This window comes from Bacteroidota bacterium, assembly GCA_016183775.1.
Classification (GTDB): Bacteria; Bacteroidota; Bacteroidia; order JABDFU01; family JABDFU01; genus JABDFU01.
The window spans coordinates 1-57,671 of the sequence record JACPDY010000087.1; the positions used below are offsets into that span (position 1 = coordinate 1).

General features: G+C 37.5%; 53 protein-coding genes and 2 tRNA genes. 39 read left to right on the forward strand and 16 right to left on the reverse strand.

Features of this window, described 5'->3' with window-relative positions; all coding sequences use genetic code 11:
* The 9 genes from HYU69_10700 to HYU69_10740 all read left to right on the forward strand — a co-directional run.
* Positions 1-765: hypothetical protein (locus HYU69_10700; protein MBI2270806.1), on the forward strand; the 765-nt coding region annotated here is incomplete at its 5' end.
* Positions 766-888: 123 nt separating this feature from the next.
* The gene (locus tag HYU69_10705; GenBank protein MBI2270807.1) at positions 889-1,614 is read left to right on the forward strand and encodes an FkbM family methyltransferase; all 726 of its coding nucleotides are present in this window, start codon (positions 889-891) and stop codon (positions 1,612-1,614) included.
* 217 nt (positions 1,615-1,831) lie between these two features.
* A complete protein-coding gene (locus HYU69_10710) occupies positions 1,832-2,056 on the forward strand; it encodes a hypothetical protein (protein ID MBI2270808.1) in 225 nt (74 codons plus the stop codon).
* Positions 2,053-2,379: a type II toxin-antitoxin system PemK/MazF family toxin gene (locus tag HYU69_10715; protein MBI2270809.1), complete on the forward strand. Its 327-nt coding sequence runs from the start codon at positions 2,053-2,055 to the stop codon at positions 2,377-2,379. The genes HYU69_10710 and HYU69_10715 overlap by 4 nt, the downstream gene beginning before the upstream one ends.
* A 248-nt stretch (positions 2,380-2,627) precedes the next feature.
* Positions 2,628-4,349, forward strand: a complete 1,722-nt coding sequence (locus HYU69_10720) for an HAD-IIIC family phosphatase (GenBank protein MBI2270810.1) — start codon at positions 2,628-2,630, stop codon at positions 4,347-4,349.
* Positions 4,350-4,358: 9 nt separating this feature from the next.
* A complete protein-coding gene (locus HYU69_10725) occupies positions 4,359-4,604 on the forward strand; it encodes an acyl carrier protein (protein ID MBI2270811.1) in 246 nt (81 codons plus the stop codon).
* Positions 4,605-4,728: 124 nt separating this feature from the next.
* On the forward strand, positions 4,729-5,814 hold the full coding sequence (locus tag HYU69_10730; protein ID MBI2270812.1) for a hypothetical protein: 1,086 nt from the start codon (positions 4,729-4,731) through the stop codon (positions 5,812-5,814).
* Between the two features lie 226 nt (positions 5,815-6,040).
* On the forward strand, positions 6,041-6,574 hold the full coding sequence (locus HYU69_10735) for a class I SAM-dependent methyltransferase (protein MBI2270813.1): 534 nt from the start codon (positions 6,041-6,043) through the stop codon (positions 6,572-6,574).
* A 163-nt stretch (positions 6,575-6,737) separates the two neighbouring features.
* A complete protein-coding gene (locus HYU69_10740) occupies positions 6,738-7,523 on the forward strand; it encodes an FkbM family methyltransferase (GenBank protein MBI2270814.1) in 786 nt (261 codons plus the stop codon).
* Here HYU69_10740 and HYU69_10745 read toward each other — a convergent pair.
* From HYU69_10745 to HYU69_10805, 13 genes are all read right to left on the reverse strand, one after another.
* Positions 7,510-8,223, reverse strand: coding sequence for an FkbM family methyltransferase (locus HYU69_10745; GenBank protein MBI2270815.1), 714 nt, complete (start codon positions 8,221-8,223; stop codon positions 7,510-7,512). The genes HYU69_10740 and HYU69_10745 overlap by 14 nt on opposite strands.
* A 2-nt stretch (positions 8,224-8,225) precedes the next feature.
* Positions 8,226-9,086, reverse strand: coding sequence for an alpha-1,2-fucosyltransferase (locus HYU69_10750; GenBank protein MBI2270816.1), 861 nt, complete (start codon positions 9,084-9,086; stop codon positions 8,226-8,228).
* A gap of 34 nt (positions 9,087-9,120) precedes the next feature.
* Entirely contained in the window at positions 9,121-10,536 is a 1,416-nt protein-coding gene (locus HYU69_10755; protein ID MBI2270817.1) for a hypothetical protein, read from the reverse strand.
* A gap of 1 nt (position 10,537) precedes the next feature.
* Complete coding sequence (locus tag HYU69_10760) at positions 10,538-11,662, reverse strand: glycosyltransferase family 4 protein (GenBank protein ID MBI2270818.1); 1,125 nt, start codon at positions 11,660-11,662, stop codon at positions 10,538-10,540.
* Positions 11,659-12,921: a hypothetical protein gene (locus HYU69_10765; protein MBI2270819.1), complete on the reverse strand. Its 1,263-nt coding sequence runs from the start codon at positions 12,919-12,921 to the stop codon at positions 11,659-11,661. Before HYU69_10765 ends, HYU69_10760 begins: the two co-directional genes overlap by 4 nt.
* Positions 12,922-12,924: 3 nt before the next feature.
* Complete coding sequence (locus tag HYU69_10770; GenBank protein MBI2270820.1) at positions 12,925-14,160, reverse strand: glycosyltransferase; 1,236 nt, start codon at positions 14,158-14,160, stop codon at positions 12,925-12,927.
* A gap of 8 nt (positions 14,161-14,168) precedes the next feature.
* The gene (gene wecB / locus HYU69_10775) at positions 14,169-15,272 is read right to left on the reverse strand and encodes a UDP-N-acetylglucosamine 2-epimerase (non-hydrolyzing) (protein MBI2270821.1); all 1,104 of its coding nucleotides are present in this window, start codon (positions 15,270-15,272) and stop codon (positions 14,169-14,171) included.
* A gap of 5 nt (positions 15,273-15,277) precedes the next feature.
* Entirely contained in the window at positions 15,278-16,045 is a 768-nt protein-coding gene (locus tag HYU69_10780; GenBank protein MBI2270822.1) for an FkbM family methyltransferase, read from the reverse strand.
* Between the two features lie 15 nt (positions 16,046-16,060).
* Positions 16,061-17,152, reverse strand: coding sequence for a glycoside hydrolase family 127 protein (locus tag HYU69_10785; GenBank protein ID MBI2270823.1), 1,092 nt, complete (start codon positions 17,150-17,152; stop codon positions 16,061-16,063).
* A gap of 135 nt (positions 17,153-17,287) precedes the next feature.
* Positions 17,288-18,646, reverse strand: a complete 1,359-nt coding sequence (locus HYU69_10790; GenBank protein ID MBI2270824.1) for a hypothetical protein — start codon at positions 18,644-18,646, stop codon at positions 17,288-17,290.
* Positions 18,639-19,658: a hypothetical protein gene (locus HYU69_10795; GenBank protein ID MBI2270825.1), complete on the reverse strand. Its 1,020-nt coding sequence runs from the start codon at positions 19,656-19,658 to the stop codon at positions 18,639-18,641. Before HYU69_10795 ends, HYU69_10790 begins: the two co-directional genes overlap by 8 nt.
* 42 nt (positions 19,659-19,700) lie before the next feature.
* The gene (locus HYU69_10800) at positions 19,701-20,519 is read right to left on the reverse strand and encodes a sugar nucleotide-binding protein (protein MBI2270826.1); all 819 of its coding nucleotides are present in this window, start codon (positions 20,517-20,519) and stop codon (positions 19,701-19,703) included.
* An 18-nt stretch (positions 20,520-20,537) separates the two neighbouring features.
* Positions 20,538-21,617: a glycosyltransferase gene (locus tag HYU69_10805; protein MBI2270827.1), complete on the reverse strand. Its 1,080-nt coding sequence runs from the start codon at positions 21,615-21,617 to the stop codon at positions 20,538-20,540.
* 38 nt (positions 21,618-21,655) lie between these two features.
* Between HYU69_10805 and HYU69_10810 the strand changes: the two genes are divergently transcribed.
* From HYU69_10810 to HYU69_10890, 17 genes are all read left to right on the forward strand, one after another.
* Positions 21,656-22,795 (forward strand): glycosyltransferase family 9 protein, encoded by a 1,140-nt coding sequence (locus tag HYU69_10810; protein ID MBI2270828.1) that lies wholly within the window; start codon positions 21,656-21,658, stop codon positions 22,793-22,795.
* A gap of 54 nt (positions 22,796-22,849) precedes the next feature.
* Positions 22,850-24,736, forward strand: coding sequence for an asparagine synthase (glutamine-hydrolyzing) (gene asnB, locus HYU69_10815; protein ID MBI2270829.1), 1,887 nt, complete (start codon positions 22,850-22,852; stop codon positions 24,734-24,736).
* Positions 24,726-25,874: a glycosyltransferase family 4 protein gene (locus HYU69_10820; GenBank protein ID MBI2270830.1), complete on the forward strand. Its 1,149-nt coding sequence runs from the start codon at positions 24,726-24,728 to the stop codon at positions 25,872-25,874. The genes asnB and HYU69_10820 overlap by 11 nt, the downstream gene beginning before the upstream one ends.
* A 1-nt stretch (position 25,875) precedes the next feature.
* Entirely contained in the window at positions 25,876-26,427 is a 552-nt protein-coding gene (wcaF, locus tag HYU69_10825) for a colanic acid biosynthesis acetyltransferase WcaF (protein ID MBI2270831.1), read from the forward strand.
* A 116-nt stretch (positions 26,428-26,543) separates the two neighbouring features.
* The gene (locus HYU69_10830) at positions 26,544-28,154 is read left to right on the forward strand and encodes an OmpA family protein (GenBank protein ID MBI2270832.1); all 1,611 of its coding nucleotides are present in this window, start codon (positions 26,544-26,546) and stop codon (positions 28,152-28,154) included.
* Between the two features lie 163 nt (positions 28,155-28,317).
* Complete coding sequence (locus HYU69_10835) at positions 28,318-29,265, forward strand: hypothetical protein (protein ID MBI2270833.1); 948 nt, start codon at positions 28,318-28,320, stop codon at positions 29,263-29,265.
* Between the two features lie 468 nt (positions 29,266-29,733).
* Complete coding sequence (locus HYU69_10840; GenBank protein MBI2270834.1) at positions 29,734-30,603, forward strand: hypothetical protein; 870 nt, start codon at positions 29,734-29,736, stop codon at positions 30,601-30,603.
* A gap of 297 nt (positions 30,604-30,900) precedes the next feature.
* Positions 30,901-31,410, forward strand: coding sequence for a hypothetical protein (locus HYU69_10845; GenBank protein ID MBI2270835.1), 510 nt, complete (start codon positions 30,901-30,903; stop codon positions 31,408-31,410).
* Positions 31,411-31,416: 6 nt separating this feature from the next.
* Positions 31,417-35,067, forward strand: coding sequence for a hypothetical protein (locus tag HYU69_10850; GenBank protein ID MBI2270836.1), 3,651 nt, complete (start codon positions 31,417-31,419; stop codon positions 35,065-35,067).
* Positions 35,068-35,117: 50 nt separating this feature from the next.
* The gene (locus tag HYU69_10855; protein MBI2270837.1) at positions 35,118-35,705 is read left to right on the forward strand and encodes a non-canonical purine NTP diphosphatase; all 588 of its coding nucleotides are present in this window, start codon (positions 35,118-35,120) and stop codon (positions 35,703-35,705) included.
* A gap of 216 nt (positions 35,706-35,921) precedes the next feature.
* Positions 35,922-38,660: a D-alanine--D-alanine ligase gene (locus HYU69_10860; protein ID MBI2270838.1), complete on the forward strand. Its 2,739-nt coding sequence runs from the start codon at positions 35,922-35,924 to the stop codon at positions 38,658-38,660.
* Positions 38,661-38,686: 26 nt separating this feature from the next.
* On the forward strand, positions 38,687-39,496 hold the full coding sequence (locus HYU69_10865) for a PASTA domain-containing protein (GenBank protein ID MBI2270839.1): 810 nt from the start codon (positions 38,687-38,689) through the stop codon (positions 39,494-39,496).
* Positions 39,493-41,376, forward strand: coding sequence for a T9SS type A sorting domain-containing protein (locus HYU69_10870; GenBank protein ID MBI2270840.1), 1,884 nt, complete (start codon positions 39,493-39,495; stop codon positions 41,374-41,376). The genes HYU69_10865 and HYU69_10870 overlap by 4 nt, the downstream gene beginning before the upstream one ends.
* A gap of 4 nt (positions 41,377-41,380) precedes the next feature.
* Entirely contained in the window at positions 41,381-42,442 is a 1,062-nt protein-coding gene (locus tag HYU69_10875; GenBank protein ID MBI2270841.1) for an RluA family pseudouridine synthase, read from the forward strand.
* Positions 42,443-42,521: 79 nt separating this feature from the next.
* The gene (locus HYU69_10880) at positions 42,522-42,770 is read left to right on the forward strand and encodes a hypothetical protein (protein ID MBI2270842.1); all 249 of its coding nucleotides are present in this window, start codon (positions 42,522-42,524) and stop codon (positions 42,768-42,770) included.
* A 1-nt stretch (position 42,771) separates the two neighbouring features.
* The gene (locus tag HYU69_10885) at positions 42,772-43,185 is read left to right on the forward strand and encodes a PIN domain-containing protein (protein ID MBI2270843.1); all 414 of its coding nucleotides are present in this window, start codon (positions 42,772-42,774) and stop codon (positions 43,183-43,185) included.
* A gap of 28 nt (positions 43,186-43,213) precedes the next feature.
* Positions 43,214-43,660 (forward strand): hypothetical protein, encoded by a 447-nt coding sequence (locus HYU69_10890; GenBank protein ID MBI2270844.1) that lies wholly within the window; start codon positions 43,214-43,216, stop codon positions 43,658-43,660.
* Positions 43,661-43,712: 52 nt separating this feature from the next.
* On the opposite strand, the gene HYU69_10895 is transcribed toward HYU69_10890, so the two are convergent.
* On the reverse strand, positions 43,713-44,807 hold the full coding sequence (locus HYU69_10895) for a M42 family metallopeptidase (GenBank protein MBI2270845.1): 1,095 nt from the start codon (positions 44,805-44,807) through the stop codon (positions 43,713-43,715).
* Positions 44,808-45,047: 240 nt separating this feature from the next.
* Between HYU69_10895 and HYU69_10900 the strand changes: the two genes are divergently transcribed.
* Positions 45,048-46,013: an NAD(P)-dependent oxidoreductase gene (locus tag HYU69_10900; GenBank protein ID MBI2270846.1), complete on the forward strand. Its 966-nt coding sequence runs from the start codon at positions 45,048-45,050 to the stop codon at positions 46,011-46,013.
* A gap of 4 nt (positions 46,014-46,017) precedes the next feature.
* Here the strand turns inward: HYU69_10900 and HYU69_10905 are convergent, their stop codons facing one another.
* Positions 46,018-46,533, reverse strand: a complete 516-nt coding sequence (locus tag HYU69_10905; protein MBI2270847.1) for a hypothetical protein — start codon at positions 46,531-46,533, stop codon at positions 46,018-46,020.
* Positions 46,534-46,574: 41 nt separating this feature from the next.
* Entirely contained in the window at positions 46,575-47,270 is a 696-nt protein-coding gene (locus tag HYU69_10910; GenBank protein ID MBI2270848.1) for a hypothetical protein, read from the reverse strand.
* A 110-nt stretch (positions 47,271-47,380) separates the two neighbouring features.
* On the opposite strand from HYU69_10910, the gene HYU69_10915 reads away from it, so the two are divergent.
* The 12 genes from HYU69_10915 (at position 47,381) to HYU69_10970 (ending at position 57,650) form a co-directional block, all read left to right on the forward strand.
* Complete coding sequence (locus tag HYU69_10915) at positions 47,381-48,865, forward strand: amino acid permease (protein ID MBI2270849.1); 1,485 nt, start codon at positions 47,381-47,383, stop codon at positions 48,863-48,865.
* 32 nt (positions 48,866-48,897) lie between these two features.
* Positions 48,898-50,340, forward strand: coding sequence for an amino acid permease (locus tag HYU69_10920; GenBank protein MBI2270850.1), 1,443 nt, complete (start codon positions 48,898-48,900; stop codon positions 50,338-50,340).
* Positions 50,341-50,390: 50 nt separating this feature from the next.
* Positions 50,391-51,290, forward strand: coding sequence for a helix-hairpin-helix domain-containing protein (locus tag HYU69_10925; GenBank protein ID MBI2270851.1), 900 nt, complete (start codon positions 50,391-50,393; stop codon positions 51,288-51,290).
* A gap of 19 nt (positions 51,291-51,309) precedes the next feature.
* Positions 51,310-51,885: an adenine phosphoribosyltransferase gene (locus tag HYU69_10930; protein MBI2270852.1), complete on the forward strand. Its 576-nt coding sequence runs from the start codon at positions 51,310-51,312 to the stop codon at positions 51,883-51,885.
* A gap of 123 nt (positions 51,886-52,008) precedes the next feature.
* Entirely contained in the window at positions 52,009-53,148 is a 1,140-nt protein-coding gene (locus HYU69_10935) for an acyl-CoA dehydrogenase family protein (protein ID MBI2270853.1), read from the forward strand.
* Between the two features lie 133 nt (positions 53,149-53,281).
* Positions 53,282-53,902: a hypothetical protein gene (locus HYU69_10940; protein MBI2270854.1), complete on the forward strand. Its 621-nt coding sequence runs from the start codon at positions 53,282-53,284 to the stop codon at positions 53,900-53,902.
* Between the two features lie 218 nt (positions 53,903-54,120).
* Positions 54,121-54,318: a 30S ribosomal protein S21 gene (locus tag HYU69_10945; protein ID MBI2270855.1), complete on the forward strand. Its 198-nt coding sequence runs from the start codon at positions 54,121-54,123 to the stop codon at positions 54,316-54,318.
* Positions 54,319-54,425: 107 nt separating this feature from the next.
* Positions 54,426-55,970, forward strand: a complete 1,545-nt coding sequence (locus tag HYU69_10950) for a T9SS type A sorting domain-containing protein (GenBank protein MBI2270856.1) — start codon at positions 54,426-54,428, stop codon at positions 55,968-55,970.
* A gap of 96 nt (positions 55,971-56,066) precedes the next feature.
* Positions 56,067-56,960 (forward strand): tyrosine-type recombinase/integrase, encoded by an 894-nt coding sequence (locus HYU69_10955; GenBank protein MBI2270857.1) that lies wholly within the window; start codon positions 56,067-56,069, stop codon positions 56,958-56,960.
* A 45-nt stretch (positions 56,961-57,005) separates the two neighbouring features.
* A complete protein-coding gene (gene raiA, locus HYU69_10960; GenBank protein ID MBI2270858.1) occupies positions 57,006-57,305 on the forward strand; it encodes a ribosome-associated translation inhibitor RaiA in 300 nt (99 codons plus the stop codon).
* Between the two features lie 161 nt (positions 57,306-57,466).
* Positions 57,467-57,540: transfer RNA gene (locus HYU69_10965), tRNA-Thr, on the forward strand.
* A 27-nt stretch (positions 57,541-57,567) separates the two neighbouring features.
* A tRNA-Tyr gene (locus tag HYU69_10970) sits at positions 57,568-57,650 on the forward strand.
* The last annotated feature ends 21 nt before the right edge of the window (positions 57,651-57,671 follow it).

Below are 57,671 nucleotides of genomic sequence, written 5' to 3' on the forward strand. Positions count from 1 at the left end.
AAGGAAAAGGAGAAATACTATTCTGGCCATATAGACTATTTGGTCATTCAGGATAAATTACGATATGAATTGTTGAAAAAGGAGAATAATTTAAAGAATGATATAAAGACTTTTTTAATTTCTGTATCTCCGGCTTATGAAGATGTAAAGGCCGAAAATATTTACCAGAGGTTTGGTATTCCATTAAACAAGACATTGATAATTCATTCCGGTAGCGTTGCTGATTGGTCCGGGATGGATATCATTTTGAGCCTGATCAAAGAAAGTCGCGGTCATGATGTTCATTTTGTGATACATTCTCATAAGGAATTAAGCAGTAGCGACCCATATAAAACGGCCATTGATGATCTCATTCGGGATGGCTATCCTGTTTCGATTCACAATCATCCTTTTGTTGATTATGCAATGTATTGTGGCTTTCTGAAAGGTTTTCACATAGGTCTGGCATTTTATGTGTCCGCTGCTCAACGTAATCCGCATCTTGGAAAAAATCTGACTAACATAGGTCTGGCATCCGGCAAATTTTCCACATATATGATGGTGGGATTGCCGGCAATTGTTAATTTAGAGGAAAGCTTCAGTGATCTTTTTAAGAAGTATAAATTTGGCGGTATATTGATGGATAACGATAACTTTTTTTCAATTGTAAAAAGAATTAAAGAGGAATTTTATACCTATTCAACAGAAAGCAAACGAATGTATAATGAGGTTCTTAATCCGGAAGAAAGCGTTCAGACCTTTTTTAAGGATTTATTTAAGTCATAGAATTTGATTGAAATAAAGGTTAGGGTATTATTTTGATATAAAATTAAATCACTTTTGTTTTATTTTGGCACTTACCCTGAGGTAGGCTTTGAATTTGGATTGAAATAATTAGGGGATAATAAAATGATTTCATCGTTCGTATTAAATTTCATCAAAAGAAGAGGTGTCGCTTTTTACAAAGCAGGAGTTACCGATAAAACTTCTATTAACTACCGGAAAATATTCGACCATTTTAAAATTGATACTCTTCTTGATGTAGGAGCCAATGAGGGTCAATATGCAATGGCGATGAAGAAATGGGGATATTCAAATAAAATAGTATCGTTTGAACCGGTTGAAGCTGTGTACAAAAAGCTTTCGGCTAATACACGTGAAGGAAATAATTGGGAAGCCATTAACATAGCGCTGGGAGATAAAGATGGAGAAGAATATATTAATGTTTCACAAAATACGGTTAGCAGTTCATTGCTAGAAATGCTTCCTGCGCATGTTAAGCAGGAGGCAGGTTCGGCATACATAACCAAAGAAAAAATAACAGTCAGAAAACTGGATTCCATTTTTAACACCTATTCAAAGCCGGGCAGCTCTGTGTACCTGAAGCTGGATGTTCAGGGTTTTGAAAAAAATGTAATTGAAGGGGCATCCGACTCCTTAAAGAATATTAAGCTTATTCAACTTGAAATGGCAATTGTACCCTTATACAAGGGCGAATTGCTTTTGGCGGATATGATAAACTATATGAATGGGAAAGGATTTGTATTGTATAACCTTATTCCCGGATTTAATAATTTTGAAACCGGCCAGCAATTTCAGACAGATGGCATTTTTGTTCGGAATGATTTAGTTTAATAGTATAAGGTAGGGTGTTTTACGATACTTTCAAAAGTTTAAATGTCGCCCAAGTAATGGGCGTATTAGTAGTGTACTCTGAGCTTGTCGAAGGGAATATGTGAATTTGTCATACACCCCAAAGGATGACATTGAAGGCTGCCAGGATTTGTTATACTCCTCATTTTGGTTTTGCAGCATAATACATTAACTTTGTTTAAAATAAAAACATAACACCATGCTAAGTATTCAGGGAATATACGATGGCAAAAAATTAAAATTGTCAGAAAAAATAGATGTGCATACACCTAAAAAGGTAATAGTAACATTTTTAGAAGAAGAAGGTTGGAATGAAGAAAGCTTGCGAAATTTTTCAGCTCAAACTAATGGTTTGGAATTTTGGGAAAATGAGCAGGAAAATATTTATCAGGATTATCTAAAACCTAAACACAAGCGGAAATGAAAATCGGAGATATTGTTTTAATTCCGTTTCCCTTTGCTGAACTAACAAATATTAAAGTCAGACCCGCTGTAGTACTTACTCAAACAGCAGATAAATATAAGGACATTGTCGTTTCTGCTATAAGCTCTGTCGTACCTGATAAGATATCGAAAAGAGAATTTATTTTATCGCCTGATAAAATTAATAAGTTAAGAGTGAAATCTGTTGTTAAAGCAGATAGAATAGTAACCCTAAAGCAAGAGAACAAAATAGCTGATTTAGGTAAACTATCATCAAAACAATTGGCTATGTACAAGCAAATATTATCCGAAATCATTGTGTAAAATCATGAGAGTAGTTGAAGCTGCAGAGTAGTAGGAAGCTTATGCGACAATTTATTTAACAAAATCTTTGTTTTACGATGCCTTCAAAGGTTTAAGTGTCGCCCAGGTAATGTGCGTAGTAGTATATAAATTAATCCACAGCTTCTCTCTCCTCTTTCGACTGCGTTCTGGGCCGGTTTGGAGAGAGATAAAGAGTGAGGTCAAAAAAACAAGGACTAATTTATATTTGGTATAAATTCCGAATTTTAATGCTTGACTTTGCTACTTTAAAAAGAAATCTTAAAAAAGACCAGTCCAATCTGTTAAAGGTAAAGGTAGCTTTGGTGGGCGATTCTTCTGTACAACTTCTTGTTCAAGCCATTAAAGGCTATGGGGTTGAAGCCGGTATAAATTTTGAAATATTCGAAGCCGGATATGACCAGGTTGATCAGCTTATTTTTGATAATTCATCTGAATTATATGAATTTAACCCCGATCACATTGTGATTTTTAAAGCTTCGGAAAAGCTCCTTTCGAAATTTTATAAAAGTGAAAATAATTCCAGGGTAAATTTCGCTTCAGATCATATTTCTTGGTTAACGGAAGTCTGCAATTCAATTTCAAAAAGTCTTTCGTCAGAAATTATTTATCTGAATTTCCCCGTACCACTTGATATGGTTTATGGAAATTATTCGAATAAAATGGAAGCCTCTTTTTCATATCAGCTCAGGAAGCTGAACTTTGGATTAATGAAGCTTTCATCGGATGTGAATAACCTGTTTATTTGTGACCTCTGCGCGATCCAGGATCAATCGGGTCGCAATTTTTTATTCGATCCAAAAATGTATATCAATGCCGGTATGGTGTTGAGCATAGATGCGTTGCCTTTTGTGGCGAAAAGTATAACAGATATTGTGAGTTCGCTGAATGGCCGGTTTAAAAAATGCCTGGTACTTGATCTTGATAATGTAATGTGGGGAGGAGTGATCGGTGACGATGGGATTGAAAACATACAGATAGGTGAACTGGGCATTGGTAAGGCATTCACTGAATTTCAGTTATGGGTAAAGCAATTAAAGAACAGGGGAATATTGCTTGCTGTATGCAGCAACAACGAGGAGGCAATTGCCAAAGAGCCATTCGAAAAGCATCCGGATATGATACTAAGCCTGCAAGACATTGCTGTTTTTGTCGCTAATCGTGAAAGCAAGGTTGACAATATAAAAGAGATACAAAGGACATTGAATATTGGATTTGATGCGATGGTTTTTATTGACGATGATCCTTTTGAGCGGAACCTGGTCCGGACATATATTCCTCAAATCGAAGTTCCTGACTTGCCAAAAGATCCGGCCAAATATTTAGAATTCTTCCGCCCGCTTAATTTGTTTGAAACATGTTCTGTTACAGAAGAAGACGAGCAGCGTACCGCTCAGTATCTGCAGGAATCGAAGCGAAGCAGTATTCAAAGGAAATATACAAATCAGGACGATTTCCTGGCTGGTCTCGATATGATTTGCACTATAGAATCCTTCAATAAATTTAATATCCCCCGTGTTGCTCAGCTTTCCCAGCGTTCAAACCAGTTTAATCTCCGTACAGTACGTTATACCGAGCCGGAACTTCATAGAATTTCTGATTCAACTGATTTTATAACCCTTGTCTTCACTCTGGAGGACAGGTTTGGAGACAGTGGTATTGTAAGTGCGGTTATTTTAAAAAAGCAGGATGGAAAGAAGCTGTTTATTGATACCTGGCTGATGAGCTGCAGGGTATTAAAAAGAGGGATGGAACATTTTGTGCTGAACAGCATTGTAAAATGTGCTTTGCAGAACGGATTTGATATGATCATTGGAGAATATATTCCTACACCCAAAAATAAGCTGGTAAAGGATCATTATTCGGTTCTTGGATTTAAAAACGAAAATGCTTGTTGGATCCTGAATACAAAGGAATATCGTGAAAAGGCGAAATATATTCGGCAAAAATAACATGTATCTATGGAAACAGTTGAAGTGTTGCAACAGTTGAACAGAATATTTAATGAGGTGTTAAATAATGATTCGATCGTTTTAACTGAAAAAACAACCTCAAATGATGTTCCGGAATGGGATTCTCTGGCTTATATTGAACTTATTGTGGCCATTGAAAAGCACTTCAACATAGAGTTTACTGCTTCCGAAATCAAAGATTGGGAAAATGTTGGTGGGATGGTGAGTGCCATAAGGGAAAAAATTGATAAATAACCTTTTCTGAATACCGGAAAGAATTATCGCATAGGTTTAGCCAGGGTGCTGGTGAAGTTTTATTATTAACTTTGATGCTCTTGGTGTTTTGAGCGAAAACCTGCAACATACGAAACGAATAGCCTTGCTTTTTAGCAGGTCATATGTTGATGCACACAGCTGTTTTACAGAGTTGGCAAGTCACCTGGCTCAAAGCGGATACATGGTTGATCTTTATTGTATTTTCAATCCTTATAATTCTCCGCCTTTATTTTCTGATTCAAAAATACGTGTCCTTAATTTTCCGCGTTCTAAGTTTGAAAGAGCCGAATTTTGGTACAGGTTATCCTTTAAAAAAGAATATAAATATAATGCAGTGATCGGAACTCCTTTTGAAGGGGCTTTTCTGGCAGAAAAAATTTCCAGGCGGCTTGGTATACCCTTTATCTATTTAGCTGATGAAGTATTTAATACAGATTTAAAGCGCCATGAAGTTCCGAATTATAAAAAGCTGAAAAAATCAGATATTATTGTAAATCAAAAGGCCGACGCTTCAATAGCATTAGGTATTGGCAGGTATGAGTATCAAAGACAGATAAATAGATTACCTCTGGACCATAAGTATTTTGTTATTCCAAATTCCCCTTCGGGGAGATCTGTGCGTTTAAGAAGTAATTACTTCAGAGATATTTTTAACATTACGGATCAGAAGCCTCTCATTCTGTTTATAGGTACACTTGGTTGGAATCTTGCAAAGGAGTTGTTTGAAAAATCAAATCAATTTAGGGATAAGCCATATCATCTTGTTTTTCATTCCCGTACTTTGGGTTTGATGGGTACTGAAATACATCCTTTTATTAAACTGTCTCAAAAGCCGGTTCCATCGACGATGCTCAATTATATTGTAAGTTCTGCGGATGTCGGATTGATCTTGTATGATAAAGATGAAAAGGCTGAAAGGGAAAATGCTTTGACCGGAGGAAAGATCGGGACATATCTGAAGAATAATTTGCCTGTAATTGCCGGAAATGTTGAGGATCTCAGAACGATTGAAGAAAAAGGCATGGGAGTCTATATTTCGAAAATAGATGAGTTTGAATCAGCTGTATTAAAAATTGCCGATGATCCTGAGTCATATCGACGTAATATCGAAAATGTGTATTCAGCCGAATATGATTTCTCAGCATTTTACAAAGAATTTGAATCGTTTTTAAGCAATAGAATCCACTGATGTGAAAAGTCATGGAGAGCTTCGGATATGCAAATGGCTGCTTTCCATCGCGTGGCCAACTTCTGTTTTGGTGATCAGTGATTGTGGCATATAAATATTTTAATAAAAATTTATTCATTTTGAATTTTAAAATACTCTTGGAATTAAAGAATGGGTTTTTGATCAAAAAATTAAACAAATATTGTTACTTTGCAAAGCAGGACAATCACAAAATAATTTAATTAACATGATAGATACGCTCACTAAATATTTAAAAAGGCTGAAATATAAGTTTATCGGGGGGTATGACTCTGAAGAATATTGGCGTAACCGACACAAACAATTCGGATTTGATATTCGTGGTTGTGGAATAGGATTTTATACAAATATTTTTAAGCAAAATGGTTGTAAAAATTATATTGGTCTTGATATTACAGATACATTGTTTGCTGAACTAGGTAGGAATTATCCTACTTATACATTTGTAAAGAAGGATATTACAGAACAATTGGTGAATGGGAAATTCGATGTGGTTATTATGATTGATGTTACACAACATATCACAGAGGAAAATAGATTTAAGAATGCTATGATGCATATAAAAGATGCTATTGGTGAAACCGGCATTTTTATTGTAACATCGTGGTTACTTACCGATAAAGTAAAGACCTTTTATGAAAAGGCGCGTTCCATCGAGAATTATAGGGCGTGTTTTCCCGGTTATCATTTTAGTGAGCCGGTTCCATTCAGAGATAAATTTATATTTACGATACGGAAATAATGAGAGTATTCTTTATTTAATTTTATACTGTTTAATAAGTTAACCGATTGAAAAGTAGGCTAAAATGCTTCAACGTATAAGAAAGCTTGTGCGCCGGTTTCCGATAGTAAGGCATATAATAGCTCATTATATTATTCCCTCAGGTCTTTACGACAAAACCTTTATGAATATTGAAGTTGATAATGGTTGGAGAGCCAGGATCAATAGTGCTGTTCGGGCGAAAGATAACAATTATATTAAACGTGTAAAAAATGCCGGGGAGGTTAATCGGGGTAAGCAAATAATGCACAATGGAATTAGAATCAATCTGGGCAGCTATTATGGACTTGAAATTGCCCGGTTGTTGTATGAAAATAAGGGGGTACATGAGCCTCAGGAGGAGCGTGTATTTATGGAAGTTCTGAAGGGAATTAAGCCGGGTTCAACAATGATCGAATTAGGATCGTTTTGGGCATTCTATTCCATGTGGTTTTATAAAGAGATAAAAAATGCTAAATGCTACATGATAGAACCTGATGCTTATAATATTAAAAGTGGCAGGGCTAATTTTAAGTTAAATGGCATGAAGGGTGAATTTTTTCAGTTTTTTGTAGGCAACGAAACTGTTTCGGTACCCGGAGGAACAGGCTTTATTTGTATTGATGATTTTATTAAAGTTAATGACATTAATTTTATTGATGTTTTGCATTGTGATATTCAGGGTTTTGAGTACGACATGCTTAATGGTGCTAAACAAGTTTTTGCTGAAAATAAGATTGGTTACATTTTCGTTTCTACCCATTCACAGGAGTTACATTACAAGTGTCTGCAGTTTTTGAAAGAAAAAGAATTTATAATTATTTGTTCTGCTGATAAAGCCCAATCCTTCTCAGAAGATGGACTTATTGTTGGACGTGCTCCAATGTATTCAGGAATTAATCCGGTTGTCATTGATCTTAATGGGGAGTAAGCGGGCTTTTTAATTTACTTTCGTTAAGTGAATTGTTAATATAAAGCATGTTGCAGCCAAATTCTTTTAAAAGGGTAAATTTATTGCCGAGTAATTGACTATAATCAATCTTGTCCTGTTGGTTATCAAATTCAATACATAATAAAAGACTTTTTGCCAGGGTTTTTTCAGCCCCTTTTAAAACCTCTAGATTTATACCTTCCACATCAATGCTTAATAAATGAATATATTCATATTCGATATTTTCGAGTGCCTGATCAAGTTTCATTACTGGTACATAAACGCTTTTGTAAGTGTTGTTTTCAGTGCGTTCAGAAAAACTACTCATAACAGGAGTTTTTGAAATATTGAATTTTGAAATTGCGGTTTGGTTACCGCATCCGATTGCAAGTGTTATATCTTTTGGTCTGAAACGTAAAAATAAATTTACAAGTTCCGGATTTGGTTCAATCACTACTCCATTTAATCCATTTCGGTAAAGTAAGTAAGTATTCGAAATATCTGTTGGATGATTCGCGCCAACATCTGTATAGATTGAATCGGTCAGATCATATTTCGATAGGATTTCCCAAATATAGGCATCTTCCTTATGTTGAGAATAACTCGCTTTCTTTGCGCTGTAACAATCTTTAAGTGCAACACCAAATCGTTTATATTGGCCCAGAAATGTTAAGTTATTTACAATAAATTTTTTTATCATTTTCAAATTTCTTTAAGTTGTCTGATCAATTGGCTTGGAATATCGTTTTCGCTTTTGTAATTAAAGGGTCCTTCAAAATGGATTTTATTCACTTCTTCAGGTCGTATGTCGCGCATAAAAAAATCCGGGTGATGTAACAGTATTGAGTCAGAAATAAATCCCGCAAACAATCCAAATGTGCTGCTGGGACTTGGGATAATTATTTTGCATTTACTTAGTGCTAACATATCCTCCAGGTCGGATTTTCCTTTAAAAAGCTCGACATTAGGCAACCCCAAAACAGGGGTTAGTTCACTTTCATATCCGTCACTGAAAATTACAGCCTTTAAATCTTTACCGGATAAATATCTGAGCAGCTTAATTGTTTGCACAAAATAGTCTATGGGAGTCTGCACCAATACAACTTCTCTGTCAAATTTCTGATTATGTTTAAATGCAGCAAAGTCTCCGCGCCTGATATGAACCCCAATAGCATTTGTAGGAAGGGATATGAATATCTTTCGAAATTTTTTCGTAAGAAGATCATCAAAAAAAGTTTTTTTTATAAAATCGCGGTGTATCCGTATAGAATCAAAAAAATGCATCCAAAAAAAAATATTTTTGAATTCAAACACGTTACTTGGTATCTGGTAAATTTCAATAAGTGGGTCTGTAATTTTATTAGTGTTGAGTAACATCAAATGGGCCCTTAACCGGTCCAAAAGAGTATTATGGTTGAAATAACCGAGGTAAATCCGCTTCGTTCTTTCCTTTCTCAGTATTGGGCCAATATGAAGTGTTGACCAATTGATCGTAATCATACGAAAGCCATTGATATGCGCAAACGATAGTGCCCTCGACCAAACAAGGAGTTTGTTCGCCAAGCCGGCCCTTGGCAAATTAGCAATAACATATTTATTATATTGTTTCAGGTTTATGTTTTAAAAAAGGTTGTTCTCTGATAAATAAGTTCAATGCATAAAAAAGGATAACCATTACAACGACTGACTTTACAAATTGGTTGAATATACTGGTAAAGTCCTCTTCAGCTTTAATAACATAAAAAAATAAAAAGGGCAGCCATAACAGAGTTTCTGCCTTAAGCTGAGCCCGTTTAAGGATTATCCAATATACAATATTAAAGAAGAGTCCATAAATAAACATAAATATCACTCCTTCTACTTCTCCGTAGTTGGCATAAGCCTCGCCAATAATACCCAGGTTCATGCTTGCGCCGGCAAGAGCCAGACCGGTGAATCGTTCAAAATTTTTTGCTCCGCCTGACATGGCTTTGTTAGGTGAAAGAAATCTTGGTAAGAGTGAAGCGTAAATACCCTCTATAATGGTTTCACCATGGGCGAAATCTTCATATTGAGGCACCACATACATGATCCTGGCAATGATCCATCCCTGATTCAGGCGGTCCGTAAATTCCTGGTAATAATCACTTTGTATACCACTACCACCTACTTTTTCATTTACCATGCCAATCAGTTGACCTGCATTTCCTTTTACCCCTGTTTTTTCCTGTCCCGGAAATTGTGGCTGATCCTTTTGTTCTGACCAAACCGCTTCCCTGTAATCCTTTTTAACGGCATTTATAAGAAAAATACTTGCTACCATAAACGAGAGCAATATGGTTTTGGAAAGAACTCCCGATTTATTAATAAAAGTATACATGATCACAAGGAATCCCCCCCATATGAACATTTCATGAAAAACCGAACTTTCTGCGGCGCCTGCAAAAATAGGTGCAAATGCAGCAGCAAGGGTAATATATTTAAACCGGCTATTTGCTTTAAGTAAATAAAGCGCTCCTAATATGGATGAATAGGACAACAGCAAAAAAAAGTAACCCAAAGCAGCCGGAGTAAAGGGTTTTATTAAAAATGCCAAAAGTCCAATAATAAATATTGCCTGACCGCGCTTAAAATAGTAATTAGGATTTTCAATATAATTTTCTCCCTGTAATTTAATAGGTTTTCGCAGAGGTAATAATAATCCCGTAATTAAAGCCAAAGTTGCAGGAATAACGAAACTCATATACCGGCTTTCATCAATTATCATGTAGTAAAATTCACTTTTGGTATAGAAATGGTAAGATAATATGGGTGCAATGACCCATTGAATAAGGGCGATAAGTATTATAAGTTCCCTTACAGGAATTCCCCTGCCTAATTTGTAATAAAAGCTTAACCCGAAGAAAATGAAAAGTCCTAAGCCAATTATAGAAAGAGGATCTGTTTCGGGCTTGAAAAATTTCAGCGTTGAAGCCAGGATCATCGAAACGAATAGTTTGACAATTCTCACTACACCGTTTTCTGTATCTTCCATCTTATAAATTCATAAAATTCATAAATGCCTTCTTATTCCATTCATACGAATATATCTCATTTTTTCTTTTCAAACCTTCTGTATATGAAGCAGGATCACTTAAAGCGGCGGCTAAAATTCTTTCCTGAAGTTGTTTTGTGTCCCCTGTTTTATAATGATATCCCGTTTTTCCGTCTTCAATTAAGTCAGCAGAGGAGCCGCAGGCCTCACTCACAATCGCCGGAATTCCCATACTAAAGCATTCATTCACAATTAAGCCCCAGGTTTCCCTGTGATCACTTGTGAGTAAAATAAAATCGCTTTTGCTTAATAATGTTTTTAACTCAGTTTGGTTTTTAAACCCCCAGAACTTAATTGCCTTATGGTTATCCGCCAGAAGCTGACACGACTCCAATAATGCTCCTGATCCAATCATCCAAAGTTCAATATTTTTGTTGTAATCATAAGCGCTTTTAAATGCTTCTATAGCATCATGAGGTCTTTTCTTTTCAATAAATTTGGCAGCCCACGCAAATATTAGTTTGTTTTCGGTTTTACTGTTTATTTCCGATAGATCCATTTTCCAAAAGGATTGATCAACAGCATGCGGAGAAAAAATCAATTGAGATTCTTGGGCGCCATATTCAACCAGGTATTTTTTGTTGCGTTCACCCACATACATCAGGGTATCATATTTTCGGATAAGAAAACCGTAAAATATTTTTTTAAATATGTGCTTAAAAATAGAGTCATCCGGATTTAGCTGGCTGTCACCTCTCACGGCCACTTTAATTCCGGATCTTTTTGATTGCAAAAGCGCCTGAATATATGATTTTAAATACCAGCCGATGATTACAACATGAGAGATACTGTTTTCCTTTAACACCCGGCCTATATCAGGAGTATCGCATCCGGAAAAAGAATTAAGTGATGGATGGGCGGAAATATTATTCAGATAAATATACTTATAGCCGCTTAATAGGTCAATATCCCATTTAAACTTAATACCAAATCCATTGCTCCCTATCTGTTCTTCAGAAGGGTTGTGGCAATAAAAAACGACTAAATCAATATATTTAGCCAGGTACCTGAACAGGGGGCTGTAATATTGAATAGGATGACTTACTACTATTCCTAATCGTTTCATTTTCCGAAAGTGATTAGATCCAGTTTTTGAGCCAATAAAAAAGCCGACTGCCGTGATGAATAATGATTTAATGTTTCAAGTTTGGGAATCCAGTTCTTTCCTTTTTTTACAAAGGAATCGAAGGTGTTATAGATGGAAAACTCCAGCTTTATTACATCCATACTGTCAGTATATTCGCACAAGTAGTTGTCTGCTTCTGCCTGTTTTAGAATCGAAACCACACTGCTTTCTTTATGAAACACAGCGAATACGGGCTTTTTGGATAGTAATGATTGAAATATTTTAGATGCAGTATAGTGGTTCTCTATACTTCCAATTACCATTACTCCCGAGGAAGCTGATAGAAAGTTTAAAATGTGTATAAAGGGAAATCGTTCAGGTATCTCATGAATTGAATCGGAAACTTTATTTTCATTTGCATGATCGGTAATTGTTTTTCCAGGATAAATTCCTGTACCTAAAAAGTAAAGATGAATATTTTTATTCCATTTTCCTTCCATTTTTAATTTAGCTATTGATTTAAACAGAAGTTCAATAAATAAATGTGATTTAGGTAAAAATGCTCCCGCATAAACCAATGGAATGCATCCCGGAATATTATTCCATGGAAACTGAAGTCCTTCAATTTTTATTTCATGATCATGAGGGTCAAATCCATATGGCATTCCAATATGTTCTATTGTTTTGTTTTTAAAATTTCTATCAAGCACAGGCCGGTAGTAAGAAGTGGCAACTCCTGAAATTAGAGAAGCTTTTTTTACTGCATAAGGTTCAAGCAGTTTTGCCAAATTGTTGCTGAGCCATGCTTTACTAAAAAGGAGGTCGTAATTTGTGAAGCCATTTACCCACGGATCAATATAGTCTATCCCGTAATTGATGCCGGTTTTTTCGTAAATCAGCCTCCCCAAAACTGCGGTGTAGAATGAAGGAATAGGAATCCATATAAAGTCGATTTTGTTTTTTTTAGTTATTTCTATAGCTTTTTTATAAAGCTGTCCGAAAGCCCGGATTCCAATATCTCCAAAGAAGCGAAATCGTTTAAGTGTATTAAAGGCACTTACATAATTTATTTCTATTGCAGGCGATACAGTTTTAACAATATCCGGATCAGGCCGCTCTTCATAAAACTTCGGATCTACAGTCAAAATGACCGGTAGCCAGCCAAATTCATGAATAAAATTCGCAATAAGCCTTGGTCTGTGGACTCCTGCTAAATTGGAGGGAGGCCAGTGAGGATATATGATAAGTATTTTTTTCAAAATTTATGTTTTGGAACTCATTTCTTTCCAAACAGCTTCATAATCATGTTCCCAGAACAATTCTTTCTGTGAAACTTCGCTGGAACGATCTTTAAAATTACGAAGTTGGTCCTTATTTTTGCAAAGTGAATCTATTAATTCTGCCATTTTTACAGAATCTCCGGATGGATAAGTGTAGCCTATATTATATTCTTTAATTGTTTCATTCAGTCCTGGCATATCACTTGCAATTACTGCTAATCCTGCATTTATAAAATCAAAAAGTTTATTTGAGGATGTCAGCATTTGATTTTCTTCCTGCGGTAACTCTCCTATAAGGCCTATATCATATTTTGTGAGCGAACTAACAATATTGTATGGATCGGCAGGAGGAACAAGAGTAACCTTATTTCCTAACTTCAACTCCTTAACATAATCATTAAATATAATTAACTGTTCGTTGTTGATCAGGCCTTGAAGATATAATTTAACATTACTTTTGCAGGCGGCAATAGCTTTTAATAAAATATGAACGCCACGTGTATTGTTAAAATATATAGTCATTCCGTGCCACACTAATTTTACAGAATCATTTTCAAAGTTGTTTTCAGTCTTGGGTTTAACTCCAGAAAGCATTAATCCTGATGGAACATTGCGTACACGAAAAGCTGGAATTTTTAAAGCATAATCCCTGGTAAGTTGTCTAAGCATAACAGTTGTTGTTGCCAAAAGTATATCAACATGACTAATATATTTCGGTTCTGTTAGGTGCACCCAATCGCGTAACGGGGTCTCGTATTTATTATATTGACCCCTGAAATATTCCTGAGAATCGTAAATCAGTCTGGCTCCTGTTTTTTTTTTGAGTTCAACAGCAAATGGAAGGTTATCAACCAGGTGAATAAGGATAAAATCAAAATTGCTCTCTATCTTTCTTTTTGCACCCAGCAAGCCTTTATTCATATAATAAATAAACCCGAATTTTAATCGAAATTTGTTCCAGCAAATAGAAATAAACTTATTGATAATACTTATGTATAGCCACCTTGCATAAGAGTTTACTGTTCTTTTGCTTATATCATTTTCGATTATTTTCCAGTTTTTATTGGCGATAGAGTTTTTATAAACCTCGGCACTGGAAATCCCTGTAACCGGATTAAATACGGTGACCTCATATCCTTTCGTGCTGAAAAAATCGGCAGCTTTTAAAAGCCTGGCATTGTAGCAAATTTCATTATTGGATATAAGGAGTATTTTCATAAAATGAACTATCCTTTTAATAAGGTGTCAGCTATACGTATAGAAGCTTTACCATCACCAAACGGATTTTTACCTGATATCATTTTGTTATATGCTTTTGTATCATTAAGTAAGGCAATAGTTGCATTGACAATGTCTGATGTATTTGTACCGATCAGTTTACCAAAGCCGGATGCAATAACTTCAGGACGTTCAGTAACACTGCGTAAAATAAGTACTGGTTTTTTTAAAGTTGGGGCTTCTTCCTGTATTCCTCCTGAATCGGTCCATATTAAATAGGATTCACGCATCATTTTAATTAATTCAATATATGAAAGAGGAGCGCATAAATTAACTCCTTGTGTTTTTCCGAGTTTTGAATAAACAACTTCTGCAACATTTGGATTTGGATGTACCGGCCAGACAAACTCAATGTTTTTATATGTCTTAAGGAGGCGTATAACAGCATTGCAAATACTTTCAATTCCGCGGCCATGATTTTCCCTTCTGTGGGCAGTAATTAAAATTCGCTTTTTTGTGCTGGTGTTTTTTGTTTTGTTTTGTTTTGTTTTGTTTAATACCAGATGAAGTGAATCAACGACCGTATTGCCTGTAATAAAAATGGTAGAAGATCTGACGTTTTCTTTACGTAGATTTTTAGCGGTTAAGACGGTCGGAACGAAGTTATACCTGGCGAATAATGAAATTACCCGTCTGTTGAATTCTTCAGGATATGGATTGTAGATGTCAGCACTTCTGAGTCCCGCCTCCACATGGGCTACATGTATGTTTCTGTTAAATGCTGCTATACCCATTGATAACACTGTTGTTGTATCCCCCTGGACAACAACAATATCAGGATTAAATTTACTGAATAGGTCGTTTGCTTTTCCGACAATGTTTGAAAGTATATTATTCAGTGATTGATCATGGGTCATTACATTGAACTTTACGTCAGGTGTAATTGAAAAAATGGTTTCTAATTCAGTTACCATTTCCTTGTGTTGACCGGTATTCACGACTAACAGCTCTGCGGTCTTTCGTTTTTTCAGTTCGAATATAAGCGGTACAAGTTTTATTAATTCAGGACGGGTTCCGTATGCCAGTAATATTTTTTTCTTTAATTGAGCCACAATTTCTACAATTTAACAGCAAATACTTCGATGTAACGACTTTGGGTTTTTTGGGGTAGTTGAGTAATAATTTCTTTTATTTGAATGGAATTGAGCCATTTTTCTACTGCGAAGCCATTCGCTAAGTTAGATAAAAAATAATTATATCTGTATGTAGCCAACCTTTCCATCAGGTCGATGCATTCAATAGTTTTGTTTACGTGATGAGGTAAGTTACATGTTATGGATAAAGCAGGTATTGGATGTGATAATCCCTTTATTATTTCAAGTTCATAACCAACGGTTGATATTTTGCAATAATCAGGTATGCCGAATTTTTGAATAAGCATATCTATAGTTTGTAGTTTAACCAAAGTTGTTTTCTCAAATGCAAACCCTGTGAAACGTGGATCACATAATGTGTTTTTTGCATCTATGTCGTCAAATGTAGAAAGAGCATGATTGGAAAAATTATGAAGTGTTTTCTCTGTGCTGGAAGAGCCCAATCCTATGTTAAGCAGATGAATAGTGTTTTTATTGTTATATTTTTCCTTTAAGGCGGAGAATGCGCTAGGATCAGGCTCAACTGCAACGACGGTTGCACCTGATAGATTAAAAATATTGGTTTTGGCACCAATATTTGCACCAATATCAAAACAAAGTTGACCAGGTTTAATAAATTGACCGTAAAATTTCAGGTTAATCTCTCGTTCACGTTTAATGTACGGCTTTAGAATGCAAATAATCCTGAAATACAGATTTGAATTTTTGATGAGCTGATAAAGTGATTTCAAGTGTGAGGTTATGTGTTAATTTAGATCCTTCAAAGTATCAATTTTAATTTTAAGCATAAGTGCGTCGGCAAAAAACTTCGCTGCCCAGTTGGGGTATTCATTCGGATGATAATTACCCCAGATCGGATAAGAACCTGCAATTGCATTTTTGTAAGGTAAATCCGGTCCATCCATTTTTTGTGTTTTCTTTACTACATTAAGTAAATTAGTAGCAGCTGTATAATATTTTTCATTGTCAGTCAGCATATATAGTTCATACCATACTATACTAAATTGTGTGTTTCCTGTAAGGCAAACATATTCATCTCCTGCTTCCCATGTATTTGTAAATGTACCGGGAAGTATGTTCATATCTGTTTTTTCGTTTTGAAGCCCGTATTTATCAATAATGCGATCACTGAATAGTACTATTTCCGAATAAAGTTTGGCTTTGAGAGGATTTTGGTTATCCATTAGCACATATGCTCCCCAGAATCCCTGCAGTATGTATGCAACTGTATGGGAATAGGGTTGTTCTTGAAGGTCAAATCCCATATAATCATACCAGCCATTCGGGTAACGAATTGAAAATATCCATCCAAGATTTTTTTCGGCAGCAATTTTATACTTTTCATCCCCCGAAATATTGTATAATTTGAAAAGCGCCCATGCAACTTTGGAGTGATAAGTATGCGGAATCATTTTATAGCTGTAAGTGCTCCATTTTCCATCATTGTCCTGTACATCTGTCAGCCAATCACCTGCTTTGCAGGCAGCATCATAATAGGTTTTATCTTTCGTTTCTTTATATAGATCCGTTAACCCTAACAAAACCATGCCCGTATCAAATATATCTGCTTGCGTATTGTCCGGATGCTGAACACGCGTTCCTCCGGAAGGTAGCTGTATATCCATTTCCCAATTTCCCAATTCTATAGCTTTATTCAAATAGTATTCGTTATTTGTAAATTTGTAATATTCAATAAATGTATTTATAATGTAACCCGTTGTTTCCGGATATGCGGGAAGCCACCCCAGTTTCATGGAATAAGCCAGAGAAATACCTTTTGATCCAGAATGTTTTTGAGCAGTGATTATCCAGTTTATTGATGCCTGCAAGTGTTTCATATCTTCCTGAATTTTCTCCGTATGGTTTCTATTATCGCGAAGTAAAATACGGAAGTGCTGGTTCTTGAAATAATATTTCAGGCAGCGCTGTATTTTTTTTATATAGTTGATTAAGATCATTCGAATCAACAATAATTACACATGTTTTTTAATAATATTACTGATTTTCTCAGTAAGGCTGACTCTCTCAAATTGTTTTAAAAATTCAATATCAGGTTTGAATTGATATTTACCTGTTATCAATTTGTACAGTTTTCTTGCAGACAAGGCTGTATGATCAGGATTACAGATCAATGCCATACCTGAACCTTCCAGAAAATCAAGCTGTGCTCCTTTTGTAACAAAACCCAGGATCGGTTTTCTCATTGTAACATATTCAAATGTTTTTCCGGCAATGCAATAATCTTCACCACCAATGACTTTAACTGATGTGGCCAGTAAAGCATCGCATGAATGCTGAAACTTCAATGAGTTTTCATAAGAAATCTGACCAAGATGTGTTATCACTTTTTCAAGTCCGAACTCCTTTACCATCGAATCCAGCCAATCCGGCTTTTGACCGACAAATATGATAGATAATTTGTCTTTTAATTCCGGCTTATGAGTTATAAGGTATTGTACTGCTTTTAAAAAGAAATAAGGACTTCGGTATAACCAATCCTCTTTACGAGGTACATATTGTATCATCCGATTGGGTTTTCTTTTCCACCAGGGTGAAAAAATCTGTTCTCTCATTTGGGGTATGTAGTAAAAACTTCCAACATATCCAATAACAAATTTTTTATCGCTAATGTGAGGAGTAAACTGATCCTGTGAAGAATATATATCTTCAATTTTAACATCCAATCCGTTGGTAATTACTTCATACTTATTGTCAAATACATTGCCATGGATTTGTTTCCAATCGTTTATCATTTGTTTTGTAACTCCAACAATTGATTTCGCATGTAAGAAAAAAGAAGCCTCGAGTTGTTTCGTTTTCCAAAAATGTATATAGCTTGCATAGGGTCTGTCAATCCACATACTTAATGAATCTCTCATTGTAAGAATCAGTGGGACATTATATTTTTTTGAGGCTTCCACGGCCAGGGGTATGATGCTGAATGGAGGAGCCGAAATAAGTATTAGTTTAGGTTTATGAGTTTTAAAAATTGATTCGAGTTCGTGGAATAGATTTTTTTTCCAGAAATTTCCTTCATAACCACCAATAACATTAAAATATATATTTATGAAATTTTTTATTTTACCTATTTGTTTGTTAATCAATTTTTCAGATGGGATATGCCTTATTTCAATTTGGGGTGGAATTTCCCGCAACATTTCATTGTCGGTTGAAAATTCATCGTATACAAGTTCATAGCTCTTCGGAGACAATGTGCATACAATGGGATTTATTTCATATTGATGAAAATACTTTACAAACTTTAATGGTCTTATACTTCCTCCTGTATTTAGGGGAGGAAATTGATAGGCTATAAAAATTATGTCAATCATTTAACGAGTCAATGATTTGTGTCGGGTATATATTCTTCATACACTTTACTTCATAAGGACAATTTATATAATAATTTACCAATTGTACCTTGCCTGTTCCAAATTGGCAGGGTTGACAAGGGTATGCATTGTAAATGGGTTTTATATTAATATTATAAGGTTTGTTTTTCTGAACCGATGTTGGTCCGAATAATACAGTGCCTTTTGCCCCAACAGAAGCGGCAAGATGTGTTAATCCCCCATCATTGCCGATAAATTTTTTACATCGTTTAAACAAAGAAGAAAGCTCGGGCCAGCTGAATTTTTCTATATAAACATTGCTATATGTATCAATGCTATTAATGTGGGCATGAGGTTTTAAAATATGAATTTTTTTTAAAAACTTCCAGAGGCTCTTACTGTTTAAAAATTGTTGAGGTAATAACCTGCTTATAAACCAGGGATAAACAAAAGAATAATTATAATTAATATCATCTTTGCTGCCGACAACAATAACATTATTCTTGCCAAATAAATTCATTAACTCTATATAGTAGGGCCACCTTCGGGCCGAATGCACTGCGGATCCGCCCGGATAAAGAATGTATTTTGTTTCGATTGATAAGCCTTTTACCGTGGATGAATATTGTTCCTTTAAAGAAGTAAGAACAGTGCTGTGGTATGTTGAAGGGAATAATGCTTTAACAATGGAAAGGTATTGTTCTGTTTCGCTGAGATTCTGTGAGCTGTGGGAATCAGGAAAAACATAGAAGTAATGTTCGAAACTGGTATGTATTTTTTCCTGGTAAGTGAAAGAGTGAATTAAATATTTAGTGGAAATATTTTCTAGCGATAGTAAAATGACGGCATTGCTATAACAATCAGTTAAATAATTCTGAAATGATTTATTTACTTTATTCAGGTAAATACAAACATTCACTTTATTGTACAGGCAATATTCAACCGCATAGAGTGCTTGTATCGCATTCCCTATCCCGGCATCCGCTATTATTAAAACCTCAACTTTTTTCATTTTCTGTCCAGTAGACTATTTACGAAAGTGTCCAGAGCGGTATTATAAATTATAATTCACTAATTCGGTTAGTTGCTCCTTTAATGATTTACAAATAATTACCGGTTCAAGTCTGCGGTCAATTTTTTCAGCAGCTTCAAATGCATCAATTTTGTAGTCGGTTGAATAAAATTTCTGAAATAATTCAAGCATATGATATTTGGACAGATGGTCCCTGGTGCCTAATTGCAGTAATTTACTTGGAGCATTTAAATCATGATTTTTTAGTTGTTCTTCAATTTGTTTGCACCATTCAAGAGTAGTAATGCCATTCCACAGGTGATTGGTAAAGCCCTTAAGGCTGCTTTTAGGTTTATTCGAAAGAAACCATGCCAGTAAACCTTTTCCATGAGGGTTCTTGTCAGGACCAATAATGGAAACACGAATAATAAATGTGTTCTTACGATTCTTAAGTACAACTTCCGCAAGTCGTTTCGACCAGCCATAGGAATCTGTGGCGTTCTGTACAGCAGATATGGGGTAAGGTATGTTTGTATGCGCATCAAACACGCAATCCGTACTGGGGTGAACAATAGTTATTGCAGGTTTTAAATGATGAACGAGTGCTAAGGGTAGTATAGTGTTTGACCAAAGCAGGTCCTTTTCATTTTCGGTTTTCTGTTTGATCCGACCGACACAGTTAAAAATTATTCCATTATCATATTGGTTTATGGCATCGATGAAATCCCATTTGGTATCCTCTTCAAAGCGCTCGGTAACCGGGATAACATTAAATCCTCTTTTTGTAAAATAAGATACTACCATTTGACCCAACATTCCTTTGGAACCTATAACTATTATGGGTCTTTTTACAAACGACATTATTCGGATTCACTTATTTTAATACCGGTTATACTTTTTACCAATTAATTGAGTTATTTCCCTGTCATTCAGTACCGGTTTATTTTCCATAAAACGTTTCATAAGCGCTCTTGGTAAAATGGGGAGGGATTTTATCAATGCAAAATAAGAATTTTTCCCTGTTCTCCAATTAACTATTAAGCGATAAGGGAGCTTGAGAATGAACTTCAGAAGAAAATTGTTATAGCGAAGATTGCGTACAAATAGAATGATCTTTTGTCTGTTTTGAAGTTGGGAGAGTTTTTCTTCCTTCATTTGATCCTTAATGGTTGCGGAAATGCGGTGATAAAGTATGGCATCAGGATGATATATTGTTTCCCATCCCCGGTGCCAGGCTCTCATTGAAAGATCCCCATCTTCGCAATAAGCTGGTCTGAATAATGGATCGAAGCCATCAAGCTCATTATACATCCTGGTATTAAAAACTGCTGCTCCACCCCCTGCAAACCAGGTATAGTACAAATTTTTATCCGGTGCAGGAACCTCCGTTATTCCTGCCCAGCCGTTTTTAATTGTGAGATATCGTAACCCGGTTGTTTCAAATTGTCCGTCGAAATCCATGATGTTACAGGTTACTGAAAATAATTTTTGGTCTTTTGATATAACATCAAGCGTTTTGTTAAGTACGTCCGGGTGTAATTTCATATCATCATTCAATATGAAGGTGTAGTCCGACCTGATATCCCTTACAAAATTGTTCAATGAAAATAAATAATCATTGACAGGCGAAAATTTGAAATCGAATTCGGGAAATCGGGTATTTGTGTAATCTTTTGTTTTTTGATCACATCCGTTATCTACGATCAAAACATCAATTTGGTAGCCGGGTGTATTGTTGATGGCTTCCCTGACAGTTGGTAAAAGGTATTCAAGATGATGAATTCCTTTGTATGTTAATATAACAACCGAGCAAGAGACCTTAACGGGCATATACTTTGAGAATGATTCTTGTTTGTTGGATCGTTTATTGAACTTGATTGTGCTTAAATTTACATCAAAAGTATTGAATATATCCGTCAACTTATTGTTTAGCCCATAACTTTTGTAATTTTTAGGCAATAGCGCTTATCTTTAAGCTTTCAAATTGCTTTTGAAATATGGATTTTTTTTTGAATTTATTGGTAAGAGGTGATTATTGGCTCAGCAATTTCATTTTACTGACAGTACAAAAAATTTTATTCGGTAAAGTCGAAAAAACCGATTTTATAAAAAAGATTATTGTTTTCCGTACCGGTTCCATTGGCGACAGTATTTGTGCCTTACCCGCTTTGTCGGTGATAAGAAACAATTTCCCTTCGGCCCAGATTGATATATTAACAAATGCCGGTTCCGGCAATTTTGTTTCATTGGACAAATTGATTGATCGATCGAAGTTTAATACGATCATAAATTATTTGGGGATGGACAAAAAAGCTTTAGCCATTGATTTGAAAAAAAACAAATATGACCTTTTCATAGAGTTGCCTCAATATGATGCATCGTTGACCAGGCAGGTCAAGTCCATAATCTTTGCAAAATTTATTGGGGTAAAGCACGCTTTTGGATGGCGTATTTCACAGACATTTATTTTTAAAAAATTCCAGGAAAGAAAAATCAAATTTACGAATGAACGCGACAGGCTTTTGATCATTCTGAAGGACAATGGTCTTGTAATTTCCGGCTCCTCCTATATTGTTGCCGATAATTCATCTGTTGTGCAATCTGTAACCGATGTTTTCAAAAAAAACAATCTTGCCGATAAAGCTCTTAATATAGGTGTTGTTATCGGCAGCAAGGTAGAGAGAAATAAGTGGCCCATTGATCATTTTAAACAGCTGGTTAAATATTATTCAGATAAGAATTTTAATCTGCTGATATTTGGTGGAAGTGATGATGTAGTAAACGCGGATGGATTGAGACTTGGGGATGCCGTGTTTAATTTCTGCGGTAAATTCTCGCCGCTCGAAACAGCGGAAGCTATGAAATTCTGTTCCGTTGTTATTACAAATGATACCGGACCGATGCATTTGGCATATCTTTACAATACACCTGTGGTTGCTATATTCAGTGCGCGCGACTTCCCTTACAAATGGTATCCGCCTGGAGATGGCAAAAACAAAGTGTTTCGCTCAAGCGGTATTGCCTGTTCAATATGTTTCAAAAGGGAGTGTTTTGACAATGTGTGTATGAAAAAAATAACAGCTAATGAAGTTATTGAGGCTGCTAATGTAATTTTAAATAGGAAAGATGTTTCATAAAAACCATCCCTTTCTTAGTAAATGAGAGTTGAGGTGGGTACCAGTTAAAATACTATGTGCGGGATCAACGGTATAATCGGAATTGAAGCTGTCAGGGCTGAAGAGCTTGTGAAACGTATGAACAAAGCCCTCGCGCACCGCGGCCCTGACGATGAAGGGGTTTTTATTCACAGCAATGTGGCATTAAGTCACAGGCGGCTTTCTATCATCGACCTGTCAGTCGCCGGTCATCAGCCAATGAGTTATGATGGCGGCCGATATACCATCGTATATAATGGTGAACTTTATAACTACGTGGAGGTTCGCAATGAGCTTTTGAGTAAGAAGGCTATAGCTTTTACAACTCAAACTGATACAGAGGTCATTTTAGCCGCATATGCCGCATGGGGAGTAAGTTGCCTGCAAAAATTCAACGGCATGTATGCTTTTGCGATCTATGATAAACAAACCAATGAGGTATTTATAACCCGCGACCGGATGGGTATAAAGCCCCTATATTATTTCAAACAGAATAATGCTTTCATTTTTTCTTCGGAAGTTCGGGCGCTTTTAACATCCGGGTTAATTCCCCGGAAGTTGGATGAAGACGGGTTGATCGATTATCTCCGTTACCAGACGGTGCATGCACCGCGTACTATACTTAAAGATGTGTTTATGCTTTTGCCAGGACACTACGGTTTATTAAATACTGCTACAGGCAATTTTAATACAACCTGTTATTGGGATATTACTTCAAAAGTTTCCATGCCCTCTAAAGCTATTAGTTATAATGAAGCGTGTGAACGGGTGAATACACTCTTTAAGCAGGCCGTTAAAAGAAGATTGGTGGCCGATGTTCCTTTTGGCGCATTTCTTTCGGGTGGTATCGACTCAAGTGCTGTTGTGGGAATGATGAGTAAAGTATCAAATAGTCCTGTGAAGACATTTTCAATTACGTTTCACGAAGCAAAATATAACGAAGAGTATTTTTCGCAGGTCATTGCAAAAAAATTTAATACAGAACATCACAACATTAAATTATCAGCCGAAGACTTTAAAAATGAATTGCCCCGTGCTTTGAAAGCTATGGACCATCCGAGTGGTGATGGACCCAATAGTTTTGTGGTTTCAAAAGTGACAAAACAAGCCGGGATTACAATGGCCTTATCCGGTCTCGGTGGAGATGAACTATTTGCCGGTTACGATATTTTTAAACGGACAAAAGCGTTGATGGGAAATGCCTGGCTTTCTAATGTTCCGTTGTTACTGAGGAGATCAGGGGCTGCGGTATTAAAGAACATTAAATCATCTGTGGCCGGCGATAAAATGGCAACAATCTTATCGCGGTCAAAAATATCGATCGAAAATTTTTATCCCGTATCTAGGCAGGTATTACTGGACGACCAGATAGTAAAGCTGGTAAATACTTCCGGCATACAATCCAATGAAGTTCAAAAACTTGCGCACAGTATAATTTCGGGAGTACCGCAGCCCGGTTTTGTGTTGTCAACTGTTTCCCTGCTCGAAATAATGACGTACATGCAAAATGTTTTATTGCGCGATACCGATCAGATGAGCATGGCAAGTGCACTTGAGGTCCGTGTTCCCTTTCTTGACTATGAGCTGGTAGAATATGTCCTGCGTCTTAATGATGATATTAAATACCCGCATACTCCCAAAAGATTATTTGTCGATGCGATGGGCGACATGCTTCCGCCTGAAATTGTTAACAGGACAAAAATGGGATTCACATTTCCCTGGCAGGAATGGCTGAAAAATGACCTAAGACAATTTTGTGAGGAAAGGATCTATTCATTAGCAAAACGTGCCATCTTTAATGAAAAGGAAGTACTTGATCTATGGAAACGTTTTTTGAATGATGATAAACGTATAACCTGGTCACGTATCTGGTACCTGGTGGTAATGGAAAACTGGCTCATCGAAAATAATATTGAAGACTAAAAAGCGCATATTGATCTTTATTGACTGGTATTTGCCTGGCTATAAGGCGGGCGGGCCTATACAGTCATGTGCCAACCTGGTTAGCCACTTAAAAACATTTTATGATTTTTCAATTGTAACACGGAATACCGATTTTGGCGAAACCATACCCTACCTGAATGTTAAAAGCGATGAATGGGTTATAATTGAAGAGGGTATTAGGGTATATTATATTTCCGGTGATAAGCTTAACTCTTCAATAATAAAAAATTTTTTAACCGCTGATTACGACGCACTTTACCTGAACAGTTTGTTCTCAATTCATTTTACATTGTTGCCATTATGGTATAATAAAGGGATAAAAAAAGTTATTGTTGCTCCGCGCGGAATGTTAGGTTCGGGCGCCTTGGCAATAAAACCATTTAAAAAGAAACTATTTTTAATAGTATCGAAGTTATTCGGGCTCTATTCGGAAATTACCTGGCATGCTTCAACGCCTATAGAGGCAGATGAAATAAAAGAAGTGTTCGGCCGGCAGATTAAAATAGTTGAAGCAGTGAATTTGCCTCCTGTAAAAACACTTACCTATGTTAGTCGGACCAAACAGCCTGGCATTTTAAAATTATTCTTCTTATCGCGCATTTCTCCCAAAAAGAATTTACTCACTGTGTTTCATTTTTTAAAAAGCATAAATCAAAAAATGATGATATCGTTTGATATCATCGGGCCTATTGAAGATGCAAACTATTGGAACCTGTGTCTTAAAGAAATAGATAGCCTGAAAAATTCAAACACGAATATTAAAATAGAGTATGTAAAAGCTATCGAAAATCGGGACTTATTAAATAGGTTGCTTAATTATCATTGCATGATCCTGCCAACGTTGAATGAAAATTTTGGACATGTTATCCTGGATTCATTTGCGGCGGGATGTCCCGTCATTATTTCTGATCAGACACCCTGGAAGAATTTAACCGAAAAGAAATTGGGTTGGGATTTACCTTTAAATGGTACTGATAAATTTGTGGGTGCAATTGAAACAATCGCGGCAATGAACCAGGAAACATTTAATGAACTATCTTTGAATGCGTTTAATGAAGCCGTTGGGTTTTACACGAATAAGGAAATAGTCGCTCAAAACGTAAGAATTTTTGAATAGCATGCAGAAGGCAACAGATTTATCTAAATATGATAACAGCTGGTATCAACCAGGTGCCGGTGCATTAAAACGTGCGCTTTGGTTTTTTGTTAATGCCTGTTTTTTTGTTTCCTATAATCCATTTAACGGATTAAAAATAGTTTTACTCCGTTTGTTTGGAGCTAAAATAGGTTTTGGTGTTGTTGTTAAGCCCTCTGTAAATATAAAGTATCCCTGGAAGTTAACTATTGGCAATTATGTATGGATAGGGGAGAAGGCCTGGATTGATAATTTAGATCAAGTGATTATTGGAAATAATGTATGTATTTCGCAAGGTGCAATGTTATTGTGCGGTAATCATAACTATAAAAAATCAACCTTCGATCTGATGACTGGAAAAATAACTCTTGAAGCTGGGGCATGGATTGGAGCCCGGGCTATTGTATGTGGAGGCGTTACCTGTGGTTCTCATTCGGTTTTAACTGTTAATTCCGTAGCAGTATCAAATCTTGTTGCGTATTCTATAAATAGTGGTAATCCTTCTCAACAAGTAAAAGACCGTACAATAGAGTAGTTTGCATTCATTTTGCTCCATTTTCTTTCCTCTTATTCCAATTAACAAGGTTACGTTAATATCTAATATTTTTCATTCCTTTTTCAAGGTCAATACAGAACTAATTTTACTGTGGTATGTTAGGTTCGCCCTGTAAATATGTCCTGGTAGTTGTGCTTTTGTTTGGCCTTCATTTAAAGGCACAAAAAAAAACATATGAGGGACAGGGATCTGTGACAGAAATAATAATGGCTTCCCAGGCAGAAATGGTTGGACATTTCGATATGTTTTTTAATTCCAAGGTTAACCAGGATGAAGTTGATAAAAAGATGTATTGGTATAAAATTGTTTTTGCCAAAGAATGTACATTCGACTTTACCCTTTTCCCACTTTATGAAAGCGACCGCTATTCCTTTATTGCATTTAAAGTAGAAAACGATTTGAATTTTTGCGATGCAAAAGCAAAGCAAAGTATAACCGCTATAAACGACATACGGATAGTGAGAAAATATGCTGATAATGAACAGTCCGAATCGTTTCGTGCCAATGTTGTTGTCACTAAAAAAGTTCCTGTTAAAGCAGGAGAAGCAGTTTATATTGTAATTAAAAACTTGTGGGGTAAAGATCTCGGGCATATCCTGGGATTAAACACTTGCGATTATTCGTATGTATTAGAAACGGAAAAGTTAAAATACAAGTCAGATACAGTGGTCCAACAGCAATCAGTTTATAATGAACTTAGTGAAGAAGAGGCATTAGCCTCAATCGGTAAAAAATTATGCCCTCCCGATAGAATACCTATAAAGCTGGGAACCATTAGTTTTAATAAAAAGATAAGTGTATCAAACCAGCCTTATGCCAATGGAGAGTCGAAAAATAATTCACAAAAAAAAATAATACCAACAGACTTTGTTCCTTCGTCTGCAGTGAACAATAAGGTAAAAGCCAAAACAGATACCAGCACAAGTAGAGTTGAAATAAAAACACAACCGGGAAGCAATTCTCTCAGACAAAATAATCAGGTAAAAGATAAGAGTTTAGTTGCGGCCGATATTTTTAAAACCAAGCCTGCAGATGCACAACGCGTTCCGGTAAGATGTTTAATTACAGATGCAGTAAAAGGATTAAGTGTGGATAATGCGCCTGTTATTATTGATGAACTTTTGGGAAAGTCCGTTGAAGTAAAAAAAATAAAACCAGGCGAGTACGAATTTGCCATTGAAAAGGAGAAAACGTATAAAGTGGAGTGTAACGCAATCGGATATAAATATTTCGATCACAGCATTAACGTATATAAAGTTTTAAAGGGCGAGGGAAACGAATTGGAGTTGAAACTAGATCCCCTGAAGCAGGGGGAAAATTTTATTTTGCGAAATATTTATTTTCACCCCAATACTCCCGTAATTAAAAATGAATCCAACAAAGAATTGGAGAAGTTATATGTGTTCATGAGAAACAATCCCAACGCGATCATTTCCATTGAAGGACACACCAACAGTAACCGGCGTATCGGAAGAGAATCGAGGAGAGAACAGATTGGTGGCAAATGGGCTTTTCATGGGTCTGCAAAAAAACTGTCCCGGTTCAGGGCTGATGAAGTGAGGGCCTACCTTACTAGGAAGACAATTGAGCCCGAACGGATCAAAACAAAAGGATGGGGAGGTGACCGTGAACTGTATCCGGGTGCAAACACGCTGCAAGAGAGCTCAAAAAATATGAGAGTAGAAGTGGTCATTCTTAAAACATAAAGGCATGGTTTTTGTAAAACAATTGTATCTTTGAAAAATAAATTGATTATGCGTCTTTCATTTTATGAACGCAAATTTACTTCTAACCTGTCCTACGGAGCGTAGTATGAATAAGTAAGCATATTGTTTTGCAAGAGATTATTAACGTATAAATTATATACAAATGAAGATGAAACAAATAAAAATTATTTTTGCGCTGCTTAGCCTGAGTCCGGTTTTTGATTTAGTAGCACAGGACGCAAACAAACCAAAACCCAATGCCGTAACGGTTCAGGATACTTCGAAGGCAAAATCAGGCGCTGCGATAACATCACCTGAGCAGCCATTTCATTTGGCAGATACCGGTATAACTGATTTGGGAGTGGCTGTATCTCCTTCTAATGTGCGTTTTAGAACTAAACCAGGTTCATCTGAAACCAAGTACATTACCGTAACAAATGATACGCACAAATCAGAAAAATTTAAAATAAGTTTCGCTGATTATAATATGAATAATCAGGGAGCTGTTGCTCAATTACCTATAGGACAGAATCATGAATATGGAGTTAGTAAATGGATGAGTATTACTCCTTCATTCGTAGAGCTTAAAGCAGGCGAAAAGAAAAAAATTGCAGTTACATTGTCTATACCCGATGACCCAACCGCTTACAGGGCAGGTTGGGGACTAATTATGGTTGATCAAACAAAAGAAAGAGAATCATTAGCTCCTCCAAAAGATCAAAAGGATAATATTGTGATGGGTGTTATTCCTGTGTTTGGCTTCGGAATATTTGTCTTTCAAAATCCTCCGAATGTTAAAATAAATAAAGTGGAAATTCTTAAATTCAATTACGCATATGATGATAAAAATAGATATGTAAATATTACAGTTAAAAATGTTGGCGATGGATTGGCCTTTTGTAAAGCTTACATTGAAATTAGTAATTTGAATAATGGTTTTAAAGATAAACTTATGTTAAGGCAATTAACTATTTTTCCCGGAATGGAAAGAAATATTGACTATACATTGCCGGGGGCTTTGCCTAAAGGGAAATATGTAGCAACAGCTGTAATGGATTTTGGAAGTGACTCTGAGGTTGAAGCTGCTGAATTGGAATTCACAATAAATTAATATTGCCCGCTTTATTCTTCTGTGATTTTTTTATTACTCTCAGAATAGTTTTTCATAACTATTATTAAACTAATTTGGATAGATATTTATCCAAATGACATCTATCCAAATTAGTAATATTAACTAGGTGTTTATACGTAAAAATTATTTATAATCTCTTTTTTTGTGGAGTTGTTTTTGATAATATTATTAAAAAAAATACTTTTTCAATATTTTGTTATCTGTTTGATCTTCAATATTAACTGTTGATTGAGCGCTTCGATAATTTCTTTATTTTAAAATATGTAACCTTTTATCTAACGATTTCGTAGAACTCAAAAGTTAGTTACTATAAACATGTTGATCTTTAAAATTACATATCGAAATGATAGCTCATAAAGTGAAGATTTTATTTCACCGTCCAATCTTTTTTTTTACTTTTGACATTCTAACCTAAACGTTAATAAACAAACCAACACCCCAAACATTATGAAAAAGATCATGAAATCATCAGCGCTTCTTATGGCAATGGCTATGGCTACTGCCTCGTTTGCGCAATTACAGGATGAACAAAACGTTACCATAACGATGGACCTTCAGCCTGTACTTCAATTAAAAATGGAAGGCCCGGACCAGCTTGAATTTACTTTTGATGAAATCAATAAGTATTATGCAGGTATTACTAAATACGGAGCAACTGTTTTGAAAGTTAGTGCTTCTGTAGGTTGGGATCTTTGGGCGGCTGGTCTGTCTCAAAATGCTACTAACCGTATGTGGGATAATCCTTTGTCGTACGCAATTGTTGGAGCAACCAACGCAACTACTTCTATTCCAGTTACTGCGTTAGAGCTTCACCAGTTTCCTGCAAACCCTTCAATCGCGGGCCTTTGTGCAACTACAACTTCTAACTTAGCTGATTACAGTGCTCCATTCGCACCTGTGACGTCTGCATCTGCATCTTCTATGGCAGGTAATAACGTTATTTTTGCTGCGGATAATACTGCTCCTTACACGGCACCTACTACAGCAGCCGCGGCAACATCTGAAAAATATATTGCAGGTGCAAGCGGAACATATGCTGCACTTCTTCAGTGTGGTGTTGTTGGAGGTAGTTACTTGACACAAACGCTTGCTTCGAATAACTATCGTTATGTGTTGGATTATAGGATATTGCCAAACTTACCGGTGAAATTTCCTGCACACTATACTGCTACTTCTACAGGCAAAGCAACTTCGTTGACTACTGCTGAAGGTGCTTCAGGCTTACCTGCTGCAACTCAAGCTGCAACAAGCGGAGTTTATGCAGCTCCTGGTGTCTACACTATGTACGTAAAATACATTTTGATGCAGGATAACTAAAATTTATTCCAATAATAAAAAGGGGCTATTTTTAATGAATAGCCCCTTTTTATTATTTTTTTGTCTGTCCTTCCTTATTATAATCACTTTAAAAATACATATATTTACTGAACTATGTATACATGTACGAAGGAGGTTTACATTTTTCAGGCTCAACGACTATTTTTGATTGCTATTTTTGCATTTTTCTCCTTTAATAATTTGGTTTCTCAACCAACTTGTACGGCCGCTCTCCCAACTCCTGCCCCTGGGAATTGCAATTCCACTTTGGCAGCTTTAAACCCTTCGCTTTACATAATGACAACTACAGCCAATATTGATTTTACATTCGATAATATGGCAAAGTATTTAGGCGGTATAACTCAAAATGGCGCAACGGTGTTAAAGCTGGTTGTCAACACCAACCCAGCAGGTGTAGCCGTTTGCAGATGGAATATGGAAATACACATTGAGACGTTTGGTGGCACGCCTGCTACTGAATGGGAACTGCTCACACCTTATGGTTTTGATGTCCTGCCTCATGCACCACTTAATCTTCTTCAAATTCGTACAAGGAATGAATGTAATACACCCGTTTTTTCGACTTTTCAAAGTATTGCAGATAATAGCCTTTCCAGCATTCCGATTATTAATCTTACTGGTGCAACAAATGCCGGATGTGTGCCTAATGTGAATGCTCCGGGAAGTTTTCTGACGAATTACAGTCAATATCATTTTACTATGGATTACAGAGTTTTGCCGCCTACTACATTACAACCAGGTATATATCAGGTACTCGTTCATTATTGTTTGTTCGAACAAAACTAATATATATTGAAAAAGAGCAGTAAATACAATGTTCTGTTTACGTTTTTATGTCGGGGCTTTGCATTGTGTTTAATGCTGTTTCCTGTTTCTTCGTTTTCTCAAGTTGATTCCGCAAAAGTAAAGTCAGATACTGCTTCGCAGGCTTCTCCTTTAAAAAAGGGTTTTGAAAAAAAAATAACCGCTAGTTTCGATACTTTGCCATGCGTGTTAAAGGAGGGAGATATTATATCAAAAGTATTGCAGGTACGGAACAATTCAGGGAAATCATTCGCTTTTACCATTCAGGTGGATCACCCACCCGGATGGAGATCGTTCAACACCCGTAATCGCTTATATGAAGTTAATAATGGTGACACGATATTTGTACCGGTTCGGGTAATTCCGAACGGAAAAATAATTGGAAATACAAAATACAGGATCAATGCTTATGTTTTAGAAAAGGATAGTACACCTGTTGCAACTGATCATTTTTATGTAATCAGAAATAAACTTAGTAACTGGGAAATCAGTGTAAGTCCCGGCGAAAAAATATATTTTTTAAATAGGGAAAACACAACAAAGTTTAAAGTTAGTATCAGTAATAATGGAAATGAAGACCAGGAGGTTGTACTTGGATTTGAGAATCCAAGAAAAAGTGTGATCATTTCAGATTCCACCAACCGGCGAATTAAAAACGAATTAAAAAATCTTAAACTTAAACCCGGCAATGATACTACCTTTCAATACAATGCAACATATACTGATGGAATAAAGAATCAAAAAAGAGTGGATACAGAAAGTTACAATATGCAATCGAGTTCTGAAACGCATACTTCGTCAATTTATGTAAATGCCAGTGAGCCTCTGTTAAGTGGTGGTGGATTAAAAAGGGCCAAGAAGGTTTCATTTATTAAACTTGGTAATCAAATTGAGGCTAGTCGCTATGGTTATTCAGCATTTCCGCTTATAATGGATGCTAATATGTATAATATTATTGGTGGACAGCCAATTCTGGGTATTAATTTGAGAGGGTCAACAAACATTGGAACGGATGGAATCGTGAATTATTATTCCCAGTATTTTTTCTCAAATTCATATTATACAAATGATTATTTCATGAATAGCTTTAACTACATAGGATATTTTGATAGTAAGTATTCAGTTGAGATTGGTGATATAGGGGGGGCCATAGGCGGTTATGGTTCTGCCGGTAAAGGTCTGAGTGCAGGGTATCAATTCCATCCTGAACATAAAGTTGCTGCATTCTATACCAGATCAAGACTTTTTAGCAACGCTGATAGAGAAGGATTTGGAGCAGCTTACAAGTATACCCCTTCCTTTGGTGTATTTAATGTTTCGTATACAAGAACTTCATATAACCCCAATAGTTTAACTACAGATTATTTTGGTGGAAACGCATCTGTACCCATTAAAGGTGGACATTCCGTTAGCCTTGGTGGTTTTTTGGCCAATAATAATTCTACTCAGCTGTTGAATTCATATAAACGAACAGGCTACCAGCTGTTTGGAGGATACTCCGGGGTTTTCTTTAAAGATGCCCGATTACACACCGGTTTGAACGGGTCATACGTCTCCAGATATTTCGAGCCCAATAATAGTGGCAGTATGATCAACGGTGGTTTGACAAATTATTTTTACTTAAATAAAAAAACTGCCCTCATGCTTTCAAATCTGTATAGTCAGATAGATTATAAGCCGGTGCAGTTTTCTAATTATTCGTATTTTTCACAATCATTTTTGAATAACCTTTCTACTTCTTTTAAAACGGATAAGGTGTCTATCTCTCCCGGATTATTTTATAATGTAAATTACTATGAGCGATCTAATAAATCTCATCTTTATCATTCAAGGGGTATAAGCATTGGTACAGGAACATATGAATATGAAACAAATAAATTACTTAGTGCCTCTGTCATGGCGGGGTATAACAGAGAAATTGGGATTCAGCCGGTGCGTGATTATTTTTTCCTGCAGTTTTTTTCAATGTACAGGTACAAAGTTTACAGTGCCAGTCTCCGGTACTCATATGGCAATATAGCCGCTTCTGCGGAACATACAAATGCCCCTCCTCAGGTTATTGCCCTTATGTTTAATCATCAGTATCAATTTAATGATCCACATTTGATTTTACAAAATTATTTTAGTTATTCATATTACACCGCTTTTCAACGGCAGTCACTTTCTTATACCCCTGAATTATATTATTATACGAATACGGGTTGGCGATTGAAGTTATCTCCGGGAGTTTATTGGAGCAGATCTAAGTCCTCGGCTGAAGGTATAGTAAACGGACCTGTTTCTTATGCATACTTTGGCACGCCCACACCTACCACAAGTACAACTGTTAATATAATGGTTGGTGTTAGAAAGGAATTTGGTATTCCGAACCCGTTTTCTAAAAAGAGATTTTATTCACTCGACTTTGTTGCTTTTGTTGACGTTAATGGGAATAACAAGAGGGATCAGGGAGAATATTTGCTCGAGAATATTGTGTTACGACTTGGCGAGTTGGAAGTATTGACAAATGAAAGGGGCAGAGCAAGCATCAAAAATATTGCAATGAATAAATATAATTATTCTGCGTTTTCTTTGGTTGATATTGAAGGCTTTTTCCCCAATATTGAAGATGAACTGAATGTTTTCAAAACCAGAACCGGTGATAGCGCAGTTTGCGTCCCATTCGTGAAAGGAATAAAAATATACGGTAAATTAGTTTTAGATAGAGAAAAAGTGGCAGAAAACACAGAGCTGCCTGTAGACCTTGGAGGGATTACTATTAGCGCTGTAAATGGTAAGACCATAAAAACCCTAACGGAAGCTGACGGTTCTTTTCAATTCTATGTTCCATACGGACGTTATAAACTTAACATGGATGAGCGCATTTTGGGCGATCGTTTTCATCTGCTCGAAAATAATATTGAGCTAAGTTTGGATAGGAAAACAGAAAGCATGTTTATTACTTTTTATATTGTTGAAAAGAAGCGTAGAATCAATAAGAAACGGTTTGATGCCAACGGACATCGAATTGATGATGGTACCGGTTCACTTAATAATAATCGTACGCATGATGGTGTAACAACAGTTGATAGTGAAGGTGACATAAATAAAAATCCCAACGCAGGAAAAAATTTAGTTGAGGAGGCCAATGCCGCCGCGGCAAGTGTTAGTCCCCGTCCACCTTATGAGGCGACCAAAGATGCGTTCCTGAAAGATAAGACAAGTGTTACTAATACTAATGGGGTGATCTATACGGTTCAGTTAGGTGCCTTCCAAAAGCCTTTAAATCCCAATGTATTTAAAGGACTTAAAAATTTAATGTATGAACGCATTGATAATGAGTTTGTGCGTGTAACAGCCGGTATGATATCAAGCGAGGCCGAAGCCCAGAACGAAAAAGATAATTTAGCAAAAGTAGGCTTCCCAACGGCATTCGTTTCTGCATACAACAATGGTAAAAATATATCATTAGAGGATGCGACTAAGATCCTTAATGCAAATAAGCAACCTGCAAACAAACAAGCTGTGGGTGGAAAAAATGCCGTTAAAAAACCAGCTACTACACCTGCAGGAAATGGTGCGAAGTCAAATGTTCCCGCGACAAAAGGCGTAGTTAAAAAGCCAGCTACTCCTGCTGCTAAAACTACTGGTGGTAAATAATAAACATTCGCTTTTGTAAAACATTTTTCTTTATTTTCAGATCAATTTGTATGTCGCAACTTGTTTTTGCAAGCAACAATGCCAATAAATTGCAGGAAATCGCTTTGCTTCTTCCTCCTGGGTTTGTCCTTAAAGGTCTTGCAGATATAGGCTGTTTCGATGATCTCCCGGAAACCCAACCCGATATTGAAGGGAATGCATTACAAAAAGCCAGGTATATAAGCGAAAAATACAGGGTTAATTGTTTTGCCGATGACACCGGATTAGAGATCGATGCGCTGTCTGGCCGGCCGGGCGTATATTCTGCGCGTTATGCCGGAGAACAAAAGAATGCGGATGATAATATGAATAAAGTGTTGTCGGAGATGAAAGGTATAAGTAACCGCAAGGCCCGCTTTAAAACAGTTATTGGGCTCGTATGGAACGGAAAGGATTTTTTGTTTGAAGGTATTGTGGAAGGAACAATTACTGAGAACAAAAATGGTTCAATGGGTTTTGGTTATGATCCGGTCTTTATGCCGGATGGATATTCGAAGACTTTCGCGCAAATGGATATTGACGGGAAGAACAAGATCAGCCATCGTGCAAGAGCGGTTAATAAACTGGTCAACTATCTAAACAGTCTCTCCATCCGGTAATTAGCTTATACGGAAAGTAGTTGAGTTTATGAAATGAAACGTACTTGCCGTTAATGCCCGACGTGGCGGTTTGCATTTTCGCAAACCTGAGTTGGGTAGGTATAACTGGTAGTTATCAACAATAACTTGCTCATACATAATAGGCTAACTACATACTGCAATAGGGCATTACAGCTATTTTTGTATGGATCCAGATAGTGTTTGTATTCAATGAAACTGAAAGTTGGAATATTTTTTGGTGGCACCTCTAAAGAGCGCGAAATATCTTTTGCAGGCGGTCGTACAGTATACGACAATTTAAACAAATCGCTTTTCGAAGCGATACCCATACTTGTTGATAGTTTTGGAAATTTTATTCTTCTCAACTGGCAATTTATTTACAAAGGCAGCATCCGCGATTTTTATCCCCCGGTTGATTCTATCCCTGACTCCAATGGGGAGTTCCAGGTGTATGCCGAAAATCTTGGCCCACTTACAGTTCAGCAGCAGGATGAACTAATAGAAAAGATCGGCACTAAAGTATATCATTCCGAACTAAGCACACTGATCGATTTTGCTTTTCTTTGTTTGCATGGAGCAAATGGTGAAGATGGTCGCATGCAGGGGCTGTTGGAATATTTGAATATCCCTTATTCAGGTTCTGGAATATTACCATCTGCCATAGGAATGAATAAGGCTGTTCAAAAGGAGATGATGGTGAACGCGGGTTTTGCCAGCCCGAAGTTTTTCAGTATTGACAGGAAAGGATGGATGGACGGGAAAAATTGTAAGGAAAGTTTTATTAAAGCAAACACAGAAATTGGATTTCCCTTAGTCATAAAACCGGCTAACCAGGGTTCGTCAATTGGTGTAACTATACTTCAGCATGCGGATGAACCCAGTTTTATGGTGGCCGTCGAAAAAGCGTTGTTCACACGCTGGGTAGATGCAAAAATGTGGAATGGTCTTACAGAACAGGAAAAGAATGACTTTGTACGTGTATTAGCTGATATTCGTGAAGGGATCGGGATGCCTGTAAAGGTTTCAGGTTTTAGGTTTCAGGTTCAGCAACCGTCATACCTGAAACCTGAAACCAGTAACCAGATTTATCATCCTGATAAATTGGTTGAGTGTCTGAACGATGTTTTGAAAAACGAGGAGGTAGTTGTTCTTGAATCACTTGATGGTGAAAGCAATGTGCTGGTTGAAGGTTTTATTGAAGGCAAGGAATTTTCATGCATCGTTGTGCAGAATGAAAACGGAAAAGCAATTGCGTTGCCTCCAACTGAAATAAGAAAGGGTAAAGAATTATTCGATTACCGTTCAAAATATTTACCGGGCCTTTCCCGGAAGATCACTCCTATTGATCTTCCTACTGATCAGATCAATGATATACGTATACAGTGCGAGCGCTTGTTCAACACGTTTCATTTCGATGTGTATGCCCGTATTGATGGTTTTATCGGTAAAGGTGGCAGTGTGTTTCTCAATGACCCTAACACAACATCTGGTATGATGCCGTCCTCTTTCTTCTTTCACCAGGCGGCAGAGATCGGACTTAACCCGTCTCAATTTTTAACGTATATTATTCGTACTTCATTGTCACAACGAATTGTGGCATCTGGAGGAAGCGGCGCATTCGATCATTTATTAGATGCGCTTGATAATGCTATTCACCAGGACCAGAAGGCAGCTTCGCAACGTATTAAAGTAGCTGTCATATTTGGAGGCTATTCATCCGAACGACATATCTCTGTTGAAAGCGGACGTAATGTATATGAAAAGCTGGCTTCATCAACCAAATACGAACCTTTTCCAATCTTCTTAACCGGGAATGAGAATGAACACCAGATGTACCAAGTGCCTGTGAACCTTCTGCTGAAGGATAATGCTGATGATATAAAGGATAAGGTCAATAACTATTATGTGCATGATGTTATTAAAGAGATCATTGATAAATGTTCATCCATAACACATAAATATTCCAATGCTGAAAGCATCGTTAAGCCAAAACATGTAACATACGATGAACTGGGCCGGATGGTTGATTGCGTATTCATAGCCCTGCATGGACGCCCGGGTGAAGATGGCGCTGTACAGGCCGGCCTGGATAGAATTGGTTTGCCATATAATGGTTCAGGTGTAGCGAGTTCGCAGATAACAATTGATAAATATAAAACCAACGAGCTATTAAAGCGAAATGGATTCCTTATTGCTGAACATCTATTGGTAAATGAAGAAGATTGGCTGAATGATAAAGCAAAGGTGTTATCAATTATTAAATCGGATATCAGGTATCCGTTTATAGCTAAGCCGGTCGACGATGGCTGCAGCTCGGCCGTTCGTAAAATAAAATCGGAAGCAGAGTTTGAAGCTTTCGCCAGACTTATCTTCAGAAAGACAGAAGAGTTGGATGAAGCGGCTGCGCAGTTATTGCATATTAAGGCTAAGGAAGAATTTCCGATGAAACGTGTTATCCTGGTGGAGGAGTTGATATCGAAAAGAGACGCTAAACACTTTTTGGAAATAACCGGCGGTATGCTTACCAGGTATGATGAAAAAGGGAATGTTGTTTATGAAGTGTTTGAAGCCTCAGAAGCTTTATCGGAAGGAGAAGTGCTTTCACTGGAAGAAAAATTCCTCGCCGGGCAGGGGCAAAACATAACTCCTGCGCGGTATTCACATGATCCGGTTGAGCGCCAGAAAATTTCTGATAAAGTAAAACAGGTACTTGGTTCGGCTGCACGATTATTAGATATTAATGGATACACCCGTATTGACGCTTTTTTACGCATTTATGATGCAAATAAGGTCGAAGTTGTTTTTATTGAAGTGAATTCTTTGCCCGGCATGACTCCCGCAACCTGCATTTTTCATCAGTCAGCTATAAACGGCTATAAACCTTACGAGTTTATTGACAAGATACTCGATTTTGGTTTTGCAAGAAAAAGACGCCAATTGGCAAATCTTGCGTAAATTTAACGGTTCACTTAACCCGTTAAATGAAGGCCTTTTTCAACTTTATAAAAAGTAAGTTTTTTCTGAAAAATCTCGCATTCGCCCTGGTGCTTTTATTTGTATTGATTTGGGGTGTTTTGAAATGGCTTGATGTATATACCCATCACGGCGAATTAGTAGAAGTTCCTGATTTTGCCGGTATTAAAATGGCCGACCTGGACGCTTTTATTCAAGATAAGAGGCTTAAATATACCATAATAGACTCTGTTTATGACCCCAAAGGACCTAAGGGTGTCGTTATTCGCCAGGAACCCGAAAAAAAAATCAATGTAAAGGAAAATAGAACCATCTATTTATACGTTACTACAATACTTCCTCCGCAGGTGGTCATGCCAAAATTAATGGATAAATCACTCCGGCAGGCCGCTTCCATACTTGAAACCTATGGTTTAAAGCTTGGTCGCGCGCGTTATGTGCCTGATCAGTGCGCTAATTGCGTGTTGCAGCAATTGGTGAAGGGTAAAAAGGTAGAACCCGGAACGCAACTGCCCAAAGGTTCAGTGGTTGACCTGGTTGTGGGTAAGGGCTTAAGCGGAGAAAAAATACCTGTGCCCAATTTGTTGGGTTTAACACGGGTAGAAGTGCTGGACAGGTTGGCAGAATATTCATTGAATGAAGGAGCTGTAGCGTTTGACCAGCCTTCCGATTCAGGAAGAGCAAGGGTATACAGGCAAGTGCCAGGTCCAAGTAAAGAAGATAATATTAGTATGGGGAGCAGTATAGATTTATTTTTTACGAATAAAAAAGAGAAGTTGCCAACAGTTCGCGACTCAACACAAGCGGGGAGTAAATGAAGATAATAATATATTTAGCAGTGATCTTTACTTTTTTTACTTGTCGTGGTTTAGTCGCGCAGGAGGAGGTGTTGATGGATATACAAATGAATCCGGTGGTTGCAAAAAGATGGCATCAATTGCAGCTTAATTATTCTTCTGCAAAGTTGGCGCAGCAAATTATCGATACACTGGTCTTGCCTTTTCTCGATGATTTTTCTAAAGAAAGTATTTTCCCTGATACGGCTAAATGGGTGGGAAGTTCAGTATTTATCAACCGGACTTATCCTAAAGCCCCCGTATCTATAGGTGTCGCCACATTTGATGGAGTGGATTCTACCGGCTACCCGTATAACTTTACTGCATCAGGTACCTCTTCAGGTGAGGCCGATCATCTTACTTCACTGCCGATCGATCTCGGTTCGTTTTTTCCGGTAGATTCTGTTTATTTCAGTTTTTTTTATCAGGCCCAGGGGCGGGGTAATGCGCCTGAAACAAAGGATTCATTGGTGCTGCAATATAAGCGCCCGTCAACCGGTATATGGGAGAATGTGTGGTCGCACAAGGGGTACACTCCTTCTAATAATGATACAAATTTTCACCTTGTAATTGTTCCTGTTATTGATACAGCCTATTTGCGTAATGGTTTCCAGTTCAGGTTTAAGAATTATGCCACATTATCCGGGAATGTTGATCATTGGCATATTGATTATGTTTACTTAAATAATAACAGAACACAAACTGACACGATCTTTGAAGATGTTGCTTTTGTTTATGAGCCATCTTCATTGTTAAAAAAATACCAGGCCATGCCATGGGAACAGTATAATACCTCCGAGTTAAAAGACGTTGTCACAACCTTGTCAACTGTTATTCGGAACAATAATAATGTCACAAAAAACACTTTTTACAATTATGTTATTAAGGATGGATCAGGTACTGTGGTTTCCAGCTATAATGGCGGCAGCACAAATGTAAATCCTTACTCATCCACGGGCTATCTTAATAATCCACCCTTTACAAGTCCTCCTTTAAATTATACAATACCGGCTTTAACAGATAGCGCGGTATATGTTTGGGAAAGTTATTTGAAATCGATCCCTGATTTTGACAACTATAATGATACGATACGATTTTACCAGAAATTTTACAACTACTATGCCTATGATGATGGTACAGCTGAAGCCGGATATGGTTTAAGCGGCACTAATCCGAAAATGGCCATTCGATACACGTTGAATGTGGCAGATACCTTAAGGGCCATTCAATTATATTTTAATCCTATTATTACAAATGTTACTAACTTTTCGTTCCGCCTGGCTGTATGGAATAATAGCGGCGGAGTCCCGGGAACTTTGATCTATAGCGATAGTGTGGTTAAACCGGTGTACGACCCGGGTGCAAATCAGTTTCATACCTACAGGCTTAGTAACCCGGCCTTGTTGTTGACCCCCGGCACCTATTTTTTCGGCTGGATACAGAATACCTCCGACCTGTTAAATGTTGGTTTCGATCTCAATACCAATTCTATAAGCAATACATTTATAAGTGTTTCAAATGTATGGAAGCCCTCAAATTTTAAAGGCTCGGTAATGTTGAGACCGGTATTTGGAGAACAGTTTTCCATTGCGGGAATTCATGGACCGCCAACAGCGAATTTTGATTTCGATGTGTACCCCAACCCGGTACAGGATAAGCTGAATATAAATTTGAATGACCGTTTCAAGTATGGCAACATACATGTGAGTATAATCGATATGTTCGGAAAAATAGTCCGGACAGAAAATAATTTTACCGCTGAAAGTATAGATGTTTCTCAACTCGCTCAGGGACTTTACTTCCTGAAGATAACCGGCGAAAGTGCCAGCTCAATTATTAAGCGGGTGGCTGTTGTCCGCTAAATCAATGGCAACCACTGAACAGGAAATACCCGATGATGAACAGGAATTGTTTGAACATTTCCGTTTTGTAACTAATAAGGGACAAGAGCTTATCCGCATCGATAAGTTTTTGATGAGTCGTATTGCTAATGCTACCCGTTCGAAAATTCAACAGGCAGCTGAAGCAGGTACAATATATGTAAATGGAAAACCCGTACGATCGAACTATAGGGTAAAACCCCTCGATACCATAACAATTCTTTTGGCGGAACCTCCGCGCGAAATAGAACTCGTTCCCCAGGATATTCCCTTAAATATTGTTTACGAAGATAATGACCTGATTATTGTGAATAAAGAAGCCGGGATGGTGGTGCATCCCGCCTATGGCAATTATAAGGGGACTTTAATGAACGCGCTTGTTTACCATTTTGCTAACTTACCTATACGCGAATACAATGAGAAGGATATTGATGCGCGTATCCGCCCCGGGCTTGTACACCGCATTGATAAAAACACTTCCGGCATTCTGGTGATCGCCAAAACAGCTGCAGCCATGACCAAGCTCGCGAAAAATTTTATCGATCATACTATTGACAGAACCTATTGGGCCCTCATTTGGGGTGACCCTAAAACGGATGAGGGAACGATTACCGGTCACATTGGCCGCAGCTTAAAGGATAGGAAGAAAATGGATATTTTCCCGGGAGGAGAATTTGGCCGGCATGCCATTACCCATTATAAAGTTCTTGAACGTTTTGGCTATGTAACCCTGATTGAGTGTAAACTCGAAACAGGCCGCACTCACCAAATACGTGTGCATATGAGGTATGCCGGCCATCCTGTTTTTAATGATGAGGTGTATGGGGGCGACAGGATATTGAAAGGCACGACTTTTGCTAAGTATAAACAGTTTGTCGAAAATTGCTTTAAAATGATGCCAAGGCACGGCTTACACGCTAAATCGCTTGGTTTTATGCATCCTACAACCCAAAAGAAAGTTCATTTTGATTCGGAATTGCCCGAAGACATGGCAAGTGTAATACAGAAGTGGAGGGCGTACTTGGTGAATAAGGCGTTGGAGGAGTGATCGATAGGCTTGATATGAAAGTTGTGCTATTGCCAAAGCCGTATAAAATTTATATATTTGTACGTATAAATTAAACCCTATGGATACTAAACTGACAATAAAACTTAATGGCTTCGTGATCGAAAAGGCCAAAAGTTACGCAAAACAAAAACACACAAGTCTTTCGAAGCTCATTGAAAGTTATTTGAATTATTTGACTGCATCTAAAGCTGAAGCGGACGATATAACACCATTAGTAAAAAGTCTTTCGGGGGTTATTGATTTGTCTAAGAATTACGACCATAAAAAGGAATACAAGCGACATGTTTTAAATAAATATTCCAAATGACATGACAAAAATATTTGCGGATACTGACGTATGTATTGATTTGCTTTCGGGTCGAAAGCCTTTTAATGTCAGTGCGGAAAGATTGTTTTCAATGGCTGATGGTGGAAAAATTAAGATTTTTGTTTCATCTCTTTCATTCGCTAATATCGATTACGTTCTTCGTTTACAATATTCTGGCTTAAATTCACGGAATATCATAGCAAAATTTAAGACACTTGTAACTGTTTTAGCGGTTGATTCAAAAAAAATTGATCTGGCAATAGCTTCCGAATTTAACGACTTTGAGGATGCTATACAATATTACACTTCAATAGAATCAGGTATTGGCATTTTTGTAACCCGAAATGTTAAGGACTACAAAAAGGCACATATCCAGGTAATGACACCGGAAACGTTTTTAACTAAACTTGTATAGGTGTATTTGCCATAAATTAGGAAACAAAATGAAATCCGCCCTCCTGATAGTTTCCACTTTTCTTTTCTTTGCTTATGATTTTTTATCCGCTCAAACCTTAAAAGCCGGAACAATCAGAGTAACCTACGATACCATCGCCAACACTCCTATCAGAGAAGCACTTGGTCCGATCCCAAACGATGAGAAGACTGCATTCATTGGTTTTGATTCAGGATTTGAAAACGATTCGGTTGAAGTGTGGGTAAATAAAAAAATGGTCGCATCCGGACTTATGCATAGTAAATTGTCGCTTGGTAAAGCCGGTGGTTTTCAAATTCCGAAGACAGACAAAATGGATTTAATGCTTGTGGTAAAAAACAAACGAGAGAAATTTGAAATTTTTTTTGATAAAAAATATTGTGTCGCACACTTGCATCACGATGCCATCGACTCCAGGTTAGTATGGACCTATTCCAATCAGGTGTATACCTATTGACCCTTCATTCTGTGTCACTTTTAATTTTTGCCTTCTGTCTCCCAACCCTTGTTTACCTCAAATAACTAAAATCATGACCCTTCTTAACTACCAGCAGAGATTCATAGATGAGCCGGATAACATTTTCTACATCTGTTTTGTGAACCATCTCAACAGTAGTATGCATGTAACGCAATGGTAAAGAGATCAGCGCTGAGGCAACACCTCCTAATGAATAAGCAAATGCATCAGTATCTGTACCTGTTACACGTGATGCCGCCTGCCGTTGGAAAGGGATCTTTTTTTTGTCGGCAGTATTGATGATCAGTTTTAATAAATTGTTTTGCACAGCAGGGCCGTAGGTTAACACGGGACCTTTGCCGCAACTCAGGTCTCCGTTTGTGATCTTATTCATCATCGGGCTTTGTGTATCGTGGCATACATCGGTAATAATGGCAACATTGGGTTTTATCCGTTGTACGATCATTTCAGCTCCGCGTAAACCAACTTCTTCCTGTACCGAGTTGGTGATATATAATCCAAACGGAAGTTTTGTTTTTTTCTCTTTCAGCAGACGCGCCACTTCAGCTATTATAAATCCGCCAATGCGATTGTCCAATGCGCGCCCTACAAAGTACCGGTCATTCAAAGTGATGAATTCATCTTCATACGTGATCACGCAGCCTACATGTACTCCAAGGCTTTCAACTTCTTTAGCCGATTTGCAGCCGCAATCCAGAAAAATATTTTTTAGGGTAGGTGCTTCCTCTTTCAGGGTTTCCCGCACATGAATGGCCGGCCAGCCGAATACAGCTTTAACAATCCCTTTGGAAGTATGAATGTTCACGCGTTTCGATGGCGCGATCTGATGGTCAGAGCCGCCATTCCTGCGAACATAAATGAAACCTTCATCTGTAATATAATTTACAAACCACGAAATCTCGTCGGCATGCGCTTCAATAACAACTTTGTATTCGGCTTTGGGGTTGATAACGGCCACAGCTGTTCCATACGTATCAACAAAATAATCGTCAGAATACGGTTTTATATAATTGAGCCATAGCTTTTGCCCTTCGCTTTCAAAGCCCGTTGGAGAGGCATTGTTAAGATATTTTTTTAAAAACTCTAGTGAGTTTTTGTTCAGTGTTGAATTGTTTTTTTTTGCCATGTTTGGTTTCTGTCCCTGTTAGTTTACATTTATGATGGAGAAGGGCTAAAGGGGGTATTAATCTTTCTCCTGCACTCTGATCTTTGCAAAAATACAATTTACTTTTCTAATTTATAGCAATGCAGGATCAATAGTTTAAGCCGGCTTGATTTCATTTTCCTGTTTTGGCGGATCAGGAGACGTTTTTTATACCTTAGTGACGCTTTTTTGAGCACTTCCATAAACAACGTAAAAGAATTTATGAAGATATTGATCACAGGCAGTAACGGTCTGCTCGGACAAAAGATAGTTTACGCACTATTAAAACTTAATGCCGGCCAGAAGCCTGTCGGCAATTGTATTTGGCCTGAAGTGAGCGATATGACTATCATTGCTACTTCAAAAGGTGAGAACAGAATAATTGAAAAGTCTGGCTATATTTTTGAATCCCTTGACATTAGTGATAAAAAGCAGGTCGAAACAATTCTCAATAAGCACAGGCCTGATGTGGTGATCAACACAGCCGCGATGACCAACGTTGATGCCTGCGAAACCCAAAAGGAAGAATGCTGGAAAGCCAATGTAATTGCTGTACAAAATTTAGTGGATGTACTTTCTGCCTATAACCTGAAACCTGGAACCTGGAACCCGCAACTCATTCACCTCTCCACCGATTTCATATTCGACGGTGAGGCCGGCCCTTATAAGGAAGATGATAAGCCCAATCCTCTCAGTTACTATGCTTTGTCTAAATATGAATCAGAAAAAGTAATTCAGGCCAGTAAAATAAAATGGGCTATCCTTCGTACGATTATAGTATATGGAATAGTTGATAATATGAGCCGTACAAATATTGTTTTGTGGGCAAAAGGAGCCTTAGCCAAAGGAGAAAAAATCAATGTGGTAGATGATCAGTTTCGTGCGCCTACACTCGCCGAAGACCTGGCACAGGGCTGCATACTTACCGCGTTGAAAGGTGCCACAGGCATTTATAATGTTTCTGGTAAGGATATTATGAGTATTCTCGAACTTGTCTACGCGGTGGCTGATTTCTGGAAACTCGATAAGTCAATTGTCAATCCGATAAAGTCCGACACTCTTAACCAGGCCGCCAAACGCCCTCCCCGTACAGGTTTTATTCTCGATAAGGCCATTAAGGAACTTGGCTATACCCCGCACTCTTTTAAAGAAGGACTTGCTATACTTGATGAACAATTGAAAAAATAGTTTTTTATTCCCTCTCCTTTGGAGAGGGTTGGGGAGAGGTCAATTTATCCACCCTCAAAAACACATCCCAGTATTTCTCTTTCGTCATCTCACTCCAATGTATCTGGTAATACCTGTATTGGTAAGTCTGTATCATGCAAATAAAAACAGCGATCATAATCAATGAGTAGTATATTTTCTTTAAAATCTTATTTGAAATTGTTGTTAATGCTGTTGTCATGAGGATCGCGAAAAGTGCATAGAACTCAACATATGCGCGTAACCCAAAACTTCCGCCGTAATACCAGCACCACCAGGATGAAAGTACATACGTAAGCAAAATAAAAAATCCTAGAAAAGTAAACAGTTGATAACGATTCTGTTTGAAAAGATGAAAGAGTCCTGTTAAAGAAAGTAATGTTATTGGCGTATAAACAAACAGCCCCTTTTTATAGCTGAATAATATATTTATAAATTCGGGGTTCAACCAGTTGAAATGTTCATGCCTGTATGCATCAACAAAAAAATGTCCTGTGGCCAATTTGTAAATAATAAATTGGATGGCAATAATTGCAAAAGTAATTATGATTGCAAAAAGAGTTTGACAAGACCATTTATAGGTCTTATAAGCATTACCAAACCTAAAAACAGGGCACTTAAATAGATGTGCTTATTGCTGAAAGCACTAGTTAAACATCTGAAATAATAGATAAAAGCGCTAATGCAGAAAAACGAGTATACATGCGACATTGCCGGTTCCGTTATGGCATAGTAAAACAGGTTGGTGCCGAATACCAAAACAATAAGTATAAAGCTTACTATTGATTCATTTGAAGTATAAAATCTCAGCAAGTGTTTCAAGTAAAACAAGCCTGCAATTAAATAGAAAATTGCCGCAATGTTAACTGATATGGGATAAAATTTAGAATAGCCATCTGCAGGTAAATCTGCCAAAAGTGTTAATGCATGCGCCTGCAGAAAGAAGGGCAGCATTAATACTGCGGTTCCGCTGAAATATTTATTTATTACATGGCCTTGTTCGTCATCAGCCCTGTAATCGTAATAAGTGTTTTTGTAATAATACTTCTGTTCAATACCCTCGTAAAAGCCAAGGTTAAGGTCGTGATATATAAATACGGCAGGGAGGTAGGCATAATAACCTTTGCCATCGCTTAATACAATGTTTTTCCACCTGTCACCGCCCCAATTTATATTCGACGCGCAAAAAACAAGTATGGCAGCTATTAATACAATTACGTATTTGTTTATGAGGGTCAAAGGGGGTATATTTTTTTCAAAAGTAATTTATTCCCGCCTTCTTTTAATCCAAAACTTCTTTATATTCGTTCCGTGTTAATTTTCAGTTTTTAATTCTTAATTTCTAAATCATGTCTCTCAGACGAAAAAAATCACTCGATCATTTAATGTCCGAAGCTTCGGACTCCGAATCAGGTCTTAAGCGAACATTAGGTGCTTGGAGTCTCGTAGCGCTTGGTATAGGAGCTATTATTGGTGCCGGCCTTTTTGTAAGGACCGCTGCTGCTGCAGGAGAGCATGCGGGTAACGCGGTAACGTATTCATTTATTATTGCAGCCATTGGCTGTGCCTTTGCAGGTCTTTGCTATGCCGAGTTTGCATCCATGATCCCGATCGCGGGGAGTGCTTATACTTACGCTTATGCAACAATGGGCGAACTGGTTGCCTGGGTGATCGGTTGGGCCCTGATCCTTGAATATGCACTTGGTGCGGCAACTGTATCAATTGCGTGGAGCGAATATTTTAATAATCTGTTGGGAGGAGCCATTCCTTTTCGATGGTGCCATTCCCCGTTTGAAGTCTCTCCTGAGGGTATGCATGGTTTTGTGAATTTGCCGGCCTTGTTTATTATTTTGATGTTAACATTTCTTCTTATAAAAGGAACGCAGGAATCAGCGATCGTTAACGGGGTCATTGTATTTGTTAAAGTGGCGATCGTACTTTTATTCATCACTATTGGTTGGAAATTCATCAATCCCTCTCATTATACCCCTTATATTATTCCACCCGATGCACCTCCTGTAGACCTTGGCAATGGAAAGGTATATGACTACTCACCAACTTTCAATCATGGTTGGATGGGAATTCTGAGAGGTGCGGCAATTGTGTTCTTTGCTTTCATTGGTTTTGATGCGGTTTCAACAGCTGCACAGGAAGCGAAGAATCCGAAGCGTGATATGCCTATTGGTATTTTGGGTTCTTTGGCCATATGTACCTTGCTTTATGTTTTGTTTTCACATGTTCTCACAGGTGTTGCCCCATTTACCGATTTTGTAAAGTCAGGTAAAGAGGCCTCCGTTTCTTACGCGATAAAAAATTACATGCCAGGTTATAATTGGCTGGCAACGCTTATATCTGTTGCTATTCTTGCGGGATTTTCTTCCGTTATGCTCGTCATGCTAATGGGGCAATCACGTGTTTTTTATTCAATGTCGAAGGATGGTCTCTTGCCCAAAGTTTTTTCTGACCTGCACCCCAGGTTCAGAACACCATGGAAATCCAATTTGATTTTATTCCTTTTTGTAGGTTTCTTTGGAGGCTTTATTCCGGGTAGTGTGGCCGGCGATTTGACCTCGATAGGAACATTATTTGCATTTGTACTCGTATGTATAGGTATCATGATCATGCGCAGGTCGGATCCTGACCGCCCACGGCCATTTAAAACGCCGCTGGTTCCTCTGGTTCCGATACTTGGTGTACTTGTTTGTTCTTCAATGATAGTGTCTCTCGATCAGATGACACTTTTAACGGCAGTTGTTTGGATGGTGGCCGGGCTTTTTATATTTTTCATGTATAGCCGGCATAATAGTAAGTTAAAGCATCCACACTCAAAATAATAATAAGGGCGGCTTTGCTGCCCTTATCTTTTATGTCAACACCAGAACTCAAGCGCTCACTCGGATTTATTGATGCTACAATGATTGTGGCCGGCTCCATGATCGGGTCGGGCATTTTCATTGTTACATCTCAAATGGCCCGCGATGTAGGTAGTTCAGGATATATATTGTTGTTGTGGTTAATAACAGGGTTTATCACAATTGCTGCAGCTCTTAGTTATGGTGAGTTAGCAGGCATGATGCCTAAAGCTGGTGGTCAATATGTTTACATACAGCGTGCATATAACCCACTCGTTTCCTTTCTGTATGGCTGGACGGTTTTTACGGTTATTCAGACAGGTGTAATTGCTGCCGTAGCTGTTGCTTTCGCCAAATATGCTGCTGTTTTTATTCCTTCATTAAATACTGTTTTATTACAGGCAGGTAATTTTAAAATTACCTCAGCGCAGGTTCTTGCCATTGCAAGTATTGTGTTTTTAACATTTTCGAATAGCCGTGGTGTACGAAACGGTAAAATGGTACAACTTATATTCACTTCGGCAAAAGTATTGGCGTTATTTGCGATCATAATTTTAGGTCTTATCATTGGCTCAAATACGGATGTGTTATCACATAATCTGCACGATATGTGGAACGCAACGAAAACAACACTGGGGGCAAACGGAGCCATAACGATCGAACAAATAGCAGGCTGGACTTTAGTGGGCGCTTTGGGCGCTACAATTATCAACCCGCTTTTTTCGAGCGACGCATGGAACAACGTAACATTTATTGCAGGTGAAATTAAAGACCCTCAGAAAAACATTCCACGTAGTTTGTTTGTCGGAACACTTGTTGTTACCATAATTTACATTTTAGCCAATGTTGCTTATCTGGCCTTGTTGCCCCTCCGGGGCGATCCAAATGCAGTCGATGTTGTAGGCAATGGTATTCAGTTTGCGGATAATGACAGGGTAGGTGCTGCTGCAGCCTATGTGATATTCGGTCAATCGGCCACGTACATTATGGCGGCATTAATTATGGTATCAACCTTTGGATGTAACAATGGCCTCATCCTTTCAGGTGCACGTTTGTTTTACGCTATGGGCAATGATGGTCTCTTTTTTAAGAAGGCAGGACAGCTTAATAGTAAGGAAGTTCCCGGCTTTGCATTGGTTCTTCAATGTATCTGGGCATCCGCTCTTTGCTTGTCGGGTAAGTACGGTGATCTGTTGGAGTATTCTACTTTTGCATCATTGATATTTTATATTGTAACAATTGTGGGGATATTTATTTTAAGAAGAAAGGAGCCGGATGCGGATCGTCCTTATAAAGCCTGGGGATATCCGGTTCTACCGGTGTTATATATAATCATAACAACGCTTATCTGTGTCGACCTGCTTATATACAAGCCAAACAGCGCGGGTTTAGGATTATTAATTGTGTTACTGGGTGTGCCGGTTTATTTCATAAATAAAAAATTAAAACAAAATTAACCTCTTTCTCCGGCGTCTCCTGAGCGGAGTCGAAGGAGGAGGGGTGGGGCATGAAAAATTTCCTCAGACAATATTTCACCTTCAATAACCGTGAGCGAAACGGCATCATTGTCCTTTTATCCATTATCGTTTTGCTTATCGTTTCAATTCAATTAGTTCCATTTCTGGTAAAACCTCCTCCGATAGATTTTAATTACGTGCAAGGACAAATTAAACAATTGCAGAATGTTCATGCGGGTGACACCTCAGAGCCTCAACTTGCGCTCTCATCTCTGGAAATGGATGGTGCTGTCGTTTCCGAAAAGAAAGAACAACTGTTTAATTTTAACCCTAACACTGTAACTCCGGATGAGTTAAAGCAATTGGGTTTCTCATCCCGACTTATTCATACAATACTCAACTACCGGAATAAAGGCGGTCATTTTTACAAAAAGGAAGATCTGAAAAAAATATATGGTTTAAAGGAAAACCTCTATCAAAAACTTGAATTGTACATCATTTTAGATAGCGCAAAACAAACTTCTCCTCTGCTGGTGGAGAGGAGCCCGGGAGGTGAAGCGGAATTAAATACGGCCGACTCAATATCTCTTGTAAAACTCAGAGGCGTTGGTCCGTCATTTGCCCATCGCATAATAAGTTATCGGAAAAAGCTGGGTGGTTTTTACAAAATGGAACAGTTGAGAGAAGTATATGGTTTGGATTCATCCATGTATGCTCTCGTTTCACAGCAGTTGGAACTCAATCCCCAACAGTTAGCCAGGATAAACATCAATACGGCAAATGTTGATCAGTTAAAGAAGCATCCTTATATTAAATCCAACATCGCAAACCTTATTGTTAATTACCGTGATCAACACGAGGCCTATGAAAATGTTGACGATATTAAAAAGCTACGTTTGGTAACCGATGAACTTTATCTTAAACTTGCACCTTATTTAACAACAAAGTAAATTGCCCTCACACAAAAAAATTTACCGCTGTCCTTCTCCATTTGGAGAAAGTGCCGGAAAGGCGGATGAGGTACAATCACAACTTAAATCAGTTATCCGCGATGTTCGCGATTTCCCAAAGCCGGGAATATTATTCAGAGATATAACACCGGTTTTTCAAAACGTACAACTCTGCAATTCTATCGTTGATGAATTTATTGTACGTCTCAATGGTCAGAAAATTGATGCGGTTGTTGGCGTTGAAAGTCGTGGTTTTTTGTTTGGAATTATGCTGGCTAACCGGTTGAATATTCCATTGGTTCTTGTCCGGAAAAAGGGAAAATTGCCATATAAGTCGGTCAGCTATGAATACAATCTGGAGTATGGAACAGCCGAAATGGAACTGCAGGTTGATGATATTAAGTCCGGCTGGAATGTTTTGATACACGATGATGTTCTTGCAACAGGTGGAACTGCAGATGCCACCGCCCGTTTGATTAAAAGTCAAAAAGGCAATGTAATGGGTTTCGCTTTTCTTTTGGAATTAAAATTTTTAAACGGACAGCAAATGATAAACCAACATTCACGAAATATTATTAGTTTAGTGGAGTATTAACAGAGAGGTCATTCGTTCATTGGGCAATAGTCATTAGGTAACAATGACCAATTAATCAATCAACAATGACCAATAAACGAATGACCAATGACAACTGACCCTTTAACACAAGAATCGGCCTCGATTGATTTCAGTCAGAACGAAAATCAGCGTATGATAGCTGATATGATTCGCAAATTTGGAGAAGAACATATCAAACCAAAGCTGATGGAGTGGGATGAAGCGCAGATCTTTCCTGTTGAAGTATTCAAAAAGTTAGGAGAATTGGGGTTGATGGGAGTACTTGTACCCACAGAGTATGGCGGGTCGGGTTTTACTTATACCGAGTACGTAACTGCAATAGTAGAGTTGTCAAAAATATGCGGTTCTATTGGCTTGTCAATGGCGGCGCACAATTCGCTTTGTACCGGACATATCTTATCATGTGCGAGCGAAGAACAAAAAAGAAAATATTTACCAAAGCTTGCCACCGCCGAGTGGATCGGGGCATGGGGCCTTACCGAAGTAGGTACCGGTTCTGATTCAGGTAATATGTCAACCACAGCGGTTAAGGATGGCGATCATTATGTTCTCAATGGCTCTAAAAATTTTATCACACATGGCAAGTCCTGTAATGTAGCTGTTGTAATTGCAAGAACCGGCGAAAAAGGAGATTCTCACGGAATGACCGCTTTCATTATCGAAAAGGGTACAGCAGGCTTCTCCTCTGGCCGTAAAGAAAATAAATTAGGCATGCGTGCTTCTGAAACTACGGAGTTAATTTTTCAAAATTGCAGGGTACATAAAAGCCAGGTTATAGGTGAAGTTGGGGATGGTTTTATTCAATCCATGAAAGTGTTGGATGGCGGGCGCATCTCTATCGCGTCATTATCTGTTGGTATTGCAAAGGGAGCATTTGAGGCCGCAGTGAAATATTCCAAAGAGCGTGAACAATTTGGTAAACCCATTTCAGAGTTTCAGGCCATCGCTTTCAAGCTTGCCGATATGGCTACACAAATTGAAGCTGCTGAGTTGCTCACTTACCGGGCTGCAGACCTTAAGAATAGACATAAAAAGGTGAGTAAGGAAAGCGCTTTTGCGAAATATTATGCATCAGAAGTAGCAGTAAAAGTATCGACCGAAGCGGTTCAGATATTCGGTGGTTACGGTTACACCAAAGATTTTCCGGTCGAAAAATATTACCGTGATTCAAAGCTTTGTACCATAGGCGAAGGAACCTCTGAGATCCAAAAACTCGTTATTTCAAGAGAAATATTAAAATAATAGGAAATTTTATTCCTGTTAAAACACTTTAAGTTTCTTCTTCTTAAAATATAATTCAATTACTATCGTTTGGACAATAAATCAATCCAATAAGATAATGCCCGGATAATTACTTTTCTCCAACAATTGTCATTTGAAACGGGTGTTTTTTATCTTTTTAGTTCCATATTCTGTTTTTGCTCAATACAATGGTGAAAAGCATTGGGATATTCTGTATGGTTTAAGTAAAAGTTTTGCAAGCCCTGAGTTTAAAGCGTATAATCTAAGATTTGTTTCCCCACCGTTTAAAATAGAAACTGGAAGCGAATATTGGACTGATGAGGAAGAAAAGAATCCGGAGAAATTTAAGAAATACCGTTTTATGTTTGAGTTAATGTATGCATCATCTTATGCCGATTCGTTTCAAGTTTATCCTAAACCCGCGGCACTATACCATTTTAAGGATGTAAAACAATATTTTTTTTCAGGAAATATTTTGTACGCAATAGTAAACTATAAAAGATTAAGAATGGAGTTATCATGTGGATTGCAGATGTTTTTTTTAATAAATCCGGATTTTGGTTTAATTAACTTTCGAAGATTTTATAATTATAATGTGGGGTTATTCACTCAGCTTGAGTTTGAAATAATTTCCCCGTTTATTGATATTGGATTGAATGGCATCTGCACTTTTGGAGCCAAATGCTCATTTGAACCAATTTATTCAAGGACTCATAGAAAGTACAAGCTTCACCTAAAAAAAGGTATAAAGTAAAGATAGATTTTTCTAATAAGAGTTGTAATTCCCAAATCCCCACCATTTTTTGCATCGCTTAAAAGTATTTGCCGATTTAATGGTTAAAATCGGCCCTTTTTGTAGCATTTTTTCGTATTGAATTCAATAACCCGAATAATAATTCCTGAATTCTTTCCCCTTTTTACTTTTTTTAATATATTTGCAGCCCTATTAATAAAACATAAGAAGAAAACAATATGCTAATAGTACAAGTAAAAGAAGGCGAATCGATTGAAAAAGCCCTGAAAAAATTCAAGAAAAAATTTGAAAAAACAGGTGTTGTAAAAGAATTACGTGAACGTCAAAAATTCACCAAACCTTCTGTTGTAAGGCGCGAAGAGATCATCCACGCACGATACAAGCAAAAACTGCAAGCCGGCGAAGACGCTGAGTAATTTGCGATAATTATATTTTATTAAGTAGCAATCGAAAAATCGGTTGCTATTTTTATTTCCTATGGGTCGGGACATTTTTCATTATGGTAGATTAATTAATTAACACATTGAAAAAAACAACTACTTTTTTTACTTTTCTAATTACAATCGCTGCTTTCGGTCAGACGACTTTTCAAAGCCGGTTTGGAAGAGGATCAAGTTATTACCCGGCTGTAATACTCACGCATGATGGCAATTTTCTTATTGCCGGCGGCAGTCTTAATCACCAGAATGGTACTGTATATGCAACTTTAAAAAAAATAGATACTAAAGGAGATGTATTGTGGTCAAATACTTATGTTGATTATTACCATGCAACTTCGCTCGAGCAAATAAATGACTCAGAGTATATTTTTGCATGTCATGGATTTTCAAGTGGAGCGTCTTTTATGAAAGTTGATTCTGTAGGTTATCCTATAAATTATAAAACATATTATAATATTCAGGATTATTTTACTCAGGAGGCTATATGTAGTAAGCCGACAGCTGACGGTGGGTTTGTAGTTGCCGGCAATTCGCAGCATTTTACATCTTTAAACACCAAACCATACTTAATCAAAACTAACTCATATGGTGATACTTTATGGTCACGTGCGTATGGTGGAGCAAGCTATGATTATTTTGGCGCACTTGAAGTAACCAGTGATGGTAGTTATGTTATTACCGGATGGACGGCAAATTTTGGAGGCGGGGGTGGGGTATATCTTACCAAAATTGATTCTTTGGGAGATGTAATCTGGAGTAAGGTTTATGGAGGGCCATCAATGGATAGAGGATTCTCAATCCATCAAAATTTCGACAAAGGTTATATAATAGGTGGATTTACTGATAATTATGGCGCCGGCGATTCAGATGCTTTTTTGCTCAGGACAGATTCGATGGGTCAGGTAATTTGGGCTAAAGCTTATGGAAATTCCGGATACGATAAAGTTAATTCCGTTTGTCAAACTTCTGATAGTGGATTTGTTTTTACCGGAGTCATATCTGATGATGATCATAACTGGAATGCATATCTTGTTAAAGTTAATTCAATGGGTGATACTATTTGGACAAAGTCTTATGGCGGTAAAAACACTGCTTTGCCAATTGGAACATGCGTCCGACAAACAAATGACCTAGGATATATAATTGCAGGACCTGCCCAAGACTCGATTGGGGGAATATATATTATAAAAACTGATTCTAAAGGCAATTCAAGTTGCGGTGATCACCCAATCCCAACCATTGTAACAACTGCACCTATTTCTGCGCGTAACACATTTCCTTCTGCTTTGGGGCTTCCTTCAGGAACATTTGGAACTTACCCTTCTAATATTCTTACAAAAGATACTGCTATAACAATCTGTTATGTGTCAGGTATAAGCGAAGGCAGGGATTCGGATGCCATTGTCATTTTCCCAAATCCCACATCCGACATCATTAATATTTCTGTGCATAAAAATATATTTAATGGTACAATGAATGTTTTTAATGATATCGGAGAGAAAGTTTATTCACAAGCTTTCAACGGGAGAAAGGAATTAATAAATTATAAACTCAAACAAGGAATTTATTTTATGCAATTAACAAATGGTAATGAAACATGGACTCAAAAAATTATAATAGTCCAATAGCTCCCCAAAAATAAAGCCCAATCTTTGCGGAAATCCCATAGGGTGACCACAACATTTTTCCCTTAACTTCGTTATCACTACTATCTTTGCAGAACGATGACCATTCTTCAATTAAAAGATAATTTCCTCGAATACCTCCAATTCGAAAAGCGGCTTTCCGGACATACGGTAACGTCATACAATACTGACCTGGATCAATTTATTGCCTATTTAATTGAAAATTATAAGATCGAAACAATTGATGGGGTTAACCACTTGCTTATCCGCTCGTGGGTGGTGAGCCAGATGGAGCAAAAAATTTCTGCGCGCACAATAAATCATAAAATTACAGCATTAAAAACATTCTATAAGTATCTGCTGCGCCAGGGGGTAGTGACCGAAAATCCAATGCCTAAGATACAAACACCTAAAATAGCCAAACGGTTAACGGTGTTTGTAGAAAAGGATAATATGGATAAACTGCTCGACAATGTTGATTTTGGTGATGATTTCGCGGGCATTCGCAATCAGCTTATGATCGAGCTTTTTTATGCAACAGGCATTCGTTTGGCTGAGTTGGTTGGCTTAAAGCAACAAAATGTGGATATGTATAATTGCACCATAAAAGTGCTGGGTAAGCGAAACAAGGAACGTGTAATTCCTTTTGCCGATTCGTTAAAGCCTAGGATCAAAAAATACCTGGCTCAGAAAGCTAAAATCAATAATATTAATGAAGAGCACTTTTTTGTTACCGAAAAAGGCAACAAATTATATGAAAAGTTAGTATACAGGGTTGTAAATAATTACCTTAGTATGGTAACAACAATCGAAAAAAGAAGTCCGCATGTATTACGTCACACATTTGCCACACACATGTTAAACAACGGAGCCGATCTGAATGCCATTAAAGAATTACTCGGTCACTCCAGTCTTGCTGCGACACAGGTGTATACGCACAATACAGTCGAAAAGCTGAAGGCGGTTCACAAGCAGGCTCATCCTAAAGCATAACAAAAGAATAATAAACAAAGTATTAACCTCCAAAACTTCCCGGTTATGAACATCAAGATCCAGTCAATCCATTTCGACGCCGATACCAGGCTCCTCGAATTTGTACAAGAAAAAGTAAATAAATTAGGTCGTTATTATGATGGAATTATTGGAGGGGAGGTATTCCTTAAACTTGATAAATCCAGCACTACAGAAAATAAGGTTGCAGAAATCAAGATCCAGCTACGCGGAAACGATCTTTTTGTAAAGAAACAGTGTAAAACCTTCGAAGAAGCGGTGGATACGAGTATTGTGGCCCTTACTAACCAGGTTAAAAAATACAAGGAAAAAGTGAAGGGCTTGTAGAAAAATACCACTTATATCAAATTTTGTTCCAATCCAGTTCTTTTTTGTAAAAAAAGCTGATTTTATTTTGTAGGTTACTAATAGTTTTATAGATTTGCAGTCCTTTTAAAAAAGGGCTGCTTTTTTATTGTATATAAGTTCTTTAAAATGCTTGAATACAGGCCGATGTAGCTCAGTTGGCCAGAGCAGCTGATTTGTAATCAGCTGGTCGGGGGTTCGAATCCCTCCATCGGCTCTGTTTATGCTAATTCCGGTTGATTTTGGGGAGATAGCCAAGTGGCCAAAGGCAACAGACTGTAAATCTGTCCTCTTCGGAGTTCATAGGTTCGAATCCTATTCTCCCCACGTTCTTAACGCGTGGAACTT

Bases quoted from the DNA above. Each gene is read 5' to 3' on its own strand.
- HYU69_10705 (MBI2270807.1), top strand. From the start codon at position 889: ATGATTTCATCGTTCGTATTAAATTTCATCAAAAGAAGAGGTGTCGCT.
- HYU69_10710 (MBI2270808.1), top strand. From the start codon at position 1,832: ATGCTAAGTATTCAGGGAATATACGATGGCAAAAAATTAAAATTGTCA.
- HYU69_10715 (MBI2270809.1), top strand. From the start codon at position 2,053: ATGAAAATCGGAGATATTGTTTTAATTCCGTTTCCCTTTGCTGAACTA.
- HYU69_10720 (MBI2270810.1), top strand. From the start codon at position 2,628: ATGCTTGACTTTGCTACTTTAAAAAGAAATCTTAAAAAAGACCAGTCC.
- HYU69_10725 (MBI2270811.1), top strand. From the start codon at position 4,359: ATGGAAACAGTTGAAGTGTTGCAACAGTTGAACAGAATATTTAATGAG.
- HYU69_10735 (MBI2270813.1), top strand. From the start codon at position 6,041: ATGATAGATACGCTCACTAAATATTTAAAAAGGCTGAAATATAAGTTT.
- HYU69_10740 (MBI2270814.1), top strand. From the start codon at position 6,738: ATGAATATTGAAGTTGATAATGGTTGGAGAGCCAGGATCAATAGTGCT.
- HYU69_10745 (MBI2270815.1), bottom strand. From the start codon at position 8,223: ATGATAAAAAAATTTATTGTAAATAACTTAACATTTCTGGGCCAATAT.
- HYU69_10755 (MBI2270817.1), bottom strand. From the start codon at position 10,536: ATGGAAGATACAGAAAACGGTGTAGTGAGAATTGTCAAACTATTCGTT.
- HYU69_10760 (MBI2270818.1), bottom strand. From the start codon at position 11,662: ATGAAACGATTAGGAATAGTAGTAAGTCATCCTATTCAATATTACAGC.
- HYU69_10770 (MBI2270820.1), bottom strand. From the start codon at position 14,160: ATGAAAATACTCCTTATATCCAATAATGAAATTTGCTACAATGCCAGG.
- HYU69_10785 (MBI2270823.1), bottom strand. From the start codon at position 17,152: ATGAAACACTTGCAGGCATCAATAAACTGGATAATCACTGCTCAAAAA.
- HYU69_10790 (MBI2270824.1), bottom strand. From the start codon at position 18,646: ATGATTGACATAATTTTTATAGCCTATCAATTTCCTCCCCTAAATACA.
- HYU69_10795 (MBI2270825.1), bottom strand. From the start codon at position 19,658: ATGAAAAAAGTTGAGGTTTTAATAATAGCGGATGCCGGGATAGGGAAT.
- HYU69_10800 (MBI2270826.1), bottom strand. From the start codon at position 20,519: ATGTCGTTTGTAAAAAGACCCATAATAGTTATAGGTTCCAAAGGAATG.
- HYU69_10810 (MBI2270828.1), top strand. From the start codon at position 21,656: ATGGATTTTTTTTTGAATTTATTGGTAAGAGGTGATTATTGGCTCAGC.
- asnB (MBI2270829.1), top strand. From the start codon at position 22,850: ATGTGCGGGATCAACGGTATAATCGGAATTGAAGCTGTCAGGGCTGAA.
- wcaF (MBI2270831.1), top strand. From the start codon at position 25,876: ATGCAGAAGGCAACAGATTTATCTAAATATGATAACAGCTGGTATCAA.
- HYU69_10830 (MBI2270832.1), top strand. From the start codon at position 26,544: ATGTTAGGTTCGCCCTGTAAATATGTCCTGGTAGTTGTGCTTTTGTTT.
- HYU69_10835 (MBI2270833.1), top strand. From the start codon at position 28,318: ATGAAGATGAAACAAATAAAAATTATTTTTGCGCTGCTTAGCCTGAGT.
- HYU69_10840 (MBI2270834.1), top strand. From the start codon at position 29,734: ATGAAAAAGATCATGAAATCATCAGCGCTTCTTATGGCAATGGCTATG.
- HYU69_10845 (MBI2270835.1), top strand. From the start codon at position 30,901: ATGACAACTACAGCCAATATTGATTTTACATTCGATAATATGGCAAAG.
- HYU69_10855 (MBI2270837.1), top strand. From the start codon at position 35,118: ATGTCGCAACTTGTTTTTGCAAGCAACAATGCCAATAAATTGCAGGAA.
- HYU69_10865 (MBI2270839.1), top strand. From the start codon at position 38,687: ATGAAGGCCTTTTTCAACTTTATAAAAAGTAAGTTTTTTCTGAAAAAT.
- HYU69_10870 (MBI2270840.1), top strand. From the start codon at position 39,493: ATGAAGATAATAATATATTTAGCAGTGATCTTTACTTTTTTTACTTGT.
- HYU69_10875 (MBI2270841.1), top strand. From the start codon at position 41,381: ATGGCAACCACTGAACAGGAAATACCCGATGATGAACAGGAATTGTTT.
- HYU69_10880 (MBI2270842.1), top strand. From the start codon at position 42,522: ATGGATACTAAACTGACAATAAAACTTAATGGCTTCGTGATCGAAAAG.
- HYU69_10885 (MBI2270843.1), top strand. From the start codon at position 42,772: ATGACAAAAATATTTGCGGATACTGACGTATGTATTGATTTGCTTTCG.
- HYU69_10890 (MBI2270844.1), top strand. From the start codon at position 43,214: ATGAAATCCGCCCTCCTGATAGTTTCCACTTTTCTTTTCTTTGCTTAT.
- HYU69_10895 (MBI2270845.1), bottom strand. From the start codon at position 44,807: ATGGCAAAAAAAAACAATTCAACACTGAACAAAAACTCACTAGAGTTT.
- HYU69_10900 (MBI2270846.1), top strand. From the start codon at position 45,048: ATGAAGATATTGATCACAGGCAGTAACGGTCTGCTCGGACAAAAGATA.
- HYU69_10915 (MBI2270849.1), top strand. From the start codon at position 47,381: ATGTCTCTCAGACGAAAAAAATCACTCGATCATTTAATGTCCGAAGCT.
- HYU69_10920 (MBI2270850.1), top strand. From the start codon at position 48,898: ATGTCAACACCAGAACTCAAGCGCTCACTCGGATTTATTGATGCTACA.
- HYU69_10925 (MBI2270851.1), top strand. From the start codon at position 50,391: ATGAAAAATTTCCTCAGACAATATTTCACCTTCAATAACCGTGAGCGA.
- HYU69_10945 (MBI2270855.1), top strand. From the start codon at position 54,121: ATGCTAATAGTACAAGTAAAAGAAGGCGAATCGATTGAAAAAGCCCTG.
- HYU69_10955 (MBI2270857.1), top strand. From the start codon at position 56,067: ATGACCATTCTTCAATTAAAAGATAATTTCCTCGAATACCTCCAATTC.
- raiA (MBI2270858.1), top strand. From the start codon at position 57,006: ATGAACATCAAGATCCAGTCAATCCATTTCGACGCCGATACCAGGCTC.